Origin of the sequence: Streptomyces antarcticus (genome assembly GCF_026627255.1) — a bacterium.
GTDB lineage: Bacteria > Actinomycetota > Actinomycetes > Streptomycetales > Streptomycetaceae > Streptomyces > Streptomyces antarcticus.
Genome location: NZ_JAPNLM010000006.1, coordinates 57,672 through 113,251, shown reverse-complemented (window position 1 = coordinate 113,251; position 55,580 = coordinate 57,672). Strand labels below are relative to the sequence as shown.

At 73.2% G+C, this 55,580-nt stretch carries 53 protein-coding genes, 1 tRNA gene and 3 pseudogenes (2 of these 57 cut by a window edge); 33 read left to right on the top strand and 24 right to left on the bottom strand.

Annotated features, from left to right (window positions below; translation table 11 throughout):
* The 10 genes from OTB16_RS12140 to OTB16_RS12095 all read left to right on the top strand — a co-directional run.
* Positions 1-763: the 3' portion of a nitrite/sulfite reductase gene (locus OTB16_RS12140; RefSeq protein WP_267720117.1), read on the top strand. It extends 947 nt beyond the left edge of the window; only the last 763 of its 1,710 coding nucleotides appear in the window; its start codon lies off the left edge, out of view; it ends in the stop codon at positions 761-763.
* The gene (locus OTB16_RS12135) at positions 760-939 is read left to right on the top strand and encodes a hypothetical protein (protein ID WP_267720116.1); all 180 of its coding nucleotides are present in this window, start codon (positions 760-762) and stop codon (positions 937-939) included. The genes OTB16_RS12140 and OTB16_RS12135 overlap by 4 nt, the downstream gene beginning before the upstream one ends.
* Positions 936-1,637, top strand: coding sequence for a phosphoadenylyl-sulfate reductase (locus tag OTB16_RS12130; RefSeq protein WP_267720115.1), 702 nt, complete (start codon positions 936-938; stop codon positions 1,635-1,637). The genes OTB16_RS12135 and OTB16_RS12130 overlap by 4 nt, the downstream gene beginning before the upstream one ends.
* Before the next feature lie 44 nt (positions 1,638-1,681).
* Positions 1,682-2,227: an adenylyl-sulfate kinase gene (gene cysC / locus OTB16_RS12125; protein ID WP_267720114.1), complete on the top strand. Its 546-nt coding sequence runs from the start codon at positions 1,682-1,684 to the stop codon at positions 2,225-2,227.
* Complete coding sequence (gene cysD, locus OTB16_RS12120) at positions 2,224-3,165, top strand: sulfate adenylyltransferase subunit CysD (protein WP_267720113.1); 942 nt, start codon at positions 2,224-2,226, stop codon at positions 3,163-3,165. The genes cysC and cysD overlap by 4 nt, the downstream gene beginning before the upstream one ends.
* Positions 3,166-3,167: 2 nt before the next feature.
* Positions 3,168-4,517, top strand: coding sequence for a sulfate adenylyltransferase subunit 1 (locus OTB16_RS12115; protein ID WP_267720112.1), 1,350 nt, complete (start codon positions 3,168-3,170; stop codon positions 4,515-4,517).
* A 214-nt stretch (positions 4,518-4,731) separates the two neighbouring features.
* On the top strand, positions 4,732-5,883 hold the full coding sequence (locus OTB16_RS12110) for an ABC transporter substrate-binding protein (protein WP_267720111.1): 1,152 nt from the start codon (positions 4,732-4,734) through the stop codon (positions 5,881-5,883).
* A gap of 34 nt (positions 5,884-5,917) precedes the next feature.
* Entirely contained in the window at positions 5,918-6,736 is an 819-nt protein-coding gene (locus OTB16_RS12105; protein ID WP_267720110.1) for an ABC transporter ATP-binding protein, read from the top strand.
* Complete coding sequence (locus tag OTB16_RS12100; protein ID WP_267720109.1) at positions 6,723-7,625, top strand: ABC transporter permease; 903 nt, start codon at positions 6,723-6,725, stop codon at positions 7,623-7,625. Before OTB16_RS12105 ends, OTB16_RS12100 begins: the two co-directional genes overlap by 14 nt.
* 8 nt (positions 7,626-7,633) lie before the next feature.
* Positions 7,634-8,398: a sirohydrochlorin chelatase gene (locus OTB16_RS12095; RefSeq protein ID WP_267720108.1), complete on the top strand. Its 765-nt coding sequence runs from the start codon at positions 7,634-7,636 to the stop codon at positions 8,396-8,398.
* A 29-nt stretch (positions 8,399-8,427) separates the two neighbouring features.
* Here OTB16_RS12095 and OTB16_RS12090 read toward each other — a convergent pair whose 3' ends face one another.
* The 3 genes and pseudogenes from OTB16_RS12090 to mgt form a co-directional block, all read right to left on the bottom strand.
* The gene (locus tag OTB16_RS12090; protein ID WP_267720107.1) at positions 8,428-9,429 is read right to left on the bottom strand and encodes a ketopantoate reductase family protein; all 1,002 of its coding nucleotides are present in this window, start codon (positions 9,427-9,429) and stop codon (positions 8,428-8,430) included.
* A 266-nt stretch (positions 9,430-9,695) separates the two neighbouring features.
* Positions 9,696-10,259 (bottom strand): DUF1697 domain-containing protein, encoded by a 564-nt coding sequence (locus OTB16_RS12085; protein ID WP_267720106.1) that lies wholly within the window; start codon positions 10,257-10,259, stop codon positions 9,696-9,698.
* 20 nt (positions 10,260-10,279) lie between these two features.
* Positions 10,280-11,523, bottom strand: a pseudogene (mgt, locus tag OTB16_RS12080) (macrolide-inactivating glycosyltransferase).
* Positions 11,524-11,528: 5 nt separating this feature from the next.
* Here mgt and OTB16_RS12075 point away from each other — a divergent pair.
* From OTB16_RS12075 to OTB16_RS12065, 3 genes are all read left to right on the top strand, one after another.
* Positions 11,529-11,672, top strand: a complete 144-nt coding sequence (locus OTB16_RS12075) for a hypothetical protein (RefSeq protein WP_267720104.1) — start codon at positions 11,529-11,531, stop codon at positions 11,670-11,672.
* Between the two features lie 63 nt (positions 11,673-11,735).
* On the top strand, positions 11,736-12,401 hold the full coding sequence (locus OTB16_RS12070; RefSeq protein WP_267720103.1) for an HAD family hydrolase: 666 nt from the start codon (positions 11,736-11,738) through the stop codon (positions 12,399-12,401).
* Between the two features lie 89 nt (positions 12,402-12,490).
* On the top strand, positions 12,491-13,342 hold the full coding sequence (locus OTB16_RS12065) for a phosphotransferase (RefSeq protein WP_267720102.1): 852 nt from the start codon (positions 12,491-12,493) through the stop codon (positions 13,340-13,342).
* Positions 13,343-13,590: 248 nt separating this feature from the next.
* On the opposite strand, the gene OTB16_RS12060 is transcribed toward OTB16_RS12065, so the two are convergent.
* Both OTB16_RS12060 and OTB16_RS12055 read right to left on the bottom strand, forming a co-directional pair.
* Positions 13,591-14,304 (bottom strand): 3'-5' exonuclease, encoded by a 714-nt coding sequence (locus OTB16_RS12060; RefSeq protein WP_267720101.1) that lies wholly within the window; start codon positions 14,302-14,304, stop codon positions 13,591-13,593.
* A gap of 280 nt (positions 14,305-14,584) precedes the next feature.
* Positions 14,585-15,850, bottom strand: a complete 1,266-nt coding sequence (locus OTB16_RS12055) for an SAV2148 family HEPN domain-containing protein (protein WP_267720100.1) — start codon at positions 15,848-15,850, stop codon at positions 14,585-14,587.
* Positions 15,851-16,124: 274 nt separating this feature from the next.
* Here OTB16_RS12055 and glgX point away from each other — a divergent pair, with 274 nt between their 5' ends.
* Positions 16,125-18,239, top strand: coding sequence for a glycogen debranching protein GlgX (gene glgX / locus OTB16_RS12050; protein ID WP_267720099.1), 2,115 nt, complete (start codon positions 16,125-16,127; stop codon positions 18,237-18,239).
* On the opposite strand, the gene OTB16_RS12045 is transcribed toward glgX, so the two are convergent.
* Positions 18,224-19,534: an MFS transporter gene (locus tag OTB16_RS12045; protein WP_267720098.1), complete on the bottom strand. Its 1,311-nt coding sequence runs from the start codon at positions 19,532-19,534 to the stop codon at positions 18,224-18,226. The genes glgX and OTB16_RS12045 overlap by 16 nt on opposite strands.
* Positions 19,535-19,616: 82 nt before the next feature.
* On the opposite strand from OTB16_RS12045, the gene treY reads away from it, so the two are divergent.
* Both treY and OTB16_RS12035 read left to right on the top strand, forming a co-directional pair.
* On the top strand, positions 19,617-21,992 hold the full coding sequence (gene treY / locus OTB16_RS12040; RefSeq protein WP_267720097.1) for a malto-oligosyltrehalose synthase: 2,376 nt from the start codon (positions 19,617-19,619) through the stop codon (positions 21,990-21,992).
* A gap of 250 nt (positions 21,993-22,242) precedes the next feature.
* A complete protein-coding gene (locus tag OTB16_RS12035; RefSeq protein WP_420717680.1) occupies positions 22,243-23,547 on the top strand; it encodes a M14 family zinc carboxypeptidase in 1,305 nt (434 codons plus the stop codon).
* Here the strand turns inward: OTB16_RS12035 and OTB16_RS12030 are convergent.
* Both OTB16_RS12030 and OTB16_RS12025 read right to left on the bottom strand, forming a co-directional pair.
* A complete protein-coding gene (locus OTB16_RS12030; protein ID WP_324290804.1) occupies positions 23,544-23,774 on the bottom strand; it encodes a GNAT family N-acetyltransferase in 231 nt (76 codons plus the stop codon). The two genes, OTB16_RS12035 and OTB16_RS12030, sit on opposite strands and share 4 nt — an antisense overlap.
* A 114-nt stretch (positions 23,775-23,888) precedes the next feature.
* Positions 23,889-24,452, bottom strand: coding sequence for a DUF1707 and FHA domain-containing protein (locus OTB16_RS12025; protein WP_267720095.1), 564 nt, complete (start codon positions 24,450-24,452; stop codon positions 23,889-23,891).
* A gap of 110 nt (positions 24,453-24,562) precedes the next feature.
* Between OTB16_RS12025 and treZ the strand changes: the two genes are divergently transcribed.
* The gene (gene treZ, locus OTB16_RS12020) at positions 24,563-26,311 is read left to right on the top strand and encodes a malto-oligosyltrehalose trehalohydrolase (protein ID WP_267720094.1); all 1,749 of its coding nucleotides are present in this window, start codon (positions 24,563-24,565) and stop codon (positions 26,309-26,311) included.
* Between the two features lie 83 nt (positions 26,312-26,394).
* Here treZ and OTB16_RS12015 read toward each other — a convergent pair whose 3' ends face one another.
* Together OTB16_RS12015 and OTB16_RS12010 are read right to left on the bottom strand one after the other, a co-directional pair.
* Positions 26,395-27,555, bottom strand: coding sequence for an aminopeptidase P family protein (locus OTB16_RS12015; RefSeq protein ID WP_267720093.1), 1,161 nt, complete (start codon positions 27,553-27,555; stop codon positions 26,395-26,397).
* The gene (locus OTB16_RS12010; RefSeq protein ID WP_267720255.1) at positions 27,524-28,396 is read right to left on the bottom strand and encodes a LysR family transcriptional regulator; all 873 of its coding nucleotides are present in this window, start codon (positions 28,394-28,396) and stop codon (positions 27,524-27,526) included. Before OTB16_RS12010 ends, OTB16_RS12015 begins: the two co-directional genes overlap by 32 nt.
* 77 nt (positions 28,397-28,473) lie before the next feature.
* Between OTB16_RS12010 and OTB16_RS12005 the strand changes: the two genes are divergently transcribed.
* The 4 genes from OTB16_RS12005 to OTB16_RS11990 all read left to right on the top strand — a co-directional run bounded on the left by OTB16_RS12005 (position 28,474) and on the right by OTB16_RS11990 (position 33,075).
* Positions 28,474-29,271, top strand: a complete 798-nt coding sequence (locus tag OTB16_RS12005) for a CTP synthase C-terminal region-related (seleno)protein (protein WP_267720092.1) — start codon at positions 28,474-28,476, stop codon at positions 29,269-29,271.
* A 74-nt stretch (positions 29,272-29,345) separates the two neighbouring features.
* A tRNA-His gene (locus tag OTB16_RS12000) sits at positions 29,346-29,418 on the top strand.
* A 640-nt stretch (positions 29,419-30,058) separates the two neighbouring features.
* Positions 30,059-32,089, top strand: a complete 2,031-nt coding sequence (locus tag OTB16_RS11995) for an RICIN domain-containing protein (RefSeq protein WP_267720091.1) — start codon at positions 30,059-30,061, stop codon at positions 32,087-32,089.
* Positions 32,090-32,427: 338 nt separating this feature from the next.
* Positions 32,428-33,075, top strand: coding sequence for a hypothetical protein (locus OTB16_RS11990; RefSeq protein ID WP_267720090.1), 648 nt, complete (start codon positions 32,428-32,430; stop codon positions 33,073-33,075).
* A gap of 126 nt (positions 33,076-33,201) precedes the next feature.
* Here OTB16_RS11990 and OTB16_RS11985 read toward each other — a convergent pair whose 3' ends face one another.
* The 7 genes and pseudogenes from OTB16_RS11985 to OTB16_RS11955 all read right to left on the bottom strand — a co-directional run bounded on the left by OTB16_RS11985 (position 33,202) and on the right by OTB16_RS11955 (position 40,622).
* On the bottom strand, positions 33,202-33,957 hold the full coding sequence (locus OTB16_RS11985; protein ID WP_267720089.1) for an alpha/beta fold hydrolase: 756 nt from the start codon (positions 33,955-33,957) through the stop codon (positions 33,202-33,204).
* A 147-nt stretch (positions 33,958-34,104) separates the two neighbouring features.
* Positions 34,105-36,165, bottom strand: a complete 2,061-nt coding sequence (locus tag OTB16_RS11980) for a phosphocholine-specific phospholipase C (RefSeq protein WP_267720088.1) — start codon at positions 36,163-36,165, stop codon at positions 34,105-34,107.
* Between the two features lie 374 nt (positions 36,166-36,539).
* A pseudogene (locus OTB16_RS11975) lies at positions 36,540-36,749 on the bottom strand (peptide-methionine (R)-S-oxide reductase); the annotation flags it as partial.
* Positions 36,750-36,957: 208 nt separating this feature from the next.
* Entirely contained in the window at positions 36,958-37,551 is a 594-nt protein-coding gene (locus OTB16_RS11970) for a GTP-binding protein (RefSeq protein WP_267720087.1), read from the bottom strand.
* Positions 37,538-37,906 (bottom strand): DUF742 domain-containing protein, encoded by a 369-nt coding sequence (locus OTB16_RS11965; protein WP_267720086.1) that lies wholly within the window; start codon positions 37,904-37,906, stop codon positions 37,538-37,540. The genes OTB16_RS11970 and OTB16_RS11965 overlap by 14 nt, the downstream gene beginning before the upstream one ends.
* Positions 37,906-38,313: a roadblock/LC7 domain-containing protein gene (locus OTB16_RS11960; RefSeq protein WP_267720085.1), complete on the bottom strand. Its 408-nt coding sequence runs from the start codon at positions 38,311-38,313 to the stop codon at positions 37,906-37,908. The genes OTB16_RS11965 and OTB16_RS11960 overlap by 1 nt, the downstream gene beginning before the upstream one ends.
* Positions 38,310-40,622 carry a sensor histidine kinase gene (locus tag OTB16_RS11955; RefSeq protein ID WP_267720084.1) on the bottom strand — a complete coding sequence of 771 codons (2,313 nt, stop codon included), beginning with the start codon at positions 40,620-40,622 and terminating at the stop codon, positions 38,310-38,312. The genes OTB16_RS11960 and OTB16_RS11955 overlap by 4 nt, the downstream gene beginning before the upstream one ends.
* A gap of 389 nt (positions 40,623-41,011) precedes the next feature.
* On the opposite strand from OTB16_RS11955, the gene OTB16_RS11950 reads away from it, so the two are divergent.
* The 5 genes and pseudogenes from OTB16_RS11950 to OTB16_RS11930 all read left to right on the top strand — a co-directional run bounded on the left by OTB16_RS11950 (position 41,012) and on the right by OTB16_RS11930 (position 43,978).
* Entirely contained in the window at positions 41,012-41,935 is a 924-nt protein-coding gene (locus OTB16_RS11950) for a phosphorothioated DNA-binding restriction endonuclease (protein WP_420717679.1), read from the top strand.
* Between the two features lie 98 nt (positions 41,936-42,033).
* Positions 42,034-42,585, top strand: a complete 552-nt coding sequence (locus OTB16_RS11945; protein ID WP_267720082.1) for a GNAT family N-acetyltransferase — start codon at positions 42,034-42,036, stop codon at positions 42,583-42,585.
* 397 nt (positions 42,586-42,982) lie between these two features.
* Positions 42,983-43,180, top strand: a pseudogene (locus tag OTB16_RS11940) (helix-turn-helix domain-containing protein); the annotation flags it as partial.
* A 41-nt stretch (positions 43,181-43,221) separates the two neighbouring features.
* The gene (locus OTB16_RS11935) at positions 43,222-43,800 is read left to right on the top strand and encodes a transposase (RefSeq protein WP_267720081.1); all 579 of its coding nucleotides are present in this window, start codon (positions 43,222-43,224) and stop codon (positions 43,798-43,800) included.
* Entirely contained in the window at positions 43,787-43,978 is a 192-nt protein-coding gene (locus OTB16_RS11930; RefSeq protein WP_267720080.1) for a hypothetical protein, read from the top strand. Before OTB16_RS11935 ends, OTB16_RS11930 begins: the two co-directional genes overlap by 14 nt.
* Before the next feature lie 118 nt (positions 43,979-44,096).
* On the opposite strand, the gene msrB is transcribed toward OTB16_RS11930, so the two are convergent.
* The 4 genes from msrB to OTB16_RS11910 all read right to left on the bottom strand — a co-directional run bounded on the left by msrB (position 44,097) and on the right by OTB16_RS11910 (position 47,413).
* Entirely contained in the window at positions 44,097-44,510 is a 414-nt protein-coding gene (msrB, locus tag OTB16_RS11925) for a peptide-methionine (R)-S-oxide reductase MsrB (protein ID WP_267720079.1), read from the bottom strand.
* A 15-nt stretch (positions 44,511-44,525) separates the two neighbouring features.
* The gene (gene murC, locus OTB16_RS11920; RefSeq protein WP_267720078.1) at positions 44,526-45,929 is read right to left on the bottom strand and encodes a UDP-N-acetylmuramate--L-alanine ligase; all 1,404 of its coding nucleotides are present in this window, start codon (positions 45,927-45,929) and stop codon (positions 44,526-44,528) included.
* Positions 45,930-46,025: 96 nt separating this feature from the next.
* The gene (locus OTB16_RS11915; RefSeq protein ID WP_267720077.1) at positions 46,026-46,493 is read right to left on the bottom strand and encodes an indole-3-glycerol phosphate synthase; all 468 of its coding nucleotides are present in this window, start codon (positions 46,491-46,493) and stop codon (positions 46,026-46,028) included.
* Between the two features lie 137 nt (positions 46,494-46,630).
* On the bottom strand, positions 46,631-47,413 hold the full coding sequence (locus OTB16_RS11910; RefSeq protein ID WP_267720076.1) for a pyrimidine reductase family protein: 783 nt from the start codon (positions 47,411-47,413) through the stop codon (positions 46,631-46,633).
* Between the two features lie 96 nt (positions 47,414-47,509).
* On the opposite strand from OTB16_RS11910, the gene zapE reads away from it, so the two are divergent.
* From zapE to OTB16_RS11885, 5 genes are all read left to right on the top strand, one after another.
* Positions 47,510-48,565, top strand: coding sequence for a cell division protein ZapE (gene zapE / locus OTB16_RS11905; protein ID WP_420717681.1), 1,056 nt, complete (start codon positions 47,510-47,512; stop codon positions 48,563-48,565).
* A gap of 61 nt (positions 48,566-48,626) precedes the next feature.
* Complete coding sequence (locus OTB16_RS11900; protein ID WP_267720074.1) at positions 48,627-49,052, top strand: OsmC family protein; 426 nt, start codon at positions 48,627-48,629, stop codon at positions 49,050-49,052.
* Positions 49,053-49,413: 361 nt separating this feature from the next.
* Positions 49,414-50,805 carry an alkaline phosphatase PhoX gene (locus OTB16_RS11895; protein ID WP_267720073.1) on the top strand — a complete coding sequence of 464 codons (1,392 nt, stop codon included), beginning with the start codon at positions 49,414-49,416 and terminating at the stop codon, positions 50,803-50,805.
* A gap of 636 nt (positions 50,806-51,441) precedes the next feature.
* Positions 51,442-52,272 (top strand): PPK2 family polyphosphate kinase, encoded by an 831-nt coding sequence (locus OTB16_RS11890; protein WP_267720254.1) that lies wholly within the window; start codon positions 51,442-51,444, stop codon positions 52,270-52,272.
* Positions 52,273-52,289: 17 nt separating this feature from the next.
* On the top strand, positions 52,290-53,195 hold the full coding sequence (locus OTB16_RS11885; protein WP_267720072.1) for a polysaccharide deacetylase family protein: 906 nt from the start codon (positions 52,290-52,292) through the stop codon (positions 53,193-53,195).
* A gap of 25 nt (positions 53,196-53,220) precedes the next feature.
* Here the strand turns inward: OTB16_RS11885 and OTB16_RS11880 are convergent, their stop codons facing one another.
* From OTB16_RS11880 to OTB16_RS11870, 3 genes are all read right to left on the bottom strand, one after another.
* Positions 53,221-53,436, bottom strand: a complete 216-nt coding sequence (locus OTB16_RS11880; RefSeq protein WP_267720071.1) for a hypothetical protein — start codon at positions 53,434-53,436, stop codon at positions 53,221-53,223.
* Between the two features lie 105 nt (positions 53,437-53,541).
* Positions 53,542-53,853, bottom strand: coding sequence for a hypothetical protein (locus OTB16_RS11875; RefSeq protein ID WP_267720070.1), 312 nt, complete (start codon positions 53,851-53,853; stop codon positions 53,542-53,544).
* Positions 53,854-53,919: 66 nt separating this feature from the next.
* A complete protein-coding gene (locus OTB16_RS11870) occupies positions 53,920-54,594 on the bottom strand; it encodes an AIM24 family protein (protein WP_267720069.1) in 675 nt (224 codons plus the stop codon).
* A 71-nt stretch (positions 54,595-54,665) separates the two neighbouring features.
* Here OTB16_RS11870 and OTB16_RS11865 point away from each other — a divergent pair, with 71 nt between their 5' ends.
* Together OTB16_RS11865 and OTB16_RS11860 are read left to right on the top strand one after the other, a co-directional pair.
* Positions 54,666-55,418, top strand: a complete 753-nt coding sequence (locus tag OTB16_RS11865) for an aminoacyl-tRNA hydrolase (protein ID WP_267720068.1) — start codon at positions 54,666-54,668, stop codon at positions 55,416-55,418.
* Between the two features lie 119 nt (positions 55,419-55,537).
* Positions 55,538-55,580, top strand: the start of a protein-coding gene (locus tag OTB16_RS11860; RefSeq protein WP_267720067.1) for an MbnB/TglH/ChrH family RiPP precursor modification enzyme. It continues 1,409 nt past the right edge of the window; 43 of the gene's 1,452 nt are visible here — the first part of the coding sequence; it begins with the start codon at positions 55,538-55,540; its stop codon lies beyond the right edge, outside the window.

Below are 55,580 nucleotides of genomic sequence, written 5' to 3'. Positions count from 1 at the left end.
CCCGGCCAAGTTCCGCCAGGTCCTGGAGGACGAGTACCTGAAGCGGAAGCTGACGGACGGCCCGGCCCCCGAGCAGCCCTCCGGCCAGTGGCGCGACCACGTCGGCGTCCACCAGCAGCAGGACGGCCGCTTCTACGTGGGCTTCGCGCCCCGCGTGGGCCGCGTCGACGGCGCCACCCTCACCAAGATCGCGGACGTGGCCGCGCAGCACGGCTCCGGCCGCCTGCGCACCACCGCCGAGCAGAAGATGATCGTCCTCGACATCGAGGCCGACCGGGTCGACTCGGTCGTCGCGGCCCTGGAGGCGCTCGACCTGCGGGTCACGCCGTCCCCGTTCCGCCGCGGCACGATGGCCTGCACCGGCATCGAGTTCTGCAAGCTGGCCATCGTCGAGACGAAGGCGCGCGGCGCCTCGCTGATCGACGAACTGGAGCGCCGCCTGCCGGAGTTCTCCGAGCCGCTGACCATCAACATCAACGGCTGCCCGAACGCCTGCGCCCGTATCCAGGTCGCGGACATCGGTCTCAAGGGCCAGCTGGTGCTGGACGACGACGGCAACCAGGTGGAGGGCTACCAGGTCCACCTGGGCGGCGCCCTCGGCCTGGAAGCCGGCTTCGGCCGCAAGGTCCGCGGCCTCAAGGTCACCTCGGCCGGTCTGCCCGACTACGTCGAGCGGGTCGTCACGCGCTTCCAGGAGCAGCGCGAGGACGGCGAGCGCTTCGCCGCTTGGGTCACCCGCGCCGGGGACGAGGACCTGAAATGAGCGAGCGCGCCGCACCGTTCTACTGCCCCTACTGCGGCGACGAGGACCTGTTCCCCAACGAGACGGGTCACGGCGCCTGGGAATGCAGGGCCTGCAACCGGGCCTTCCAGCTGAAGTACCTCGGGCTGCTGTCCCGGGGTGTTCAGGCCAACGGCACTGGAGGGGACGAGATATGACGACGGTTCAGGAGACGGCGGGGCTGAGGGTGCTGGCCGAGCGGGCGGGCCGGGACCTGGAGGACGCCTCCGCGCTGGAGATCCTCACCTGGGCCACCAGCACCTTCGGGAGGAAGTTCGCCGTGACCTCCTCCATGGAGGACGCGGTCGTCGCCCATCTGGCGTCCCGCGCCTTCCCCGGCGTGGACGTGGTGTTCCTCGACACCGGCTACCACTTCGAGGAGACCATCGGCACCCGTGACGCGGTCGAGGCCGTGATGGACGTCAACGTCATCACGCTCTCCCCGCGCCGCACCGTCGCCGAACAGGACGCCGAGCACGGCCCGAAGCTGCACGACCGCGACCCCGACCTGTGCTGCGCGCTGCGCAAGGTCAAGCCGCTGGAAGAGGGCCTGACCGCGTACGACGCCTGGGCGACCGGCCTGCGCCGCGACGAGTCCCCGACCCGGGCCAACACCCCGGTGGTCGGCTGGGACGAGAAGCGCCGCAAGGTCAAGGTCTCACCGATCGCCCGCTGGACCCAGGACGACGTGGACGCCTACGTCGCCGAGCACGGCGTGCTCACCAACCCGCTGCTGACGGACGGTTACGCCTCCGTCGGCTGCGCCCCCTGCACCCGCCGGGTGGCACCGGGCGAGGACGCGCGGTCGGGCCGCTGGGCCGGCCTGGGCAAGACCGAGTGCGGACTGCACGGCTGATGACGACACCCCCCACTCGTACGGAACCGACGGAGAAGGACCAGATGAGCGTGAGCGACCAGGGTGCCACCGTGTGGCTGACCGGGCTGCCGAGCGCGGGCAAGACCACGATCGCCTGCGCGCTGGCCGAGCGGCTGCGCGCCGACGGCCGCCGCGTGGAGGTGCTCGACGGGGACGAGATCCGCGAGTTCCTCTCCGCCGGCCTCGGCTTCAGCCGGGAGGACCGGCACACGAACGTGCAGCGGATCGGCTTCGTCGCCGAACTCCTCGCAAGCAACGGCGTCACGGCGCTGGTGCCCGTGATCGCCCCGTTCGCCGACAGCCGCGAGGCCGTCCGCAAGCGGCACGCCGCCGAGGGCACCCCGTACCTGGAGGTCCACGTGGCCACCCCGGTCGAGGTCTGCTCGGAGCGTGACGTGAAGGGCCTGTACGCCAGGCAGGCGGCGGGCGAGATCTCCGGTCTGACCGGGGTCGATGACCCGTACGAGGCCCCGGAGTCCCCGGACCTCCGTATCGAGTCGCACACGCAGACCGTGCGGGAGTCGGCCTCGGCCCTGCACGCGCTGCTCACCGAGAGGGGTCTGGCATGACCACGGCCGCACACCTGCACACCGATTCCGGCTCCGACGCCCCGTACGCGCTGTCGCACCTGGACGCGCTCGAGTCGGAGGCCGTGCACATCTTCCGTGAGGTGGCGGGCGAGTTCGAGAAGCCGGTGGTCCTCTTCTCCGGCGGCAAGGACTCCATCGTCATGCTGCACCTGGCGCTGAAGGCGTTCGCGCCGGCGCCGGTCCCCTTCACGCTGCTGCACGTCGACACGGGCCACAACTTCCCCGAGGTCCTGGACTACCGCGACCGCGCGGTCGCCAAGCACGGCCTGCGCCTGCACGTGGCGTCCGTCCAGGAGTACATCGACGCCGGCAAGCTCCGCGAGCGCCCCGACGGCGTCCGCAACCCGCTGCAGACCGTCCCGCTGACCGAGGCGATCCAGAGCCTCAAGTTCGACGCCGTCTTCGGCGGCGGCCGCCGCGACGAGGAGAAGGCCCGCGCCAAGGAGCGCGTCTTCTCCCTGCGCGACGAGTTCTCCCAGTGGGACCCGCGCCGCCAGCGCCCCGAGCTGTGGCAGCTCTACAACGGCCGCCACGCCCCGGGCGAGCACGTGCGCGTCTTCCCGCTCTCCAACTGGACCGAGCTGGACGTGTGGCAGTACATCGCCCGCGAGAAGATCGAACTGCCGGAGATCTACTTCGCCCACGAGCGCGAGGTCTTCAAGCGGGGCGGCATGTGGCTGACGGCCGGCGAGTGGGGCGGCGCCAAGGGCGGCGAGACCACCGAGACCCGTCTGATCCGCTACCGCACCGTCGGTGACATGTCCTGCACCGGTGCCGTCGACTCCGACGCCACCACGCTGGACGCCGTGATCACCGAAATCGCCGCCTCCCGGCTCACCGAGCGGGGCGCGACCCGCGCCGACGACAAGCTGTCCGAGGCCGCGATGGAAGACCGCAAGCGCGAAGGGTACTTCTAACCATGACCTCCACCACCGAGCAGTTCGCCGATCTGTCGGCGACCACGCTGCTGCGCTTCGCGACCGCCGGTTCCGTCGACGACGGCAAGTCCACGCTCGTCGGGCGCCTCCTGCACGACTCCAAGTCGATCCTCACCGACCAGCTGGAGGCCGTCGAGGCCGTCTCCGCCCAGCGTGGTCAGGACACCCCCGACCTGGCGCTGCTCACCGACGGCCTGCGGGCCGAGCGAGAGCAGGGCATCACCATCGACGTGGCCTACCGCTACTTCGCGACCGCCCGGCGCCGGTTCATCCTGGCCGACACCCCCGGGCACGTGCAGTACACCCGCAACATGGTCACCGGCGCCTCCACCGCCGACCTGGCCGTGGTCCTGGTCGACGCCCGCAACGGCGTGATCGAGCAGACCCGCCGGCACGCGGCCGTCGCGGCCCTGCTGCGCGTCCCGCACGTGGTCCTGGCCGTCAACAAGATGGACCTGGTGGGCTACGCCGAGCCGGTCTTCGCGGCGATCGCCGAGGAGTTCACCGCGTACGCCTCCGACCTGGGCGTCCCGGAGATCACCGCCATCCCGATCTCCGCCCTGGCCGGGGACAACGTGGTCGAGCCGTCCGCGAACATGGACTGGTACGGCGGCCCCACGGTGCTGGAGCACCTGGAGACCGTCCCGGTCAGCCACGACCTGACCGCGTGCCCCGCCCGCTTCCCGGTGCAGTACGTGATCCGCCCGCAGTCCGCGGAGCACCCCGACTACCGCGGCTACGCCGGCCAGATCGCCTCCGGCGTGCTGCGCGTCGGCGAGGCCGTGACGGTCCTGCCGTCGGGCCGCACCAGCACCATCGAGGGCATCGACGCGCTCGGCGAGAGCGTCGACATCGCCTGGGCCCCGCAGTCGGTGACGCTGCGTCTGAAGGACGACATCGACATCTCGCGCGGCGACCTGATCGCGCCGTCCGCGAGCGCCCCGGCCACCACGCAGGACGTCGAGGCGACGGTCTGCCACGTGGCGGACCAGCCGCTGGCCGTCGGCGCCCGGGTGCTGATCAAGCACACGACGCGCACGGTCAAGGCGATCGTCAAGGAGATCCCCTCGCGGCTGACCCTGGACGACCTGTCCCAGCACCCGAACCCCGGGCAGCTGGTGGCCAACGACATCGGCCGCGTCGTCGTCCGCACCGCCGAGCCGCTCGCGCTCGACGCGTACGCCGACTCGCGCCGCACCGGGTCCTTCCTGCTGATCGACCCGGCCGACGGTACGACCCTGGCGGCCGGCATGGCGGGCGAGTCCTTCGCCTCCAAGGCCGGTCCCCCGGACGCCGCAGTGCAGGCGGACGAAGAAGGGTGGGACTTCTAAGCATGCTGTCCGACATCTACTCGACCTTCGCCAAGGAGGGCGGCCGCGTGGGCAGCGGCTCCCTCGGCAGCGGCCAGGGAGGGGTGGCGCGATGTGCGTGATGACGTACGCGCACCGCATGCGCGCCCACACGCCCCACGTGCTGCACCCGTCCCCGCTCGACAGACGAAGACCTGCGTCGTGACCACACGGCGCTCCGAGAGGAAGCCCTCCCGTGCCTGCCACCGGTACCACCGCCCGTACTCCGCTTTCCCGTAGGACCGGCCTGCGCCGCGGCGTCGTCGCCGCTGCCGCCCTGCCGCTGCTGATCGGTGCGCTCGCCTCGTGCGGCTACGGCTCAGAGGCCCAGAAGGACGAGCCGAAGGACAAGGCCGCCAACGTGGCCGACGCCGGCAAGAAGCTCTCCGCCGCCGAGGTCCGCATCGGGTACTTCCCGAACCTGACGCACGCCACCGCGCTGGTCGGCCTCCAGGAGGGCCTGATCCAGAAGGAACTGAACGGCACCACGATCAAGCCGCAGTCCTTCAACGCCGGCCCGTCCGAGATCGAGGCCCTCAACGGCGGCTCTCTCGACATCGGCTTCATCGGCCCCTCCCCGTCGATCAACGGTTACGTGAAGTCCAAGGGCGCCAACCTGCGGATCATCTCCGGCTCCGCCTCGGGCGGCGTCAAGCTCGTCGTGAACCCGGCGAAGATCAAGACCCTGGACGACCTCAAGGGCAAGAAGATCGCCACCCCGCAGAAGGGGAACACGCAGGACGTCGCGTTCCTCAACTGGATCTCCGAGAAGGGCTGGACGGTCGACCCGGAGTCCGGCAAGGGCGACGTCTCGGTGGTCCGCACGGACAACAAGGTCACCCCGGACGCCTTCAAGCAGGGCTCGATCGACGGCGCCTGGGTGCCGGAGCCCACGGCCTCCAAGCTCGTCTCCGACGGCGCGGCCGTCCTCCTCGACGAGACCGACCTGTGGCCCGACAAGAAGTTCGTGATCACGAACATCATCGTGTCGCAGAAGTTCCTCAAGGAGCACCCGGACGTCGTCGAGGCCGTGCTCAAGGGCACGGTGAAGACCAACGAGTGGATCAACGCCAACCCGGACCATGCGAAGGCCTCCGCCAACGCCAAGCTGGCCGCCGAGGGCGGCAAGCCGCTGGACGCCAAGGTCATCGACCCGGCGTGGCCGAGCATCGCGATCACCGACGACCCGCTGGCGTCGACGCTGAAGACGCAGTCCGAGTGGGCGGTCAAGGCCAAGCTCATCGAGCAGCCCGACCTGGCCGGCATCTACGACCTGACGCTCCTGAACAAGGTGCTCAAGGCCGCGGGCAAGCCCGAGGTCTCCGACGCCGGTCTCGGCGCCAAGTAACCCCGTAGTCCAGCAACCCCAGGAGGTGACGACCATGGCCACGACGCTTGCCAAGGCTGCCGAGGGCACCGTAGCGGAGCAGCACGCGCACGCCGCGCGCATCGAGCACGTCTCGAAGTCCTTCTCCGGCCCGGCCGGATCGCAGCTCGTCCTGGACGACATCAGTCTCGATGTCGCTCCCGGAGAGTTCGTCACCATCCTGGGGGCCTCGGGGTGTGGCAAGTCCACACTGCTGAACCTGGTCGCCGGGCTGGACAAGCCGTCCGCGGGGTCCATCGAGACCCCCGGCGGCCGCCCGTCCCTCATGTTCCAGGAGCACGCCCTCTTCCCGTGGCTGACCGCGGGCAAGAACATCGAACTCGCCCTGCGCCTGCGCGGGGTGGACAAGGCCGAGCGCCGGCCGGAGGCGGAACGGCTGCTGGAGCTGGTCCGGCTCGGCGGCGCGTACGGCAAGCGCGTGCACGAGCTGTCGGGCGGCATGCGCCAGCGCGTCGCCCTCGCCCGGGCCCTCGCCCAGGACAGCCAAATGCTGCTGATGGACGAGCCGTTCGCGGCCCTGGACGCCATCACCCGCGACGTGCTGCACGGCGAACTCACCCGCATCTGGGAAGCCGCGAACACGAGCGGCTCTGCGGGGAACCTGTCGGTCCTCTTCGTCACGCACAACGTGCGCGAGGCCGTGCGGCTCGCGCAGCGCGTGATCCTGCTCTCCTCGCGGCCCGGCCGGATCGCGAAGGAATGGACCGTGGGCATCCCGCAGCCGCGCCGCATCGAGGACGCGGACGTCGCGGAGCTGTCCCTGGAGATCACTGAACACCTGCGTGGGGAGATCCGCCGCCATGGCCAGCACTGACACCACCCCGAAGGTCGCGGCCAAGGGCAAGACCGACGACCTGGCGGGCCTGGAGGCCGGCCTCGACGCCCTGGACGCGATCGAGACCCACCGCACCCCGGTCCGCGAGGTCCTCGTCCAGAAGGTCCTGCCGCCGCTCCTGGCCGTCGGCCTGGTCCTCCTGGTCTGGCAGATCCTCGTCGCGGCGGAGATCACCGACGAGACCAAGCTCCCCGCCCTCTCCGCCGTGTGGGACAGCCTGGCCGACATGTGGAACAAGGGCACCCTGCTCGAGGTCATCTGGACCAGCGTGTCGCGCGGTCTGCTCGGCTTCCTGCTGGCCCTGGCCATCGGCACCCCGCTCGGCCTGATCGTCGCCCGGGTGAAGTTCGTCCGGGCCGCGATCGGACCGATCCTGCAGGGCCTCCAGTCGCTGCCGTCGGTGGCCTGGGTGCCCCCGGCCGTGCTCTGGTTCGGCCTCAACGACGCCATGATGTACACCGTGATCCTGCTGGGCGCGGTCCCGTCCATCGCCAACGGCCTCGTCTCCGGCATCGACCAGGTCCCGCCGCTGTTCCTGCGGGCCGGCCGCACCCTGGGCGCCACCGGCCTGCGCGGCGCCCGGCACATCGTCATGCCGGCCGCGCTGCCGGGCTACCTGGCCGGCCTGAAGCAGGGCTGGGCCTTCTCCTGGCGCTCGCTGATGGCCGCCGAGATCATCGCCAGCTCCCCCGACCTGGGCCTCGGCCTCGGCCAGCTGCTGGAGAACGGCCGCAACAACATCGACCTGCCGGGCGTGTTCCTCGCGATCCTGCTGATCCTGGTGGTCGGCATCGCCATCGACCTGCTGATCTTCAGCCCGGTCGAGCGGTGGGTGCTGCGCAGCCGCGGCCTGCTGGTCAAGAGCTGAGCACCGCCATGCACCGCGCACGACCCGTCCTGCTGGTCATCGCCCACGGCAGCCGCGACCCGCGGCACGCGGCGACCGTGCACGCCCTCACCCGGCGTGCGCGGGCGCTGCGGCCCGGGCTGCGGGTGGAGACGGCCTTCCTGGACTTCAACGCCCCGCGCGTGGAGCAGGTGCTGTCCGCGCTCCACGGCTCCGGTGTACGGGAGGTCGTGGCCCTGCCGCTCCTCCTGACCCGGGCCTTCCACGCCAAGGCCGATGTCCCCGCCGTGCTGTCGGAGGCGACGGCCCGGCTGCCGGGGCTCACGGTGCGGGTGGCCGAGGTCCTCGGCCCGTCCCCGCTCCTGGTCTCGGCCCTCGAACGCCGGCTCGCCGAAGCCGGCCTCACCCCGGCGGACCGCGCCACCACAGCGGTGGTGCTCGCGTCCGCCGGATCCTCCGACCCGGAGGCGATCGCAGTGATCGCTGAAACCGCGCGGGAGTGGCGGCACACCGGTTGGTGCGCCGTGCGGCCTGCGTTCGCCTCCGCCGCTCTGCCCCGTACGGAGGACGCCGTACGGGAGCTGCGCGCCGAGGGACACCGCCGCGTGGTGGTGGCCCCGTACGTCATCGCCCCCGGCCGGCTCCCGGACCGCATCGCGGCGGGCGCGGAAGCGGCCGGCGCGGACCTCGTCGCGGACGTGCTGGGCGCGGCCCCGGAACTGGCCCTCCTGCTGCTGCACCGCTACGACGCGGCCGCCCGCCTCCCGACCCGCCTGCGGACACAGGTGGCGTAGGCCCCCGCGGTGCGGCGGCGCCGCACCGGCTAGGCCCGGGTCGCCGCCTCGTCCGCCAGCGCCGTCAGGTCCGCGATCGACATCGCGCCCGGCGGCAGCCCCTCGCGGGCGAAGATGTTCACCGCGTGCCGAAGCACGTCGTTGACCGGTGTCGGCACCCCGTGCAGCCGGCCCAGCAGGGAGACCTCCCCGTTGAGGTAGTCGGCCTCCACCGTGCCGGTCCCGCGCGCCAGGCTCTGCCACGACGAGCCGCCGCGGACCCCGGCGGGCTGCTCGACCTTGCCGTCGCGGGCGTCCGACTGCTCGGCCTCGGAGGCGTACGGGATGCCCGCCGCGAGGAAGGCCGCCTTGGCCTCGCGGACGGCCCGCAGCAGCAGGCCCGCCTTCGCCGGGTCGGGCTCGGGGCCGGTCGTCGCCTGGATCGCGTTGCCCAGGTTGCCCAGCAGCTTCGCGTGCTTCCAGCGCATCACGTCCTTGACCACGGGCGCCTCGAACCCGGCCTTCGCGAGGTCCGCGGCGACGGCCCCGGCCAGGGCGTCCGCGCCGCCCGCGGCCCGGCCCAGGTGCAGGATGCCGGTCAGCGGCGCGGACAGGGCGGAGACCACGCCCGGCTCCAGGAAGGTGGAGGGCAGCCAGACGCACACCCCGTACACGCGCGCGAAGCGCCGCAGGGCGAGGCGCTCGCTCTCCACGCCGTTCTGCGCGCACAGCACGGGGAGCCGCTGGGCGGCCGTGCCGCCGCCGGAGACCTCGGCGTCGCCCCACGCGTCGAGCGCGGCGATCGCGTCCTGGGTCTTGACGGTGAGCAGCAGCACGTCGTCGGGGCGCAGTTCGCCCAGCTCGGCGGGTTCGCCGACGACGGGCAGCCGGTGCACCCGGGTCCCGTCGGCCGTCGTGAGCCGCAGTCCGTCCGCCTTGAGGGCCTCCGCGTGCGCGCCGCGCGCGACGAGGACGACCTCGCCGCCCGCCTCCGCGAGCCGTCCGCCGATGGTGGCGCCTACCGCGCCCGCGCCGATGATGATGTAACGCATGCCCCGAGCCTGGCACATCCCGCGCCCGCGGGAGCCGCCGGGGCGGGACCGTCATGGCCGCCGGACCCGAAGCGGCGGCGCGGCGGGCCGCGTTCGGTCGGGTCCGGTCGGGTCCGGTCAGTGCGGGGCGGGTCCGGTCGGGGTTCGGTCGCGGATCGGCCGCGGCCGGGGTGCGGCCCGGTCGCGGCCCGGGTGCGGTCGCACCAGGCCTCCGCCGCGGTCAGGTCCGGCCCCGCTCAGGTCCGGCCCGCTCAGGTCCGCCCCGCTCAGGTCCGGGTCAGCTCGACGAGCTTGGCGACCGTGTTCCAGTTCCGGGTGGTCGCGTCGATGCCCTTGACGACGGCGGGCCGGGCGAGGGCCTCGGCCAGCTTGGAGCGGCCCAGCCCGTTCGGCGCGTAGAGGTACAGGACCCGGTCGCCGATCCGGAACTCCTCCGGGAGGTAGGCCGCCGCGTCGAGCCCGGCGAACCGTTCCGGCCCGGGCTGCTCGGAGCAGAAGGTGGCGTGCAGCTGCTTGCCCTCCAGCTCGGCGGCCGGGAAGGGGCAGGCCGCGGCGACGGCCCGCAGGTACGCCCCGTCCACCACCAGGCACGGCACCCGGAAGCCGAAGTGGGCCTCGATGGCCGCCTCCAGCTCCCGGGCGAGCGCCGCCGGGTCCTGCCGCACGCTGCTGAACACGGCGTTGCCGCTCTGCAGGTACGTCCCCACACCCCCGTGGCCGAGTCCCTCCAGCACCGTGCGGAGCTGCGCCATCGGGACCTTCCTGCTCCCGCCGACGTTGATCCCGCGCAGCAGCGCCGCGTACGTCACTGCCGAGTCCTTCTTCGTCATGGGGGCACCCTAAGCACTCGCTATGACAGTTCGGCCTCGATGAGGTCGGCGGCCCGGGCCGTGCCGCCCTCTTCGGCCATCCCCGCGCGGACCGCCGCGCAGCGGGCCGCGACCCCGGGGTCGGCGACCAGGGCGAGGACCGCCTCCCGGAGGGCCGCGGCGTCCGCCTCGGCCATCGGGACGTGCCGGGCCACGCCGAGCGAGGAGAGCACGTCGGCGTTGCCGAACTGGTCGACGGCCTGCGGTACGGCAACCATCGGTGTGGCGGTGGCGAGGCCTTCCTGGCTGCCGCCGGCGCCCGCGTGGGTGATGAAGGCGTCGGCGTGGTGCAGGACGTCCAGCTGCGGCACCCAGTGGTGGACCTCGACGTTGGCGGGGACCGGGCCGAGCTCGGCCTCGTCGGTGAACCTGCCGATCTGGAGGACCACGTGCCAGTCGGGGAGGTTCCCGAAGGCCTCGACGCACGCCCGGTAGAAGGCGGGCTGCTTGGTGAAGGTGGAGCCGAGCGAGACCAGCAGCACCTTCTTGCCCTCGGCCGACGCCGGGCGCCGCCAGCGGTCCCGGGTGGCCGTACGGTCGCCCCGGCAGGCGCCGACGAAGGTGTACACGGAGGGGTCGACGCGGTCGGCGTTGGGCTGGAGCGCCCGGGGGATCAGGACGAGGCTGCGGCGCGGGTGGCCCTGGAAGCGGTCGACGTCGTCGCCGAGGCCGTGGCCGGTCAGCCAGGCGGCGAACTTCGCGTAGTACGCCTGCCCGCGCCCGGACGCCTTCAGTTCGGCGAACAGCGGCTCGGCGACCTCTTCCTCGTACCCCTCCCAGGCGACCATGTTCGGGGAGAGCGAGACGGCGGGGACGCCCCAGCCGTGGGCGAGCACGGGCGCGGGGTAGGAGGTGATGTCGTGGATGACGAGGTCCGGCTCGTCGCCGGCGAAGGCGGCGGCGAGCTGCGGGAGCGCCTGGACGGCGTCGTCCAGGAAGGGTTCGACGTTGTCGATGAGTTCGGTGCCCCAGGCCTCGGGGTCGTCGTCGGTGGGCAGGGTGGAGGTCCAGATCACCGGGGTGGCGCCGGTCTCCGCGACCTTCTCGGCGAAGGAGGCGGGGATGGCGTAGCTGACGCGGTGGCCGCGCGCGACGAGTTCCCGGACCACTTCGATGCTCGGGTTCACGTGTCCGTGGGCGGCGATGGAGAACATGGCGATGTGGGCGGGCTCGGGCTTCGCGGAGGTCATGATCCGAGCGTAACGAGACGAGACGTCTCGTGCAATCGAGATGACGGAGCCGCGGCCCGGAAGCCGCCCCGCGAAGGACCGCCCCCGGCGGGGCCCCGGCGCCGTGACCGCGGCCGCCCTCGCCCTGACGGCTTCGACGGCCGTGTTCCTGTTCCTCCACTCCTGCGGCTGCGACTGCCTGTGACTCCGCGGCGGCGGCCCCCGCGGCCACCCCGGAGGAGACCCGGAGCGCCGTAGGCTGGCGCGCATGATGCGCACCGTCGTGCTCGACATCGGCGAGACCCTGATCCGCGACGACCGCCACTGGGGCAGCTGGGCGGACTGGCTCGGCGTCCCCCGGCACACGCTGTCGGCGCTCGTCGGCGTCGTGGTGGTGGACGGCCGAGACCCCTCCGACGCGCTGCGGCTGCTGAAACCGGGCGTCGACCCGGACGCCGAGTACGCGGCGCGGGAGGCGGCCGGCCGGGGTGAACGGCTCGACGAGAGCGACCTGTACGACGACGTCAGACCCGCGCTCGCCGCGCTGCGGGACATGGGCGTCCGGGTCGTCGTCGCCGGGAACCAGTCCGCGAAGGCGGGTGACCTGCTGCGGTCCCTGGACCTGCCCGCCGACCTGGTCGTCACCTCCGCCGAGTGGGGCGTCTCCAAGCCCGGTCCGGACTTCTTCCACCAGGTCGTCGGCGCCGCCCGGGCCCCCGCCGGCCAGACGCTGTACGTCGGCGACCACCCGCAGAACGACATCTTCCCCGCGGCCCGGGCCGGCCTGCTGACCGCGCACCTGCGCCGCGGCCCCTGGGGCCACTGGTGGGCCGACGACGAGACGGTCCGGCAGGTCGCCGACTTCTCCATCGACTCCCTGCTCGAACTCCCCCGTCTCGTCGACCCGTCGTGGGGAACGGCGCCCCCGGCCTGACCGCCCCCGGTACGGGGCTCCGGCAGCGCCCGCCGGGATGCGAGACTGGGCGCACTCACGACGCCGCGGCAAGGGACGAGACGAACGGCATGGACGAGGCGCAGGCCAGGGACGTACTGACGACGGCGGGCCTGACGGAGCCGCCCGTCCTCCTCGCCTTCGGCGAGAACGCCGTCTTCGCCGTCGGCGACCTGGTGGTGAAGGTCGGCCGGGAGGCGGCGCTGCTGGAGCGCGCCGAACGGGAACTCGCGGTCGCGGACTGGTTCGCCGCGTCCGGCATCCCGGCCGTCCGCGCGGCCGAGCCGCGACCGCGCCTGGTGGACGGGCATCCGCTGACGCTGTGGCACCGGCTCCCGGAGGCCGTCCGGCCGCCCGGCCCGCAGGACCTCGCGGCCCTGCTCCGCGCCGTCCACGCGCTGCCCGCACCGCCGTTCGCCCTGCCGCCGCGGGACCTGCTGGGCGGGGTCGAGCGCTGGCTGCGGCTGGCGGGGGACGCCGTCGACCCGGCGGACGCGGCGTACCTGCGGGCCCGGCGCGACGCCTACGCCGGCGAGGTCGCGGCCCTGACCCCGTACCTGACCCCCGGCACCGTCCACGGCGACGCCCTGACCCGCAACGTGCACGTGGGTCCGGACGGGCCGGTCCTGGTCGACCTGGAGACGGTGTCGGCCGATCTGCGCGAGCACGACCTGGTGGTGATGGCCCTCTCCCTCGACCGGTACGGGCTGCCCGCCGGGGCGTACGGGGAGTTCGTGACGGCGTACGGCTGGGACGTCCGCGACTGGGAGGGCTGCGCGGTCCTGCGCGGCGCCCGCGAGACGGCCAGCTGCGCCTGGGTCTCCCAGCACGCGCCGGTCAACCCGGCCGCGCTCGCCGAGTTCCGCCGCCGGGTGGCCTCCCTGCGGGACGGCGACCGGGAACTGCGCTGGCACGCCTTCTAGGGCCGTGGCCGGAAGGTCGCCGGGTCGTGGTGTCAGGTGCGGTGCGGTGCGTCGCAAGGCGGAAGGCCACGGCTCGTACTGGACGTGCCGGTGTGGTCCGACAACGCGGCGCGGTGCCGGGCCGGGCGCCGCGACACGGTGAACCCCTCCGGCCACGGCACTGGGCCGGCCTGTCGGCCCAACAGCCCCAACAGCCCCAACGACCCCGGCGGCCGGGCCGTGCCGGCCGGATCACGCGGCCGGCGCGGTCACCGGCTCCGCGGGATGAGCGGCCAGGCCGGCTCTACGACCGCCGCCGGGTCCGCGGTGCGCCGCAGGTAGGCCTGGAGCGAGACCGACTGCTCGGCCGCCGCGCGCACCTGGAGGTCGTGCAGGTCCGCCAGGGGCATCGCGCCGACGGGCCGGTGCCTCTCGGCCATGCGCCGCACCACCCGGGCGGCGGCCACCGCGTCGGCCTTCGCGTCGTGCGCGTCGTCGAGCGACACGCCGTAGTGGGCGCACAGCGCGTACAGCGCCCGCTTGCCCTTGCGGTACTTGTCGACGTGCTTGTCGATCACCAGCGGGTCGATGACGGGCGAGGGCGCGTCGCCCAGCCGCTCGCTGATCGACTCCACCCCGTGCCGGCGGCACTCGCGGTCCAGCAGCGACAAGTCGTAGCGGGCGTTCATCACGACCAGTGGTGTCCCGGAGCGCAGTCCGTCGGCCACGGCCCGCGCGATCTCCTCGACCGCGGAGACGGCCGGCACCCCGTGGGTCCGGGCGTGCTCCGTCGAGATCCCGTGGATCGCCGACGCCTGCTCGGGTATCGCGACCCCGGGGTCGAGCAGCCAGGTCCGCTCTTCCGCGACGGCGCCGTCCGGGTCCAGCCGGACGACCGCCGCCGTGACGATGCGGTCGGTCTCGACGTCGGTGCCCGTGGTCTCCAGGTCGAAGGCCACCAGGGGTCCGCTGATCCAGCTCATCGTGCCGCCCCCGTTCCGGCGGTGTCCGCCGGCCGCCGCCGCGGCGGTGTCCCCTGCTCCGTGCCCGCCGTAGCCAGGCCGATTCCGATCGGCAGACCGCCGTGCCGGTCCCCCGTGCCGTGCCAGTCCTCCACCCCGTGCCCCTCCCCCGTACGCCTTCGGTCAACGGCTTTCAGCCTGACACGGGGCACTGACAAGCCGGACGACGCCCCCCTCGGTGCCCCCTCGGTGCCCCTTCACCGCCCCCTCCCCACCCCCTGCCCCGCGCCACGCGCGGGCTTCACGACACCGGCCGGGAGTCCTCCCACACGGACTCGAACTCCTCCCGGTACGTCGTGAACAGCCCGTGCTCGGAGTCCTTCGGCACCCCGCGTCCGCCCCCGCGCAGGACCAGGACCGGTGCCTCCATGCCCCGGGCCCGCCGCAGGTAGGACTGGACCACCGCGATGCCCGAGGACTCCCCCTCCACCAGGTAGGCGGTGAACCGCGGGGTCTCGTCGAAGACGTGGATGTCGAAGCGCGATGGGTCGCGCAGCCCCGCCCGTACCCGCCGCACGTGCAGGATGTTCATCTCCACCGAGCGGCTCAGCTCTCCCTTGCGCAGCCCCAGCTCCCGCTCGCGCCGCTTGACCGCGCTGCTCGCCGGGTTCAGGAACACCAGCCGCACCCGGCAGCCCGCCTCGCTGAGCCGGACGAGTCTTCGGCCCGAGAAGTTCTGGACCAGCAGGTTGAGGCCTATGCCGATCGCGTCCAGCCGGCGGGCGCCGCCGAACAGGTCCTCCGCCGGCAGCTGCCGCTGGAGGCGCACCCGGTCCGGGTGGACGGAGATGACGTCCGCGTACCGGTCGCCCACCAGGTCTTCGACGGCGTCGATCGGCAGCCGGTCGGCCGACGGGCTGCCCGCGCCGCCGCCGAGGACCTCCAGCAGCCGCGCCGAGGCGCGTTCCGCCTGCTCCAGGACCGCGCGCGACAGCGCCCGGTTGCGGGAGACCACGTTCCGCGTGACCTCCAGCTCGTCGAGGGCCAGCTCGATCTCGCGCCGGTCGTCGAAGTACGGCTCGAAACAGGGCCAGTGCTGGACCATCAGCTCGCGCAGCTGGGGCAGCGTCAGGAAGCTCAGCACGTTGTCGTCGGCCGAGTCGAGCAGGTAGCCCTTGCGCCGGCTGACCTCGCGCACGGCGACGGCCCGCTGCACCCACTCCTGTCCGGCGGGTCCGGCCGCGGCGACCACCCAGTCGTCCCCGCCGTGCGCTGGCTCGTAGATCGGCCGCAGCACCGCGCCGACCACCGCCCGCAGGCGCTGCTCGATGAGGTTCAGCCAGATGTACGCCCGGCCCGCCCGCTGGGCCCGGGTGCGGACCTCGCTCCAGGCCTCCGCGCCCCAGTCGAGCTCGGCTCCGGCCCGCACCTCGCGGGCCTCCTCCGGTCCGCCCGCCAGGGAGACCGCACCGGCCGGGATGCCCGCCGCCCCGCCTCCGGTGGCGTCCGCCGGGCCACCCTCGTGACCGCTGTCACCAGGGGGCAGCTCCAGACCTCCCGAGCTCACCCGTGCACCGCCTTCTGCGTCTGGACGCCCGTCTCCAGTGATCACGGAAGGGTACTCCGCGCGCGCGGCCCGTTGCAGCCCGATGGCCCGTACACCGCATGCCCGTTGACCCATTATCCGATGCCCACACAGTCCACTGACCCGATCGTCAGCTCTCCGGGTCACCCGGTAGGAGCAACCCAAGTCCACGCGTGGGGGGCCTCTTTCGGGGAAGATCTGGCTGTGACGTGGTCCAGCCGGATCAGCCGGAGCAGGATGGGAAGAGTCGTTTTCTATGCAGGCATGGCCTGGACAGGCGTATCCGCTGGGTGCCACTTACGACGGCGCCGGCACCAATTTCGCGGTCTACTCCGAGGCCGCCCGCCGCATTGAGCTGTGCCTTCTCCACGACGACGGCTCGGAGACCGCCGTGGAGCTGCGCGAGACGGACGCCTTCGTCCGCCACGCCTACCTGCCCGGCGTCATGCCGGGCCAGCGCTACGGCTTCCGGGTCCACGGCCCGTACGAGCCCGAGCGCGGACTGCGCTGCAACGCGGCGAAGCTGCTGCTGGACCCGTACGCCCGCGCCATCGCCGGCCGCGTCGACTGGGGCGAACAGGTGTACGGCTACCACTTCGGCCGGCCCGACTCGCGCAACGACCTGGACTCGGCCCCGCACACCATGAGCTCGGTGGTGGTGAACCCGTACTTCGACTGGGCCGACGACCGGCCGCCGCGGCACGAGTACCACCACACCGTGCTGTACGAGGCCCACGTCAAGGGCCTCACCATGCACCACCCGGAGCTCCCCGAGGAGCTGCGCGGCACGTACGGGGCGCTCGCCCACCCGGCGGTCATCGCGCACCTCACCAAGCTCGGGGTGACGGCGCTGGAGCTGATGCCGGTGCACCAGTTCGTCAACGACCACCGGCTGGTCAACGACGGGCTGAGCAACTACTGGGGCTACAACACCATCGGCTTCTTCGCCCCGCACAACGGCTACGCCTCCGGCGACCGCGGCCAGCAGGTGCTGGAGTTCAAGTCGGCCGTACGGGCCCTGCACGAGGCCGGGATCGAGGTGATCCTCGACGTGGTCTACAACCACACCGCCGAGGGCAACCACCTGGGCCCGACGCTCTCCTTCCGCGGGCTGGACAACGCCTCGTACTACCGGCTGACGGACGACCAGCGGCACTACATGGACACCACGGGCACGGGGAACTCGCTCCTGATGCGGTCCCCGCACGTGCTCCAGCTGATCATGGACTCGCTGCGGTACTGGGTGACCGAGATGCACGTGGACGGTTTCCGCTTCGACCTCGCGGCGACGCTGGCCCGCCAGTTCCACGAGGTGGACCGGCTGTCCTCGTTCTTCGACCTGGTGCAGCAGGATCCGGTGGTCAGCCAGGTGAAGCTGATCGCCGAGCCCTGGGACCTCGGCGAGGGCGGATACCAGGTGGGCAACTTCCCGCCGCTGTGGACCGAGTGGAACGGCAAGTACCGTGACACCGTACGGGACTTGTGGCGCGGGCAGCCTCGCACGCTGGCCGAGTTCGCCGGACGGCTGACCGGCTCCTCCGACCTCTACCAGGACGACGGGCGGCGCCCGCTGGCCTCCATCAACTTCACGACCTGCCACGACGGCTTCACCCTGAACGACCTCGTCTCCTACAACGACAAGCACAACGAGGCCAACCGCGAGGGCAACCGGGACGGGGAGACGCACAACCGCTCGTGGAACTGCGGGGTGGAGGGTCCGAGCGAGGACCCGGAGGTCCAGGAGCTGCGCGAGCGCCAGATGCGCAACTTCATCGCCACGCTGATGCTGTCGCAGGGCGTGCCGATGCTCAGCCACGGCGACGAGTTCGCCCGTACGCAGGGCGGCAACAACAACGCGTACTGCCAGGACAACGAGCTGGCGTGGGTGAACTGGCCCGAGCCGGGCAAACCGGGCCCGTCCCTGCTGGAGTTCACCCGGCGGATGGTGTGGCTGCGCCGCGACCACCCGGTCTTCCGGCGGCGGCGGTTCTTCCACGGCCGGCCGGTGGAGGGGACGCACGACGAGCTGTCCGACATCGCGTGGTTCACCCCGTACGGCGAGGAGATGCGGGCCCGCGACTGGCAGGCGCAGCACGCGAAGGCGCTGACGGTGTTCCTCAACGGGGAGGCGATCTCCGAGCCGGGGACCCGCGGGGAGCGGATCACCGACGACTCGTTCCTGCTGATGTTCAACGCGGGCGCCGATCCGCAGGACTTCACGGTTCCGGCCGGTCACGGCGCGCAGTGGCGCCTGGTCGTGGACACGGCGCGGGCGGACGTACTGCCACCCGGCACCGGGCCGCAGTTCGCGGCGGGGGACCGGGTGGCGCTGACGGGACGGTGTCTGGTGGTGCTTCAGCGGCCGGCGTAGGCGGCGGGCTCCCCGAGGGAGGGCTCCCCGGCGGCGGGCTCCCCCAGGGCCGGGGAGCCGGTCTGCTGCGCCGGGATGAAGGCCTTGCCGTGGGTCCGGCCGGCCGGCACCCGGGTGACGAGCGCCAGGATCAGGCACAGCGCTGCCGCGCCGACGGCCACCGCGAAGGCCCCGGCGGGTCCGTACCACTCGGCGAGGCGGCCGCACGCGAAGAGGGCCGTGGCCTGCCCGGCGACCAGACAGCTGGCGGCGAAGGCCATCGACGCGGAGAGCCGGTCCGGTTCCACGGCCCGCTCGATGAGCGCGAAGGCGGTGATCAGGTGGGGGGCGTAGGCGGCGCCGAGGACGGTGACGACGGCGTACAGCGGCCACAGGCTGTCGGTGAACAGCAGCGGCACCGACAGCACCAGCGCGGCGGCCGTGGCCGCCCGCCAGCGCAGCCGCAGCCCGAAGCGGGCCGGGAGCGCGCCGAGGGCGAGACCCACGACGGCGCTGACGACCCCCATGGCGGAGTAGACGACGGCCGCCTGGTCGGGGACGCCCAGCCGGATGGTGAGCGCGGCGATCCCCGCCTGGCAGGCGCCGAACATGGCGCCTTGGAGGGCGAGCGAGCCGCGTACGGCGTAGACCACGCCGGGCGGCCGGACCCTGTCCCCCGCGGTGCGGGCCCGCGCGGGCGATCCGGCCGTGACGGCGGCGGTCGGGTGCAGCGCGTAGGCGGTGCCGAAGACGGCGACGAGTCCGGCGGCGCCGCCGAGGGCGACGGCCGGGTGCGCGAGGAGGGCAGCGATGCCCACGAGCGCGGGGCCGAACACGAACGAGACCTCGTCCAGGGTGCCTTCGAGCGCGTGGACGGCACCCACGACGCTCTCGTCGGACTTGGCCCGGTGGGCCAGTGCCACGGACCGGGTCCGGGCGAGCGGCCCGATCAGCGGTACGGAGGCACCGGTGACGGCGCCGAGCACGGCGAGCGGGACCGTGGCGAGGTGCGTGAGCGCCCCGGCGACGAGGGCCGCGGTGGCCAGCGCGTTGACGGCGGCGGCGGTGAGGACCACGCGGCGCTGCCCGTACCGGTCGGCGAGCCGGCCGAGGAGGGGGCCGCAGAGCACCTGGCCCACGGAGAGGGAGCCGCCGACGATGCCGGCGGTGGCGAGCGAGCCGCTGGTCTCGGCGACCAGGAGGAAGCTTCCGAACTGGGACATCGCGACGGGCAGTCGGGCGAAGAACGAGACGAAGGGGAGTAGGGGCCCGGTCAGGGCGATGACTTTTCGATAGGTGTTGACGGTTCCAACCACTTGAGCGACGTTAACCCGCCGCAGTCACCCGGATGCATTGGGTAATGGCACGGAATCCGGCAGGCTGGGTACGTACGTTCTCATGAGCCAGCCGCAGTCAAGCCTCCATTCGGAATCTGACATTCCGCAACCTGTCACTCCGGCGTCGACCTACCGCCTCCAGCTGCGCCCGGAGTTCCCCTTCGAGGCGGCCGAGGCCGCCGTGCCCCACCTCGCCTCCCTCGGCGTGTCCCACCTGCACCTCTCCCCCGTGCTGGAAGCCGTCCCCGGCTCGGCCCACGGGTACGACGTCACCGACCACTCCCGGGTCCGGGCGGAGCTGGGCGGCGAGGCCGGCCTGCGGGCACTGGCGGCGACCGCCCGGGCGCACGGGCTGGGCCTGGTCCTGGACATCGTGCCGAACCACATGGCGGTGCCGTCGCCGCTGCGGCTGAACCGGCCGCTGTGGGAGGTGCTGCGGGACGGGCCGGACTCCCCGTACGCCCGCTGGTTCGACATCGACTGGCAGGCCGGCGGCGGGCAGGTGCTGCTGCCGGTGCTCCCCGGGCCGGCCGAGGTCAGCGCGTTCGTGGTGGACGGGGACGTGCTGCGCCACGGGGAGCACGAGTTCCCCCTGCGCGAGGGCACCGCGGGCCTGGAGCCGCCGGAGCTGCTGGCCGCCCAGTGGTACCGGCCCGCCTGGTGGCGGGAGGCCCGGACCGCCCTCAACTACCGCCGGTTCTTCACGATCTCGGAGTTGATCGGGGTCCGGGTGGAGGATCCGGAGGTGTTCGCGGCCACCCATGCCAAGGTGCTCGAGCTGGTCCGGGACGGGGTCGTGGAGGGGCTCCGCATCGACCACGTCGACGGACTGGCGGACCCCGGGGAGTACCTGCGGCGGCTGCGGGAGGCGGCGGGTCCGCGCTGCTGGGTGGTGGTGGAGAAAATCCTGGCCCGCGAGGAGCGGCTGCCGTCCGCCTGGCCGGTCGCGGGGACCACCGGGTACGACGCGCTGCACCGGGTCGACGGGGTGTTCACCGATCCGGCGGGCGCCGCCGAACTGGCCCGGCTGTACGTTGACTTCACCGGTACGGCGCCGTGGGAGGAGACGGCCGGAGCCGCCGCGCGGGAGGTGCTGACCGGTGACCTGGCCGCCGAGCTGACCGCGCTGGAGCGGCTCGCCGGACTGGAACTCGCGTCGGCGGTACGGGAGTTGCTCATCGCCTATCCCGTCTACCGCCCGTACCCCGAGACGCCGGAGCCCGACCCGGGCGCCCTGGAACGGGCGGCCGCGGCGCTCGCGGCGACCCCCGCCGACACGGCGGGCGGCGACGGGGACGCGGCGGGCAGCGGGGACGCGGCCTTCGGCGACGGGGGCGCGGCGGGCGGCGACGGGGACGCCTTCGGCGGCAAGCGCGGCCTGGACGGTGTGTGCGAGCTGCTGCTCCGCGACCCCGCCTTCGCCGCCCGCTTCGCCCAGACCTCGGCGGCGCTGCGCGCCAAATCCCTGGAGGACCGGGCCTTCTACCGGTACGCCCCCCTTCTCTCGGCCACCGAGGTCGGCGGGGAGCCGGGTCGTCCCGCCGTCCCGCCCGGGGAGTTCCACGCGTACTGCACGGCCCTGTCCCGGGACTGGCCCGGGTCGGGCACGGTGCTGTCCACCCACGACACCAAGCGCAGCGCGGACGTCCGGGCCCGGATCTCGGCGCTCTCACAGGCGCCGGAGCTGATGGGCCGGCCCGCGGGCGCGGACCCCCAGCTGGCGTGGGTGGCCCGGCAGACCGCGCTGGGCCTCGGGGACGCCCCCGAGGCCCCGGCCCGCCTGGAGGAGGCGCTGCTCAAGGCGGTCCGCGAAGCCGCGCTGCGCACCAGCTGGACGGAGCGGGACGAGGCGTACGAGGCGGCCGTCCCGGACTACGCCCGGACCGGCGGCGGTCTCCCGCCCGAGCTGGCGGAGGCGGCCCGGGCCAACCTCCTCGGGGCGGCGCTGCTGCACCTGGCGATGCCCGGGGTCCCGGAGGTCTACCAGGGCGCCGAGACCGAGTACCGGGCCCTGGTCGACCCCGACAACCGGCGGCCGGCCCGCTTCCCCCGCGAGGCCCTGGCCCGGCTGGACGCGGGGGCCGCGCCGCGCGGCCCCGCCGAGGAGAAGCTCGCGCTCACGGCCGCCGTCCTGCGGCTGCGCCGGGCCCGCCCGGCGCTGTTCGCCGGGTACACCCCCTTGACCGCGCGGGGCCCGGCGGCGGAGCACTGCCTGGCCTTCGCGCGTTCGCCGGGCCTCGTCGCGGTGACCACCCGGCTCGCGTACCGGCTGGCCGGGGCCGGGGGCTGGCGGGACACGGTGCTGCCCCTGCCGCCGGGCCGGTGGGTCCCGCTGGCCGAACCGGACGGCGCGCACGGCACCCCGTACGCCGGCAAGGCCCCCCTGGGCGAACTCCTGGCCGCCTGGCCGGTGGCCCTGCTGCTCCGGCAGGAGTAGGGCGCCGCCACCCGACGGCGGCCACGGCGGCCCACGGGAGTGCCCCGCGGGCCGCCCCGGGCGGGTGTGCGGGGCACGGGTGTGCGGAGCACGGGTGTGCGGGTGTGTGGGTGTGCGAAGGGCGGCCGTGCGGTCGGCGGAGACGGCGTGGCCAGGCGGTTCGCGGGACATTGGGGGAAGTGCGGGGCGCCCGGAGCGGTAGGGGGCGCGCCGGGCGGGCATGGCATCCCCTGTGACCCTCCTTCGTGACATGCGCTACCCCACGCCGCTCGAACTCGCGCTGGCCGCCCGCGCGCTGGCGGACGGCCATCCCGGCCAGGTCCGTCTCCGCCAGGCCGGCACCTCCCGGGCCGGGCAGCCCCTCTGGGTGCTGTCCATCGGGCCTGCGGACGGCACCGGCGGCGGCCCCACGGCCGGGCCCAATACCGGGACCACGGCCGGGCCCGGCCGGAACGTCCTGGTCGTCGCGGGCGCGCACGCCAACGAGCCCGTCGGCGGCGCCACCGCGCTCTCCCTCGCCCGGCACCTGCTGTACGACCCGGGGCCTCGCACCGGCTGCGGATGGCACTTCCTGCTCTGCGCCGACCCGGACGGCGCGCGGCTGCACCGCACGCCCCGCCCGTACTCGCTCCTCGAGTACCACCGCCACTTCTTCCGGCCACCGGGGCCCGAACAGCCCGAGTGGGCGCCGTCTTTACTGCCCCCGGACCGGCTGCCGCCCGAGACGCTGGCCCTGACCGCCCTGATCGACGAGCTGCGGCCCGTCCTGCAGGTCTCGCTGCACGCCACCGACCTCGGCGGCTCCTGGGTGCAGCTCACCCGCGACATACCGGGCCTCGCCGAGCCCTTCGCCAAGTCGGCCGCCGAACTGCGGATCCCGGTGGAGAACGGGGCCTCGGACGCGGCCGGCTGGCTCTCCCCCGGGCCCGGGATCTTCGTGATCCCGGAGCCGGGGAGCGAAGCCGCCGGAGCCTTCCACCCGGAGGACACCCGGCTCAGCACCTGGTACCACGCCCACCGGTACGCCGGCACCACCGCGATCGTCGAAGTCCCCATGTGGGCCTCGGACCTGGTGGACGACCCGGCCCCGCACCCCGACCCGCGCCGGGCCATGCGGGTGCTGTCCGAACGGCTCACGCAGGACGCCGCGCTGGTGGCCCGGGTGCGCGACGGAACGCGGTCCGGGCAGCCACCGTACGCGGACCCGGACGCCGCGCCCCTGCTCCGCGCGGTGGACTGGACGCTCGCCCTGATCCCCCGGATCGCCGCCGAGTGGACCGGCCCGGGCGCCCCCACCGAGGCCACGGCGGCGTACGTCGCCAGCATCGACGCGTTCGGGCGGCGGCTGTCGCTGCGCGCCGCGGCGATGCTGCTGCGGGTCCTGCGCGCGCGGGGCGACGCGGCGGCGCCGGATCTCGACCGCCTCGTCACGGGGTGGTGCGAGGAGTTCGCGGCCCGCTTCCACGCCCGCTGGGTCCCGGTGGCCACCCAGGTCGAGCACCAGTCCCGGACCGTCCTGGCCGCGTACGAACGCCTCGCGTCGAGTCCCCGTTAGGGGGCGGCCGGGGCGGACGGAGCGGGCGGTGTCCACGTGTAGCGGCGCTTGGGGGCGCCGGTGGCGCCGAGGCTGTCGTAGAACCGGATGGCGCCCTCGTTCCACTCGGGGGTCTGCCACTGCACCTCGTCGAGGCCCAGCTCCTGCGCGAGCCCGGCCACCCCGTCCATCAGGGCGGCGCCGAGCCCGTGGCCGCGCGCGCCCTCGGCCAGGTAGAGGCAGTCCATCCTGCTCGGCGGCGCCCGCCCTGCGCACCCGGGGCCCGCCCCGCACCCGTCCCAGCACCCGTCCCCGCACCCGCCCCCGTACCGGATCCGCGGGGTACGGGTCCCGGTCGGCCGTCAGCTCGCCGAGAGACGGAAGGACATCTGCCCGAAGCCGATCTGGTCGCCGTCCCGGACCACCGCCGAGCCCGTCACCCGGTGCCCGTTGACCGTGGTCCCGTTGGTGGAGCCGAGGTCCTTCAGCACCCATGTCCCGTCCCGCAGGCTGAGCTCCGCGTGCGCCCGGGAGACGGTCTCGTGGGTGAGCCGCAGGCCGCTGCCCGGGTCGCGGCCGATCCGCAGGACCCCCGCGCTCGGGTGCGGGAGCAGCAGCCGGGGCAGCTTCTCGGTGGCCCACGCGCGCCGGACCCCGACGGCCACCGCGGACGCCCGGCCGACCCAGCCGAACAGCCGACGGGTCCACGGGCTTTCGGGGCCGCTTCGGCTCTGGAGGTCGGCGGTGAGGACCGCGAGGTCCTCGGAGCGCCGGGCTACCAGGGCGAGTTCCATGCGGCGCAGGAACGTGTCGTGGGACAGCTTGCCGAGGGCAGCGCCCTCCCTGAGCTGGCCCAGCGCCCGGTCGCGCTCGGCGTCGGACAGCCGCGGCGCGGGATAGGCGGGGAACTCGAAACTCGACGTCACAGGGTGATTGTCGGCCCGTCGGGGGTGGAGTGTCCAGAACTCCCCCGCCCGGCCCGGAATGATGGGCAGGATACGCATGCTGGACACCGCCGGAGACGAGGGGACCGTCCGTGCAGTTCGAGGTGTGGGCACCACTGACAGGTCATGTCGCCATGCGACTCGACGACGCGACGTACGACATGGCACCCGATCCGGACCGGGAGGGATGGTGGGTCGTGCGGGCCCCGGCCGCCGACGGCAGCCGGTACGGGTTCCTGCTGGGAGAGGACCCCGTCCCGCGCCCCGACCCGCGCGGCCGGCGGCTGCCGGACGGGCCCGACGGGCTTTCGGCGGTGGTCACCCCGGACTCCCTCGTCCCCCACGGGGCGCCGCCCCCGCGGGTGCCGCTCCAGGACGCGGTCCTGTACGAGCTGCACGTCGGCACCTTCACCCCCGAGGGCACCTTCGACGCCGCCGCCGCGCGCCTGGGCCACCTCACCGGTCTCGGCGTCACGCACGTGGAGCTGATGCCGGTCTGCTCCTTCCCGGGCCGGCACGGCTGGGGGTACGACGGGGTCGCGCCCTGGTCGGTGCACGAGCCGTATGGCGGCCCGGCCGGCCTCGCCCGGTTCGTGGACGCGGCGCACGCGGCCGGCCTCGGGGTGGTCCTGGACGTGGTCCACAACCACCTCGGGCCCTCGGGCAACCACTTGCCCGCCTTCGGCCCGTACTTCACCGACACCCACCACACCCCGTGGGGCGCGGCGGTCAACCTGGACGCGCCCGGCTCGGACGAGGTACGCGCGTACTTCCTGGGCAGCGCGCTGGCCTGGCTGCGCGACTACGGGATCGACGGGCTCCGGCTCGACGCCGTGCACGCGCTGGCCGACGGGCGGGCGCTGACCTTCCTGGAGGAGCTGGCCGCCGCCGTCGACGATCTGGCGGCCGAGTCCGGGCGGCCGCTGTTCCTGATCGCCGAGTCCGACCGGTGCGACCCGCGCACCACGACCGCGCGCGGCAGTGGCGGACTGGGCCTGCACGCCCAGTGGAACGACGACTTCCACCACGCCCTGCACTGCGCGCTGACCGGTGAGTCCCAGGGCTACTACGGCGACTTCGCGGCGGCGCCGCTCGCCGCGCTCGCCAAGACGATGACCCGGGCGTTCTTCCACGACGGGACCTGGTCGTCCTTCCGCGGCCGCACCCACGGCCGGCCGGTGGACCGCCGCCGCACCCCGGCCCACCGGTTCCTCGGCTACACCCAGACCCACGACCAGATCGGCAACCGGGCGCTCGGCGACCGGCTCTCCGCCTCGCTGTCCCCCGGACTGCTGGCGTGCGCCGCGACGGTGGCGCTGACCGGGCCGTTCGTGCCGATGCTGTTCATGGGCGAGGAGTGGGGTGCGGGCACCCCGTGGCAGTACTTCACGGACCATCCCGACCCGGAGCTGGCCGAGGCCGTGCGCACCGGCCGGCGGCGGGAGTTCGCCGCGCACGGCTGGAAGGCCGAGGAGATCCCCGACCCGCAGGACCCGGCGACCCGGGACCGCTCCCGCCTGGACTGGACGGAGCCGGGGCAGGGCGCGCACGCCCGGCTGCTGGCCTGGTACCGGACCCTCGTCACGCTCCGGCGCACGCACCCGGACCTGCGCGACCCCGACCTCGCGGCGGTCCGGGTCGCCTACGACGAGGAGCGGCGGTGGCTCACGTTCCGGCGCGGCGACGTGCGGGTGGTCGTCAACCTCTCCCCCGACCCGGCGACGATCGCGCTGGGCCGCAACGGGGTGCGGGTGCTGGCCTCCTGGGAGCCCGTCGAACACCCGGGCCCGGACGGCCGGGTGCACGTTCCGGGGGAGTCCGCGGTCGTGCTCGGCCCCTGACGGCCGCTCACGGCCCGCCGACGCCCGCCGGAACGCCCTGGCGGAACGCCCGCCGCAACGCCCGGCGGGCCACCTCCGGCCCGCTAGTCGACGACGGCCAGTTCACGCGGGGCGTTGTTCAGGCGGCGCCCGCCGTCCCGGGTGACCGTCACGATGTCCTCAATGCGGACGCCGAAGCGGCCGGGCAGGTAGACGCCGGGCTCCACGGAGAAGCACATGCCCGGGACCAGCGGCCGCTCCTCGCCCTCGACCATGTACGGCGGCTCGTGGGTGGTGACGCCGATGCCGTGGCCGGTGCGGTGGATGAAGCGGTCCCCGTACCCGAACTCGGTGATGACCGCGCGGGCCGCCCGGTCCACGTCCTGGCAGGCGGCGCCCGGCCGGACCGCCGCGAACCCGGCCTGCTGGGCCTCGCGGACGATGTCGTGGACCCTCTGCTCCTCGGCGGTGGGCTCCCCGACGTGGACGGTGCGGGAGATGTCGGAGCCGTAGCCGTGGCGCAGTCCGCCGAAGTCCAGGACGACCATGTCGCCGCGGCGGATGACGCGGTCCCCGGCCTCGTGGTGCGGGTTGGCGCCGTTGGGGCCGGAGCCGACCACCGTGAAGTCGACCTGGGAGTGGCCGTGCGCGCGCAGCAGGCCGGCCAGGTCGGCGGCGACGTCGGTCTCCCGCCGGTCGGCGAAGGGGAGGTGGAGGATCTGCGCGTACGCGGCGTCGGCGGCGGCTCCCGCCGCGGCGAGGCGTTCCAGCTCCCGTTCGTCCTTCACCGCGCGGAGCATGGGGAGCGCGTCGGTGAGGGACGCGTACGAGCTGGTGGGGAGCTCCCGCTGGAGGCCGAGGAGGTGCAGGGCCCAGGTGTTGTCGCTCACGCCGAAGCGCCCGGCGGCGTCCAGCAGCGGTGCGGTCGCCGCGTACGGGTCCTTGCCGTCGGCCCAGTCCCGCAGGGTCAGCGCGGGGGCGCCGGGGGCCTTCTCCGCGTCGGGGGCCTCCAGCGCCGGTACGACGAGCACCGGCTCCCGCCCGGCGGCCAGGACCAGTACGGTCAGCCGCTCGGTCTCGGCGGTGGGGCGGTAGCCGGTGAGGTGGGTGAGGTCGGGCCCGGGGGCGATCAGCAGGCCGGCCAGGCCCGCTTCGGCCGCGGTCCGCGCGGCCGCGGCCATCCGGGCGGCGTAGTCCGCCGCCGTGAAGGGGGCGGGTTCGGCGGGCGCGGGGTCAGGCGTCGCGTGCGTGGGGTCGGGAGTCATACGGCGATCCTGCCGCGAGCCGGGCGGCGAGCGCGGCGGCCGCGCCGGTCGGAGTGCCGGGCGAGAGCAGTTCCGTACGGTGCACCAGGCGCGGGGCGGCCAGGGGTACGGCGACCCCCGCGCCGGCGGCTTCGGCGACCCGGCGGGGCAGCAGCACGAGGCCGTGCCCGGCGGCTGCGAGGGCGCACAGGGCCAGCAGGTCGGTGCCGTCGTAGCGCAGGGCGCCGCGGGCGGCGGTGAGCGGCAGCCCCACGCCGGGGGCGTCGAGCCAGCGGGCGTCGGTGAGGTCGTCCAGCCGGACGGAGGCCCGCGCGGCGAGGGGGTGCCCGGCGGGGAACAGCACGGCCAGCGTCTCCTCGCCGACTCCGGTCACCGTGAGCGGGGCCACGTCGGGCAGCCGCAGCGGGTCGCTGGGGGCGGCGAGCCCGTCGACGAGGCCGAGGTCGCAGCCCCCGGTGGCAACGGCGGCGGGCACCTGGTCCGGGGGCAGTACCCGCAGGGTGACGCCGGTGACGGGCAGGGCCGCGAGCAGCGCCGGCCCGACGGCGAGCGGGGAGGCGGCGAGGGTGACGCGGCCGGGCGGGGCGGCGGCCAGCCGCAGGACGTCGGCCCGGGCGGCGTCGAGGCGCAGCAGCAGCGGCCCGGCGTGCTCCAGCAGCCGTTCCCCGGCCGCCGTCGGCGCGACGGGCCGGCGGGTGAGGAGCTCGGTCCGCAGGTCCGCCTCCAGCGCGGCGATGTGCTGGGACACGGCGGACTGGGTGTAGCCGAGCTCCCGGGCAGCGCCGGAGAAGGAGCCCAGTCGGGCCACGGCGACGAAGGTGCGGAGCAGGTGCGGTTCCATGGTCATCAGCGTTGCTTATCGAAAGAGCAAGAACAATCGTTGGCGCTGAAGTGGGCGGATCTCGCAGGATGATCCACATGACCACCACACCGGCCGGCGCCCCCACCGCCACCCTCGCCGTCCCCGCCCCCGCCCCCGCCCCCGCACGCGCCGCCCGGCTCGCCCTCGTCGGCGACCGTTCGCCGCACGTGACCGCCCACACCCGCATCCCGGTGCTCCTGGACTCCCTGGCCGCGCGCGACGGGCTCGTCCTCGACGCGTACTGGATCCCCACCGGTGACGCCGTGGCCGAGGCCGCCTCGGGGGCGCTGGCCCGCTTCGACGCCGTGTGGGTCCCGCCGGGCAGCCCGTACGCCAGCGAGGCCGGGGCGCTCGCCGCGATCCGGGTGGCGCGGGAGGCGGGCATCCCCTTTCTGGGGACCTGCGGCGGCTTCCAGCACACCCTGCTGGAGTACGCCCGCTCCGTGTGCGGCCTGTCCGGAGCGGCGCACGCCGAGAACGACCCGGACGCGGCCGACCCGCTGATCGCGCCGCTCGCCTGCTCGCTCGCCGGGCACGAGGGGCTCGTACGGGCGGAGCCCGGGTCGCTGGCCGAGTCGGCACTCGGCGCGGAGCGGTCGATGGAGCGCTACAGCTGCAACTACGGGCCGGTGACCCGGCACCTGGAGGTGCTCACCGCGCACGGGCTGCGGCTGTCGGGCCGCGACGAGGAGGGGCAGGCGCGCATCGCGGAGCTGCCGGGGCACCCCTTCTTCCTCGCGACGCTCTTCCAGCCGGAGCTGTACGGGGACGGCACCCGGCCGCACCCGATCGTGCGCGCCCTCGCCGCGGCGGCGGTCGCACACGCCGCTTCGGGGGCTCCGGAGGCGGAATAAGGCGTCGCGGAACCACCCCGCTGATCGGCTATGCTGTGCATGCACATCGAACGGGTGGTCCGCCACCCTTCGTGGTGGGTGTAGCTCAGTTGGTAGAGCACCTGGTTGTGGTCCAGGTGGCCGCGGGTTCAAGTCCCGTCACTCACCCTGTTGATCCCCTGGCGGGTACGAGGTCCTCCTCGTACCCGCCAGGGGTTTTTGCGCGTCCGGGGCCACGCTCCGCCCGCCCCTCCCCCGGCCGACCGGATCACCGGCCGCCGTGACGGGACCGTCTGCGTTTCCGTCGCACTTCCATCGACACTTCCGTCGGCACCCCAGTCCGCAACGCCGTCCACATCGCCGAAGCGTCACGCCGAAGCGGAAGCCGTCCGGCCGGAGACCGGGCGGACCGGTGATCGTCCTGTCTGCCGCGGATCGCCCGCGATGTCCGGCCGGTTCCTCACGGGTCGTGACGGAGGGAATTCGGCAGGTAGTAATTAGGTGAATCCCTGACTGAATTCCAGTCAATAAGCCTCACTTGATTATTTCGATTCGATAACAACGCTCCAATAAAGGCCTGGACCATTAAAGCCCGATTACCCCAACTCATCTGCCCTTAAAGCAAATTGAGTGTTCGTCAAATCAGACCGACAGGTAACGGAATGATTTCTCGGGTCACGCTCCCCTTTGTCCGAATTCTCCGGAGCGTGCGTCTGGCAGGCTTCCGCGGACCCAGTCACTCCGATCACCATTTGAGGTGCGCATGACAGGACGCAGACGGCGGGAACACCGGCGCAGACCCCGGCGGTTGATCCTCCTGACCGCCGCCACGGCCACAGCGGCCGTGATCGCGGCGGGCATCGCCTATTCCGGAATCGGCGACGGCGCCCAGGCCGCGGCCCCCGCGCAGGCCTCGGGGGCCGACGCGGAGACGGTCGTACCGGCCGCCGCGGCGGCCCGGGACCAGGAGCCGGACCCGATCCCGGCCGCCCCCGCCAACGAGAACGCGCGCGGGATGGTCTACGACGGCCTCAAGGCCGCTCCGAAGGGCGACCGGTGCGTCGGCGTCTACCGCACCGACGCCGGACTGTGCACCCACGGACCCGATGCCCCGCCCAAGGGTGTCGACATCAAGAAGGAGATACCGCCGGCCGTCGCCACCACGGCGGCGGCCGCCGATCCGTCCCGCCCGTCGACCGAGGACCCGGCCGCCACGCAGGACGGCGGGCGTCCTCAGGACGCGCCCGCCGCCGACGCGGGCGCCACCAAGGACTCGGCGCCCCCGCCCGCCGCCGCCCCCTCGGCCGGCGAACGCGCCGTCGCCGCCGGACCCGCGGGCCAGACCGTCCAGTGCGAGGGCGACGGCAGCTCCGGCAACCGCGTCCAGGTCGTGTACGTCCACGGCCCCGGCCGGGACCGGTTCTCCGAGTACGCCGCCTCGTTCCGCAAGTGGGCGGCCGACGCCGACCTCATCTACTCGGCGAGCGCCCAGGAGACCGGCGGCGTACGCCACATCCGCTACGTGACGAACGCGGACTGCACGCCGACGGTGCTCAACATCGAGCTCCCCGACTCGGCACTGGCCGAGTTCAGCGCCACCAACGCGGCGCTCGCCGGCAAGGGCCTGGACCGCCGGGACCGCAAGTACATGATCTTCGCCGACACGCAGGTCTACTGCGGGATCGGCACCTTCGCCGGCGACGAGCGTCCCGGCCAGAACAACCAGAGCAACTTCGGCCCGTCCTACGGGCGTACGGACTCCGGGTGCTGGGGCGGGCACACGGCGGCGCACGAACTCGGCCACAACCTGGGCGCGGTGAACAACAGCGCGCCGAACACGAGCCTCGGCGCCCACTGCACCGACGAGTTCGACGTCATGTGCTACTCGGACTCGCCGAACTACCCGAAGATGCGCAACGTCTGCACCAACCAGGCCGCCGAGAACATCCTGGACTGCAACCACGACGACTACTTCCACACCAGTCCCAAGGCAGGCAGCTACCTGTCCACGCACTGGAACATCGCCGACAACCAGTTCCTGATGAAGGCCAGGGGCGGCGGCGGAGGCGGCACCGACCCCGGTCCGAACCCGAGCCCGACCCCGAGCCCGACGAAGAAGCCCTCGCCGACCCCGACCAAGAAGCCGGGCGGCGGACCGGCCGTGACGGCCGCCCAGGTCCAGTCCACCTCGGTCGTGGTGAGCTGGCCCAAGGTCGAGGGCGCCGCCTGGTACCAGGTCCTGATCAACGGCAAGCACCTCACCTGGGTGCAGTCCCAGGTCCTGCGCATCCACAGCCTCAAGCCCGACACCACGTACAAGGTGACCGTGTCCGTGCGCGACGGCTCCGGCCGGGACAGCGGCCCGGGCAAGGCGGCCTCCTTCAAGACCCCGAAGGCGGGCGGCGGCGCCACCACCCCCGGCAGCCGCTACACCCTCGGCAACGGCAGCACCGGTATGGCCGCCGAACTGTGGGGCGGCCGTACCGCGGACGGCACCGTGCTCGTCGGCTCACGTGCCAACGGGTACGCGCAGCAGCAGTGGTACTTCGACGACGCGGGCGGCGGCCAGGTCCGCATCCGGTCCGCGGCGTCCGGCAAGTGCCTCCAGCCCGGCGGGACCCCGTCCGCCGGCATGTGGGTGGCGCAGCGGCCCTGCGGCACCGACGCGGCACAGGCCTGGCGGCTGACGTCCCGCGGCGGCGCGGTGACGGTCACGGACCCCGGGGGCGGCTTCGCCCTCACCGTGAGCCGCCGCCCGTACTACGGCAGCTGGCTGCTCGACCTCCAGCGCGCGGACGGCGGCGCGGCGCAGCTCTGGACCGTCCAGAAGGCCGGCTGACGGCCCGCCTGACCGACCGCCCACCTGACCCGCCCACCTGACCGCCCGCCCGCCCACCTGTACCGACGGACCGACCGGAGGCGCGACCGATGCCCCTTGACCCGAGCCCGGCCGACGGCCCTGCCCGGCCGGACCGACGGACCGACGGCCAGACCGGCCGACGGACCGACCGGCTGACCTGACGGACTGACCGGTCGATCCGACGGCCGGGCCGGGCGGGCGCGACGGCCCCTCCGGGGCCCGGCGCCCGCCCGGCCCCCGCCGGTACCCGCCCCTCGGTGGACGGCCGCTCCGCGCGGCCGTCCACCGACCCTCACCCCACCCGGAGCACCGCAACGATGCGAACCAGATCCGTCTTCCCGGCCCTCGTGGCCGCCCTCGGCCTCCTCCTCCTGGCCCCCGCGCCCGCACTGGCCCACGGCGACACCGTCAAGGTGGTGGTCACCGGCCAGCGCGAGGGCCGGGTCACCGCCGCCGTCACCTGGGAGAACGACGGGGACGCCGTCGACGAGGCCGTCGCCGCCACCGTGAACGCGGTCAGCGTCGACGGCACCCGCACGCTCGGACCCTGGCGGCTGATCCGGGACCCGCTCGCCCCTCCGGCGGGCTGGACCACGGCCGAGGCCCTGCCGCCCGGCACCTGGAAGGTCAGCGTCGACGTGGGCTTCCCCGCCCTCGGCCACGGTGAGCTCGAAGTCGGCGTCCCCGTCGTGGACCCGGCGCCCGCGCCGTCCGCCGGTGCCCCCTCCGCCGGTACCGCGGCCACCGGCACGACGGCCACCGGTACCGCGGCCGCGACGCCCACGGCGGCCGCCTCCCCGGCCGCCTCCTCGCCCCAGAGCGGCGCGAGCGCGTCGGCCGCGGCCGAGCCCGCCGCCTCCGGTCCGGCCCTGTGGTGGACCACGGCCGGCGTCGCGGTCACCGCGCTGACCGGCGCGGCCGCCGGCATCCTCCTGCGCCGCCGCCGCGCCCACCGCATGCGCTGAGCGGTGTCGACCGCTCGGACCCCGTCCCCCACCGGGGTCCGCCGGACGACACCCCCTGGTGCTGTGACCGGAAGGGGTTGCCGGGTCGTGGTGTCCGGTGCGGATCTGCCCGGTCGCAGCACTGCACTAGCTCACGAGGAAGGCCTCGACCGCCGTGGCGAAGGCCACCGGGGTCTCCTGCGGCGGGTAGTGGCCGGTGCCCGGCAGGGTCCGGACGCGGCAGTTCGGGTACCAGGCCTGCCAGGTGCCCCGCATGACCTCGGCGGTCAGCGCGAGGTCGTACTCCCCGACCAGGACGAGCACCGGCACGGTGTTGCCCTTGACGGCCGGGGACAGGTCGAGCGGCTGCCAGCTCGCGAGGTAGCCCGCGAAGGCCTCGGGCCGGGACGCGGCCAGCGAGTGGGCGACCATCCGCTCCAGCCAGTGGCGGCTCGCCCGGTGTCCGGTGACCAGGTCCAGGATGGCCCGGCGCTTGCCGGGGTCCTCGGCGGCGCCGTGGAAGAGGGCGTGGGTCGCGTCGTCCATCGCGTAGGGCGCGGCCGGAACCGGGGCGGTCCCGATGAGCTTCTCGATGCGCTCGGGGGCCCGTACGAGCACCTGCTGCGCGGCCTTGCCCCCCATGGAGTGCCCGAGGAGCGAGAAGGTGTCCCAGCCCAGCTGGTCGGCGAGTTCGAGGACGTCGTCGGCGATCTCGGGGAGGCTGTAGCGCCCGGCCACGTCCCGGCGGTCGCCGTAGCCCCGGTAGTCGAGGAAGACGTACGAGAACCCCTCCGGGTCCAGGTGGTCCAGTACGGATCCCCAGGTGGCGCAGGTGCCGAACCAGTCGTGCAGCACTATGACGCGGACGGGTCCGGTGCCGATCCTGCGGTGGGCGATGGCCATGCGTTCTCCCTCGGTGACGGGGTGGAGATGCCGACGCCGTACGTACTGCCCACCGGATCTGCCGTCACACCGCGGAACCGCCGCCGCCCCGGCGACCTCGCGGTACCGGAGCGGCGGGGGCTGCGGGCGGGCGGACGGCGGACCGGGTCAGACGGTCTTGAGCGCCGGGTCGGAGACGCCCGGCGCGCCCGTCTCCACGTGGCCCGCGAAACGCCGCAGGAAGGTGGCGTCGGCGTCGGAGACCACCTTGACGTCGTACCAGCGGCCGGTGGCGCGCAGGTCGACCGTGTGGGAGACGGTGGCGCCCGGGTTGACCTTGAAGGTCTGGGCGGCGCCGCCGTAGGAGTTGGTCACGGTGAGGTGGACTGGCGCCGCGGCGGAGTTCGCGAGGGTGAGCACCAGGTTGCCGGTGGCGTCCGCGTGCCGGGCCGTCACCTCGGGGCCGGCCTTCTTCGCCGGGCCCTTCCAGGTGCGCAGGAAGCCGTTCGGGCCCCAGACGGTGAGGTTGACCTGGTTGCCGGTGGAGGCGCTGGTGCTCCACGTGTCCGAGAGGGTCTTGCCGGCCTCGACCGTGTACGGCCAAGGCCCGTCCGTACGGTTGCCCGAGGTGCTGTGGAAGTGGGCGCCCAGGACGGAACCGGCGGCGAAGGTCAGCGTGAACTTGCCGGTGGACACGGTGGCCCTGCCGTCCACGTAGGGGCTGTAGCCGAGCGGGCGGGTCGGCTTGGAGCCCGCCTCCTGCTTGGGCAGGGTGCCCGTCGCCGGCGGCACGGGGTGGTACGACGGGTGGGTGTCGTGGTCGGGCGGGAGGTAGCCGTCCGTCGGGGGGAGCGCGGCCGGGGAGGCGTCGGAGCGGGTGAAGTCGAAGGCGGAGGTGAGGTCGCCGCAGACCGCGCGCCGCCACGGGGAGATCTGGGGCTCCTTGACGCCGAAGCGCTTCTCCATGAAACGGATCACCGAGGTGTGGTCGAAGGTCTCCGAGCAGACGTAACCGCCCTTGCTCCACGGGGAGACGACGATCATCGGGACGCGCGGGCCGAGACCGTAGGTCCCGGCCGCGTATCCGCCGCCCCCGGCGTACAGGTCGCGGGTCACGTCGGCCGTGGACAGGCCCCAGGCCGCGGAGGCCGGCGGGTACGGCGGGACGACGTGGTCGAAGAAGCCGTCGTTCTCGTCGTAGGTGATGAAGAAGGCCGTCTTCGCCCACACGTCCGGGTTCGCCGTCAGCGCGTCGAGGACCTGCGCGATGTACCAGGCACCGAAGTTCGTCGGCCAGTTCGGGTGCTCGCTGAACGCCTCCGGGGCCGCGATCCAGGAGACCTGGGGCAGGGTGCCGCCCACCACGTCCGCGCGCAGCTTGTCGAAGTACCCGTCGCCCGCCTTGACGTTGGTGCCGGTACGCGCCTTCTCGTAGAGGGCGCTGCCCGGCTGGGCGTTCCGGTAGGAGTTGAAGTAGAGCAGCGAGTTGTCCCCGTAGTTGCCGCGGAAGGCGTCGCTGATCCATCCCCAGTGGCCGGCGGCGTTCAGGCCGTCGCCGACGTCCTGGTAGACCTTCCAGGACACCCCGGCGGACTCCAGGCGCTCGGGGTAGGTCTTCCAGCCGTAGCCGGCCTCCTGGTTGCCGAGGACCGGACCGCCGCCGGTGCCGTCGTTGCCCGTGTGCCCGGTCCACATGTAGTAGCGATTGGGGTCGGTGGCACCGATGAAGGAGCAGTGGTAGGCGTCGCAGACGGTGAAGGCGTCGGCGAGCGCGTAGTGGAACGGGATGTCGTCGCGGGTCATGTGCGACATCGTGGTGGCGGTCTTCGCCGGCACCCACTTGTCGTACTTGCCGTTGTTGTAGGCCTGGTGGCCGCCGGCCCAGTCGTGGTTGAGGCCCTCGACGAACCGCATGCCCAGGTCGTCGACCTGCGGGTTGAAGGGGAGGATGTCCTTCGTCCCGTTGGACTGGTGGAAGACGGACTTGCCGTTGTCCTGGAGGACCGGCCGCGGGTCGCCGAAGCCCCGTACGCCCTTCATCGACCCGAAGTACTGGTCGAAGGACCGGTTCTCCTGCATGAGGACGACGACGTGCTCGACGTCCTGGATCGTCCCGGTGGCACCCTGCGCCGGGATGGCGGCGGCCCGCGCGATGCTCTCGTTCAGCATCGCGACGGCGGCGGTGCCTCCGGCGATCTGGAGGAACCTGCGGCGGTTGACTTCTGCCATGGTGTGACGACCTCTGGGGGTGAGGGGGGAGTCGAGGGGCGCCCCAAGGACAGCGGCCCGGGGGGACCGGACGGCGATCCCCGGCTGACGCCGGGCCGTACAACGGGAGAACGGACGGCCCTGCGGGGAGGAACGGACGGACCCGCTCGGAGGAACGGACGGCACGGCCCCGAGGGAACGGACGGACCCGCCCGGGGGAACGGACAGCACGGCCCGGAGCAGCGCACGGACCTGCCCGGGGAACCCGCGCGCCTGGCGAAGACCGTAGGCACAGCCACCCGCCGTGCAACAGCCCCCGGGGCGAAGCCACTTCGGAGCGGCGGGTGCGGAGCGGGGTACTCATCCGGCCCGTGCGCCGATCTGAGCGGATTACCTCAGCTCTCCGCGGGGGTGAGCCGCAGGGAGATCGAGTTGATGCAGTACCGCTGGTCGGTGGGGGTCGGGTAGCCCTCGCCCTCGAAGACGTGGCCGAGGTGGGAGCCGCACTTCGCGCAGAGGACCTCGGTGCGGGCCATGCCGTGCGACCGGTCGTGGACCAGCTCGACCGCGTCGGTGTCCTTCGGGTCGAAGAAGGACGGCCAGCCGCGCACCATTGTCGATGCACGCTTCTCCTCGCGCCTCCTCACACCGAGTGGTTGTACGGGCGGTGCACTCTGGCCGACCCCGCTGTCGTCCCACGCATCGGCGCGGCCGAACTCTGCACCTCTGCACCTCTGCACCTCTGCACGCAGCAATCGTCAAGGGCGCCTGCCGTTACCCCGGGTTGCAGGCCGTTCAGCCGGCTCGACCGCTTCAGACGGTCGCCGCGGCCCCCGCGTTGGCGATGAGCTGGTCGAGGAGCGAGAGCAGGCAGGCGCGGACGTCCTGGCGGGAGCGGGCGTCGAGCATGAGCACGGGGGTGTTCGGATCGCTCAGGTGCAGGGCCGCTGCGATCTCCTCCGCGGTGTACGGCTGCTCGCCGTGGAAGCAGTTCGCGCCGACCACGAACGGCAGCCCGCGGCTCTCGAAGAAGTCGACGGCCGGGAAGCTGCGATCGAGGCGTCGCGTGTCGACCAGCACGATCGCCCCGAGTGCCCCGGCCAGCAGGTCGTCCCACATGAACCAGAAACGTTCCTGGCCCGGTGTGCCGAACAGGTAGAGGACGACTCCGGCGTCGGTGAGGGTGATCCGGCCGAAGTCCATCGCCACGGTGGTGACCGTCTTGGACTCGATGCCGTCGAGGTCGTCGACGCCGACACCCGCGGCCGTCAGCCGCTCCTCCGTACGGAGCGGCTCGATCTCGGAGATCGTCTCCACCAGGGTCGTCTTGCCGACTCCGAATCCACCGGCGATGAGGATTTTGACCGGGGCCGATTCCTGAGGGGCGGGCGTGTCATATCCGGGCAAGGTTGTCCCTGATTCTCATGAGCAGGTGGACGTTGGTGGTCTCGGCGCCCGCCAGGGGCGGCCGGGGGTGGATCAGCCCGCGGTCGGCGAGTTCGCCGAGGAGCAGCGTCATCGGGGTGAGGCGGACGTGCATACGCGCCGCTATCTCGGCGACCGCCCGGCCGCCCGGCGCCGTGCACATGGCGAGGATCTCCTGCCACTCGGTGGGCAGACCGGCGTGGGCGTCCTCGGCCACGGCCGCCGTGATCGTGGTGTCCATGGTGAGGACGGTGTGCGGATCGGCTGTACGTCCGTCGGTCAGGGCGTACAGCCGCGTCCGGCGGCGCCTTGCAGGCTGGGGCTCGTCCTCCGGCATTACGCGGTCGGCACCTGGGCGCGCTCCGGGGTGCCCAGCCACTCGCCGAGCGCCTGGGCGGTCCGTACGGCCTCGCCGCCCAGCTCCCCGAGCCGCGCCTTGCGGGAGGTCACCACGATGAGCGTGCTGCCCTCACCGCACCCGACGATGCAGAGGTACCTGTCGTCCATCTCGACCAACTGGCGAATGACGCGGCCACCGTCGACCTCTCGGGATATCGCCTTCATCGTGGCCGCGATGCCGGAGGCCGCGGCCGCCATGCGCTCGGCCTGGGGCTGGTCCAGCAGGTAGGCGCTGAGTTTGATGCCGTCGTTGGACAGGAGCACCGCTCCCTGGATGCCGGCGATCCTGCTCAGGTTGTTGTCCAGGACGCTGTAGATCATGTCGTTCGATGAGGAGGTAGTCATGGCTGATCCCGTCGGAGCTCTTCTTCCACTGTCTGGGTCCCGTGTTCGTAGTCCGCCCAGGCGTCGGCCACCTCTTCGGGAGTCGCGGTGTCCTGCCGGACGGCCGTTTCCGGTGCGCTGGGCGCGCGTAGCTGCTCGGCGATATGGGTCTGCGGGACGCGCTCGGGGAGGGCCGGCCTCGTGGGGCCGTCCGCCGGGGCCGGCCGGACCGCGGCCCCGGGCGCAGGCGCAGGCGCAGGCGCAGGCGCAGGCAACGTCGTACGGCGGCTCGGCAGCCCGGCGCCTGTGTGCAGGACCAGCTCGTGCTTGCGCTCCTCGGGAAGGCGCGGCGCCGGGGCGGCGGCGGACGGCGCCGCGGGCGCGGGCTCGCGCGGTGCTTCTCCTTCGGTCGCCACCAGCAGTTCCCTGGGGAGGATCACCACGGCGGAGGTCCCTCCGTACACCGAACGGCGCAGGGTGACCGTCGCCTGGAGCTGGTCGGCGAGGTGACCGACCACGAAGAGCCCGAGCCGGTGCGCATTTTGCGCCAGGACGGAGTAGGGCGGGGCCTGGTGCAGGCGCCCGTTCATCTCCTCGTACCGCTCCGGGGTCACCCGCGGCCCACGGTCCTCGATCTCCACCGACAGCCCGTCCGCGACCATTTCGGCGCGGATGACCACCTTCGACCGCGGCGGGGAGAACCGGGTGGCGTTGTCCAGCAGCTCCGCGAGCAGGTGGCTGATCTGGCTGATCACGCGCGCTTCCACGCTGGTCTCGTCCAGGGCCTGCCGCTCGATGCGCCGGAAGTCCTCGACCTCCGCGGCGGCCTCGCGCAGCAGGTCGGCGATGCGCATGGGCTCGGTGTGCGGGTCGGGGACCTCGCCGCCCGCCAGGATCAGAAGGTTCTCGATCTGCCGCCGCATGCCCACGGTCAGCTGGTCGGCCCGCATCAACTGGGCGAGCAGCGCTTCGTCGTGGCCGAAGGTGTCCTGGAGGTCCTCGGTGAGGCTCAGCTGGCGGCTGACCAGGTTTCCGGTGCGCGAGGCGATGCCCGTGGCGAACAGACCGAACCCGTGACGCTCGGCCGCGAGCTGCCGGTGTCCGTCGACGGATACGGCGACGGCCCGGGCGAACGCGTCGCTGATGCGTCCGACCTCGTCCCGGTCTCCGCGCACCATCGGCAGGACCTCGGCGTCGACGGACTGCCCGCGCTGGAGCCGGGCGACGACGTCGGGGAGGGTTTCCTCGGCGACGGTCACCGTGCGTTCATGCAGGTCGTGCAGACGGCGGAGCAGCGATCGCGTGGTGAACACGACGACGACCACGACGACCAGCAGCCCGCCACCGCTCCCCCCGATCAGCCACGCGACCTCGCTCTCCAGCTCCGCGGCCTTGGCCTCGCCGCGCGTGAGCACGCTCCGCGCCCGGTCGACGTTGAGCGTGGCCATCTGCACCGAGTAGTTCTCGTGCGCGGACCGCCAGCCCCCGACCTCGGCGGGCAGCTTGATGCCGGATGCGACGTCCGTGTGCTCGGAGACGACCGCGTTCTCGATACGGATCTTCCTCTGCCAGTCCGGGGAGGCGACGATCCGCTCGTAGAACCGCCGGTCCCCCTCGGACAGATAGGGCACGACCCATGTCTCGTACAGGTACCGGTGGGCTCCCACGGCACTGATGAACTGGTCGAAGCCGGCGGCGTTCAGTTCCCTGGACGGCCCGGCCAAGGCCAGGAGCGCGTCCTCGCGCGCCACCATCTCGGTGGCCGAGAGCATGGACACCACGGGCCGGCTCTCCTGGACGAGTTCGGCGTCCTCGGCGTGGCTGAACTCCTGCTGGTACGCCTGGATGACCGCGCCGATCACCCCGGTGTAGTAGGCAAGCGTGCCGTCGGCGCCGCCGGTGCGGGCATCCGCGCGCTGGCGGTACGCGGCCAGGCCGTCGAGCCGCCGGTTCACTTCCTCGAAGGACGCCCCCGAATCGCCCGCCAGCCGACGGAACTCGGCCGCGGCCCGGTCCGTGGCCTCCCGCCGGTTCCGCAGCTCGTCCTCGGCCCCGGCGGTGCCCGCCCACAGCGCGGCGGTCGACGTCCGCTCGGCCTGCATGTCGACCATGACCGTGTAGAGCGGTACGCCGATCCGCTCGGCGGCCGCGATATCGGCCCGCAGGTGTTCCGACTTCGCCAGCAACCGCCCGGCGGTCACCGTCACTTGAGTGCCCATCGCCACGGTGGGGAGCACTGCCAGCCAGATGAGCAGGGTGCGCAGGCGCACGGTGCGCCGCCGACGGGTCGTCGACTGCCCTCGTACGCCTACGGGTTCTATCGGAGACATCGGACCTCGGGAGCGGGGGACGGCGGGGGGACGGCTGGGGGTGCCGATCATAACCAGCCACACCGAGGAAGTGGATAGGTGTCTTCCGCGACCAAAGCGTGCTACCGGCTGCGGATCACCGCAGGCGAGAGACCTGATCGGAACCCAACCGCGACGTCCTCGACACCAAGGCGGGAAGACCGCGCCTCGTGGGGTGACCTCCGGTCTACCGGTGGAGGTCCCCCGTGCGCGGTGGCAGGGTGAGGTGGTGCCCTCACCATTGCGTCGACTCGGCATCGCTCGCCGGAGAAGCCGTAAACGGAAGTCTCATAGGCTCGCCTCGTTGTGCCCCAAGGACTGGGCCTTCAGTGGCCTTGCCGCGACCGATGCCACCGGAGTGTACGGATCCCGTGATACGAGATGAACTGATGAGCACGCTGTCCGGGCTGCGCCGGGCACAGATAGCGGGGCGGCGCGCCCCGCACAAGCCTCTGCTGGTGCTCTGGCTCCTGGGTCGCTTCGCCGCCTCGGGCAGCACCGCGGTCGCATACGACGAAGCAGAAGAGCCCGTCAGCCGACTGATCAACGACTTCGGCCCTGCCGTGACGAGCCGCACCCGGGCGCGCGAGCGCGCCGCGATGCCCTTCGTACACCTGGAACGCGCGCTGTGGGACCCACGCGACAGCGCCGGCCAGGCCATCGGCCTGGACGCCCCGGAGCGAGGCAGCTGGCTGCGAGCACGCGGCGCCAACGGGCGGCTGCGCCCCGAAGTGGAGGCGCTGCTCGCCGACTCGGGCACGCTGGCGGACGTGGCCCGGCTCCTGCTGGAGCAGCACTTCACCGCCATGCTGGAGGCGCCGGTGCGCGACGCAGTCGGGCTGGACCTGACAGCGCTCGACGAGGCGGCGTACGGGCCGGCTCAGCGGAAGCGGCGCGCACGGCGGGCCGGCTTCGCGGAGGAAGTGCTCCAGGCGTACGCGTACGCCTGTGCCTTCTGCGGGTTCGACGGGGCGCTGGGCAGGAATCCCGTAGGTCTGGAGGCCGCCCACGTGCGCTGGCACAGCCAGGGCGGCCCGGACGAGGTGAACAACGGGCTGGCCCTGTGCTCCCTCCACCACACCCTCTTCGACCTCGGAGTGCTGGGGCTCCTGCCCGACCTGCGCATCCAGGTCTCCCAGCTGTACGTGGCCCGCAGCCCGTCAGGACAGACCATCGACGCCCTCCACGGCCGCCCGGTGGCAACACCCAGGCCCGGCCGCCCCACCATCGACCCGAAGTCCGTCCTCTGGCACGGCCACCAGGTCTTCAAACGCCCAGGCTCACAAGTCGCTTAGTGGTCTGCGACCGAAGCCCTTCGGGGGTTGACTCCGGAGCACGGGGTCGATGGGAATTCAGTTGCGATTAGCACCAGGGCCGATGCGAGGATCGGCAGATGAAGCACACCATCAGGGCCGTACGACACGAAGACTGGACCAAGATCAAGGCGCTGCGGCTGGACGCGCTGCGGGATCCGGTCGCGCATCTCGCCTTCCACGAGACCCACGAGCAGGCCACCGCCCGGCCCGACGGCTTCTGGCAGGACCGTGCCGCCGGATCCGTCGAGGGCACGACCGCCCAGCAGTTCGTCGCGGAGGCCGCGGACGGGCGCTGGCTCGGCACGGTCTCCGTGCTCGTCGAACTGCCCGGCGTCGAGAGCTTCTTCGACGACGTCCCCGAGGTGTCGCAGACGCACATCGTGGGCGTCTTCGTCCGGCCCGAGGCGCGCGGCACCGGGCTCGCGGAGGAACTCTTCCAAGCCGCCCTGGAGTGGTCTTGGTCACTGACCGAGCCGCAGGTCGAACGCGTCCGGCTCTTCGTGCACGAGGACAATGCCCGAGCGGAAGCGATGTACGGCAAGGTTGGCTTCAAGCACACTGGCCTCTCGGTCCCCGCCGCCGGAGACGCCACGCGCAGCGATAACGAGCTCGCCCTCCTCCGCAGCTGAAGGTGCTGAGGACGCCCGCTGACAGGAGGCGCCGCGGCAGAGGATGTGCAGGTCCGTCAGCTGCGGCCAGGCCATGTGGGCATGGCCGGCCAGGGGCTGGGCGGGCGAGTCGCTGGTGGATTGGGCGGCGTGCTGGACATGACAGCCATCCTGCCCGACCAGCCTGAGAACGGATGATGCGGGCTGCTGCCGCGGGTGATTCCCTTCTTGCTGATCGGCCTGCCCGTCATGCCCGTTGCCGCCGCCCGCCCGATCTCCCTGACCGCCGCCGAGCGGCACCGGCTGAAGAAGGCGGCCCACGGTCACAAGACTGCGCACCAGGACCGGATGCGGGCGCAGATCGTGCTGCGCGCCGCTCGAGGGCGCGGCAACGCTCGCATCGCCCGCGAGACGGTGGGTGCACCTGGACACCGTGCGCACCTGGCGGGTCCGCTTCGCCGACGGCGGCCTGCCCGCCCTGGCCGACCGCAAGCGGTCCGGTCGGCCGCCCTCGTTCACTCCCGTGCAGGTCGCCGAGGTCAAGGCGCTGGCCTGCCAACTGCCCGCCGAGACCGGGACCCCGCTGTCGCGCTGGTCGTGCCCGGAGGCGCGTGAGGTCGTCGCCCGCCGATCGCTGGCTCGATCTCCGCCTCCACCGTGCGGCGGTGGCTCAAGCACGACGCGATCAAGCCCTGGCAGTACCGGTCCTGGATCTTCATCCGCGACCCGGACTTCCGGACCAAGGGCGCCCGCATCATGGACCTGTACGCCCGCACCTTCGAGGGCGTCTCACTGGGCGAGGACGAGTACGTGGTCTCCAGCGACGAGAAGACCTCCATACAGGCCCGCTGCCGCTGCCACCCCACCCTGGCCCCCGGCCAGGCCCGGGCCATGCGGGTCAACCACGAGTACCGACGCGGCGGCGCACTGGCCTACCTGGCCGCCTACGACGTACACCGCGCCCACGTCATGGGGCGCTGCGAGCCCACCACCGGCATCGACCCGTTCATGAAGCTGGTCACCCAGGTCATGACCCAAGAGCCCTACGCCAGCGCGAGACGCGTCTTCTGGATCGTTGACAACGGTTCCTCCCACCGCGGGAAGAAGGCCATCGACCGGCTGACCAAGGCGTTTCCCAACGCCGTTATGATCCACACACCCGTCCACGCCTCCTGGGTGAACCAGGTGGAGATCTTCTTCTCCGTCGTCCAACGTCAAAGTCGTGGCACCCAATGACTTCACGAACCTCGACCAGGTCCGAGACCGGCTCCGAGCATTCGAAGACCGCTACAACGCCACAGCACAGCCGTTCCAGTGGAAGTTCACCACCTCCAACCTGGACGATCTGCTGGCCAGGCTCGACCGACACACACTCGACCGACAGGAAGAATCCTCCATCGCCCTGGCGGCCTGATCAACCCCCGAAGGACTTCGGGCGCAGACCACTTAGCGGCACGAGAGCCCCGGAGACCATCGGTGGCCGGGGCTCAAGGCCTCTCGGGGGGCGCTGTCGTCTACGGCGGCCGCGCCGGTCAGCCCTCGTCGGAGTCCGGGGTCAGCCGCAGGGAGATGGAGTTGATGCAGTACCGCTGGTCGGTGGGGGTCGGGTAGCCCTCGCCCTCGAAGACGTGGCCCAGGTGGGAGCCGCACTTCGCGCAGAGGACCTCGGTGCGGGCCATGCCGTGCGACCGGTCGTGGACCAGCTCGACCGCGTCGGTGTCCTTCGGGTCGAAGAAGGACGGCCAGCCGCAGTGCGACTCGAACTTCTCCGTCGAGCGGAACAGCTCGGAGCCGCAGCCGCGGCAGGAATAGACGCCTTCCGTCTTGGTGTCCGTGTACTCACCGCGGAAGGCGGGCTCGGTGCCGGCGAGGCGCAGCACCTGGTACTCGGACGGGGTCAGCTCCGCCTGCCACTGCTCGTCCGTCTTCTCGACCTCGTACGCCATGACGTTCCCGCTCCCTCAGTTCGACAGCCGGGCGATCGTTTCCAGGATCCGGGGTCCCAGATCCGTGACGTCGCCCGCGCCCATGGTGAGAACGAGATCGCCGGGCTTGGCCATTCCCGCGATGACGTCGGCGACGGCCTCCTTGGAGTGCTCGGCGGTGACGTCGGCGCCCGCGGCCCGGGCGGCCGCGATGATCAGTTCGCTGGTGACCCCCGGGATCGGGTCCTCGCGGGCCGGGTAGATGTCGAGGACCACGGAGGCGTCGGCCAGCGCGAGGGCCTGCCCCATCTCCTTGCCCAGTTCCTGCGTGCGGGAGAAGAGGTGGGGCTGGAAGACGACCAGGATGCGGGCGTCCCCGGCGGCGCCGCGGATGGCCTCCAGGTCGGCGGTCATCTCGGTGGGGTGGTGCGCGTAGGAGTCGATGACCTGGACGCCGGCGGCCTCGCCCTTGAGCTGGAGGCGGCGCTTGACCCCGGTGTACTTGCCGAGGGCGGAGGCCAGGTTGTGCGCCGGGATGCCGAGGGCGACGCCGGCCGCGAGGGCGGCGACGGCGTTGTGCGCGTAGTGGCGGCCGGGGACGGAGACGGTGAAGGTGAGCATCCGGCCGCCGACGACGACGGTGACCTCGCTGGCCAGGCCGCGCGGGGTGATCTTGGTGATCCGGACGTCGGCCTCGGGCTCCTCGCCGTAGGTGACGACGTTCAGGCCTTTGTTGCCGCGGACCCGGCGGGCGATCTCGGCGGCGCCGGCCTGGCCGTGGGCGACGACGAGGGTGCCGCCGGGCACGACCTTGGAGACGAAGGTCTCGAACGACTCGTAGATCTCCTCCACCGACGCGTAGTTCGCGTGGTGGTCGAGCTCGGCGTTGAGGATGATCGCGACCTGCGGGGTGTACTTGTGGAAACTACGGTCGCTCTCGTCCGCCTCGGCGACGAAGATGTCGCCCTCGCCGTGGTGGGCGTTGGAGCCGGGGGCGTCCAGGTCGCCGCCGATGGCGTACGAGGGGTCCAGGCCCAGGGCCGACAGGGAGACCGCCAGCATCGAGGTGGTGGTCGTCTTGCCGTGCGTACCGGCGACGGCGATCGGGCGCAGGCCGTCCATCAGACCCGCCAGGGCGTCGGAGCGGTGCACCACGGGGATGCCGAGCTCGGCGGCGCGGGCCAGCTCGGGGTTGTCGGCGCGGATGGCGCTGGAGACGACCACGCAGGTGGAGTCGTCGGCGAGGTGGCCGGCGGCGTGCCCGATGTGGACCACGGCCCCGTGCGCGCGCAGCGCCTGGGCCGTCTCCGAGTCGCGCGAGTCGCTGCCGGCGACCTGGGCGCCCCGCTGGGCGAGGATCTTCGCGATGCCGGACATGCCGGCCCCGCCGATGCCGATGAAGTGGGGCCGTTCCATGGCGGTCGGCAGGCCGGGCTTCATTCAGGTCGCTCCAGGTATCGATGGTGCTTGTCCTACGGGGTGCGCGCCCGCGTCCGCGACCGCGTCCACGGGCGCGCTGCGGGGCGCGGGCCCAGCCTATTCGTTGTGGGCGAAGAGCTTGAGCACCGGAACGCCCACCTTGTGGCGGGCGCGGGAGGCCCAGTCCCGGTGGAAGAACTCCTCCACGAAGTGCGGGGCGGTCAGGACGATCACCTCGTCGGCCCCGGTCTCCTCCACGACGGCCTTCAGCCGGTCGAGCGGGTGCTGCCCGATGATCTGCCCGGTGGCCTTGGCGCCCTTGCTGCGCAGGGCGTTCAGGGAGTGCGCGAGGGCGTGTGCGGCGGGACCCCGGGCGGCGGCGCCCTCGGGCTCGTCGCCCTCGTGAATGGCCTCGGGGAGCTCACCGAGCGCTACGTCGTCGATGGCGCGCAGCAGTCGGTCCTGATCGCCCCGGGGCCGCATGAGGACGACGAAGGACACCGCGTCGTCTCCGTGCAGGGTGGTGACGAACTCCACGTCCACCGTGGTCAGCGGCTGCTCGATCATCAATACGCTCGTGAACACGGACGCCCTCTCCTTCATGGGCCGAGGCCGGCTGGCTGGCCGGCCCCTGCGGAAACCATCCTGCCCCGCTGTGGCACGGGGCTTGCGCAGGTATATGCCCAGCGGAAGCTAAGCGGAACGATAAATTCCACCCCTTGTCAGATCCGACGGTAGCTCGTGAAGAGGAACCCGGCCTCCTCCAGTACGCAGGCGGGGGCCAGCCGGTGCGGAACCGCGACCGCCGGCCCTCCGGAGATCCGCTGGGCGTCCCCGGCGGTGAGCATCGGCGAGATCGTCAGGCACAGCTCGTCCAGCGCGTCGGCGGCCACGAACTGCCCGAGCAGCCGGGGTCCGCCCTCGGTGAGCTGGCGGCGCAGCCCCCGCCCGGCCAGCTCGCGCACCGCACGCGCCGGGTCCACGCCCGCCCCGTCGCCCGCCACCACGACCTCGGCGCCGGCCCTGACCGCCTCGGCGACGCGGTCGGCGGGCGCTGCGGCCCCGGTGACCACCAGGGTCGCCACCAGGGGCGAGGTGAAGAGCGGCAGGCTGAAGTCGAGGTCCAGGCTCGCCGTGACCACCGCGATCGCGGGGGCGGGCCCCTGCCCGGCGGCCTCGCGGCGGGCGGCGAAGGCGTCCCGCGCCCGGGCCGGCCGGTACCCCTCCTGGCGAACCGTTTCAGCACCGACGACCACGACATCGGCCAGCGCCCGCAGGGTGCCGAAGATCCGCATGTCGGTCTCGCCGGAGATCGGCTGCGAGCGGCCGTCGTGCTGGGCGGCCCCGTCCAGGGTGGACACCATGTTGGCCCGGAGCCAGTGCTCCCCGGCGCCGAGGGAGGGGTACGCGTACGCCTCCGCCAGCTCATCCAGCGACCATGCGCGGTCGGCCGGATCCCCGGGTGGGGCCGGTGTCTGATCGGTCACAGGGAACAGGCGTCGCATCGGTGCAGTGTGCCACGCCCCGTAGAGTTGAGTGCTGTGTCGACCTCACTCTCCCCCTCCGGTTCAGCAGCCGGGCGGCCCGCCGACCGGCCTCCCATAGCCGACGCCGGCCCGCAGGCGCTGTGCGCCCGCGAGCCCCGGGTGCCCGCCGAACGGCTGGTGGCCGAGATGGTGCCGCCGCCGCGATTCGACTCGGTGCGCTTCGACACCTACGACCCGGACCCGGCCCAGCCCAGCCAGACCGAGGCCGTCGGCGTGCTGAGCGGCTTCGCCGCCGGCCTGGGGGGCGCGCACGCGACGGGCTCCGGCAAGCGGCGCTGGTTCGCGAAGAAGCCCGCCGCGCCCACGGGCCCGCGCGGGGTCTACCTCGACGGCGGCTACGGCGTCGGCAAGACCCACCTGCTCGCCTCCCTGTGGCACGCCACCCCGGCCGAACCGGCGCTCAAGGCCTTCGGCACCTTCGTGGAGCTCACCAACCTGGTCGGCGCGCTCGGCTTCCAGCAGACCGTGCGGACCCTGGGCGGGCACCGGCTGCTGTGCATCGACGAGTTCGAACTCGACGACCCGGGCGACACCGTCCTGGTGTCCTCCCTGCTCAGCCGCCTGGTCGAGCAGGGCGTGGCACTGGCCGCCACCTCCAACACGCTGCCCGGCAAGCTCGGCGAGGGCCGGTTCGCGGCCGCCGACTTCCTGCGGGAGATCCAGGGGCTGTCGGCGCACTTCCGGCCGCTGCGGATCGACGGCCAGGACTACCGCCACCGGGGCCTCCCGGAGGCCCCGGCCCCGTTCTCCGAGGAGCAGGTCACCAAGGCCGCGTACGCGACCCCGGGCGCGAGCCTGGACGACTTCCCGGCCCTGCTGGAGCACCTGGCCCGGGTCCACCCGAGCCGCTACGGCGCGCTGACGGACGGGCTCTCGGCGGTCTGCCTCACCGAGGTCGGCCCGGTGCCCGACCAGTCGACGGCGCTGCGGCTGGTGGTGCTCGCCGACCGGCTGTACGACCGGGAGATCCCGGTCCTGGCCTCGGGCGTCCCCTTCGACCGCCTGTTCAGCGACGAGATGCTGAACGGCGGCTACCGCAAGAAGTACTTCCGGGCGATCTCGCGGCTCACCGCGCTCGCACGCGACGCGAAGCCCCTGGTGTCCCAGTAGGTTTGGCACGGTCGGGTCCGTTCGCGGCCCGGCCGTTTCGACTTCTGCGAAGGGATCCACCATGGCCACCACGCGTCACGCGCACACCGTCTGGGAAGGCAACCTCCTCAAGGGCTCGGGTGTCGTCACCCTCGACTCCTCGGGTCTCGGCTCGTACGACGTCTCCTGGCCCTCGCGCGCCGAGGAGGCCAACGGCAAGACCAGCCCCGAAGAGCTGATCGCCGCCGCCCACTCCAGCTGCTACTCCATGGCGCTCTCCCACAGCCTGGACGGCGCGGGCACGCCGCCCACCCGCCTGGAGACGAAGGCCGACGTCACCTTCCAGCCCGGCGAGGGCATCACCGGCATCCACCTGACCGTGCGCGCCGAGGTCCCCGGCCTGGACGCGGAGGGCTTCGCCGCCGCCGCCGAGGACGCCAAGAAGAACTGCCCCGTCAGCCAGGCCCTGACCGGCACAACGATCACGCTCTCCGCCGAACTGCTCTGACGGCCGGAGCGGGCCCGAACCGCCGGCCCGTCCGGTCGTGGGCGGCCGGGCGTTCGGCGTCGCGGGCGTTCGGCGTCCTGGGCGTTCGGCGTCCCGGTCCGTTGGACCGGTACGGGCTGTAGGCCGGGGCTGATCGGCCGCCCGGTGCGGACCGGCCGCCGCGCGGACCGGACCGCGGGTGCTCCGGCGGGCTCGCCCCTAGCGGGTGCGCCCGCCGGGCCGGTGCGGCGCCGGGCGGTGGAACCCGGGGACCCGGTGGTGTGACACCCGGCCGGGGAGCGCTCGCGTCGGCCCCCGGCGGGCGGGCCGGCGTGGTAGCACGGGCCGTCCACATCTCCAGTACCGCCGCCCGGAGTTGCCGATGTCCGTCACCCGACGCAGCCTGCTCGCCGCCGGCGGGATCGCCTTCACCGGGGCGCTCGGCGCCCTGTTCACCGGTCGCGCCGGGGCCGCCCGGGCCACCACCCGGGGCTACGGACCGCTGCTGCCCGATCCGCGCGGGCTGCTCGACCTGCCCGGCGGGTTCTCCTACCGGGTGCTCTCCCGCGCGGGCGACCCCCTGCGCTCCGGCGAGGGCACCGTCCCGGCCAACTGCGACGGCATGGCCGCCTTCGCCGCAGGCGGCGGGTCCGGTGACGGCGACCGGCCCGGTGGCGACGGCGGTGGCGCCAACCGGGTCCGGCTGGTCCGCAACCACGAGAACCGCACCACCGCCGCCCTGCGCGTCCCCGCCGTCGCGGGACTGACGTACGACCCGCAGGCGCTGGGCGGCTGCACGGTCCTGGAGCTCGACGGGGCCGGCGGGGTCGTCGGTGAGCGGGTCGCCCTCGCCGGTACGGCCGTCAACTGCGCGGGCGGGCGGACCCCCTGGAACACCTGGCTGAGCTGCGAGGAGACCGAGGACCGCGCCGGCACCTCCGGCTACACCCTGGACCACGGCTACGTCTTCGAGGTCGACCCCGCCGATCCGCACCGCTCAGGGGCCGTCCCGCTCACCGCGATGGGCCGGTTCGCACACGAGGCCGTCGCCGTGGACCCGTACAGCGGCGTCGTCTACGAGACCGAGGACGCCTTCGTCGAGCCGTTCGGGCTGTTCTACCGCTTCCTGCCCGAACGGCCCCTCGGCGGCCCCGGCTCCCTGCGGGCGGGCGGCACCCTGGAGGTCCTGCGCGTACCGGGGGTGGCCGACCTGTCGGTGGTGGACCGGCCCGGGGCGGAGTTCCCGGCACGGTGGGTGCCCGTACCGGACCCGGGGGCGGCCACGACGCCGATCCGCCTCCAGGACTTCGGGCCCGGCGGGGTCACGCACGCGCAGAAGCTGGAGGGCTGCTACTGGGGTGACAGCGGGGTGCACTTCGTCTCCAGCTACGCCCGCAGCCGCGAGGGATCGGCCGCCGACCACCACGGCCAGGTGTGGTTCTACGACCCGCGGCGCGGCCGGCTCCGGCTGGACGTCCTCTTCGGCCCGGCCTCGGACACGGCCCTGCCCGGGCACTCCCCCGACAACATCTGCCTGGCGCCGGACGGCGGCCTGATGGTGTGCGAGGACGGCGGCGGGGCGCAGTACGTCTTCGGCGTGACGGTGGGCGGCGAGGTCTACCCGGTGGCGCGCAACGCGCAGGACGTGGGGCAGCCGGGGGCGCCGGAGTGGGGTGAGTTCGCCGGGGTCACCTTCTCCCCCGACGGCCGGACGATGTACGTGAACGCCTACGCCCCGGGGACGACGTTCGCGGTGACGGGGCCCTGGCGCTGACACCGGCCGCATCGCGTTTCCGTTCGATCGGGTGGAAGATCGAACGGAATCGACGCGATTGGGGTAGGTGGCGTGGCGAGGAAGCACACGGATCAGCTGAAGCGGCAACCCGAACCGGGCGGCCCCGAGTCCCCGGACACCCGCGAACCGGCGGACCGGGGCGGGGACACGAAGGGCTCACCCGACCCGAAGGCCAAACCGGCCGGACCGGCCAAGGGGACCAAGGGGACCAAGGGGACCAAGAAGGCCGGGGACGGGGCCACGACCCCGGACCACCCGAAAGCCGACGTCGGAACCGGGCCCAAGGCCAAGAGCAAGGCCAGGGCAAAGACCAAGGCCGAGGCCGAGGCCGAGAAGGCCACTGGCACGGTCAAGGCTCCGGCCCGCCCGAAGGACGACGACGGGCCCCGGCCCGACGCCAAGGGCAAGGGCAAGGGCAAGGCCAAGAAGGCCGAGAAAGGCGAGGGATCCAAGGGATCCAAGGCGGCCAAGAGCACGACCAAGGTCACGGTCAAGGCCAAGGCCACCGCCACGGCCGAAGCCGTCGAGCGGCCCGGAGCGGACCACCGCGGGACCGGGCCGGAGGCCGGGGGCCGGGAACGCCAGGAGTGGCCCGGGGCCGGGGACGGTCCGGCGCTGCGGGACGTGTTGCGGGTGCCGGCGGGCGAGCGCGTGGACCTGCGCCGCTTCGACCCCCGCGCCACCCCCGCCGGACCCACCGGCAAGGCGGCCGGGGTCGCGGCCACCGCCGCCCTCGCGGAGCGGCTCGGTTCGCTCCAGGAGCGGCTCTACGCGGCCAGCACCGCCGGGAGCCGGCACCGCGTCCTGCTCGTCCTCCAGGGCATGGACACCAGCGGCAAGGGCGGCACCGTCAAGCATGTCATCGGCCAGTTCAACCCGTCCGGCTGCCGCATCCGGGCCTTCAAGGCGCCCACGCCCGAGGAGCACAGCCACCCCTTCCTGTGGCGCGTCACGCAGGCCCTCCCCCAGCCGGGTGAGATCGGCATCTTCGACCGCTCCCACTACGAGGACGTCCTCATCGCCCGCGTCCGCGAGCTGGTGCCCCGCAGCGTGATCGGCCGCCGTTACGGGCAGATCAACCGGTTCGAGGAGGCCCTCGCCGACGACGGCGTGACCATCGTGAAGGTCTTCCTCCACATCGGCTACGAGGAGCAGCGCAAGCGGCTCCTCGAGCGGCTCGACGATCCGGACAAGCACTGGAAGTTCAGCCAGGGCGACATCGACGAGCGCGGCGTGTGGCCCGCGTACCAGGAGGCCTACGAGAAGGCCCTGGAGCGGTGCTCCACCGACGCCGCGCCCTGGTTCGTCGTCCCCTCGGACCGCAAGTGGTACCGCAACTGGGCGATCAGCACGCTGCTGCTGGAGCACCTCGAGGCCATCGGTCCGCAGTACCCGAAGGGTGAATTCGACGTGGAGGAGTGCCGTGCACGTCTGATTGCCACATAGTCATATATTTTGCCTGCGTGACTATTTCTGTGCGCAAAGCGGCAGCCGTAGCCGCGCTCGGTGCCGCCCTCGCGGGTTGCGGGGGCGGCACCGGCACGTCGGACGCCGGGCGTGAAGCCCGCATGGGCACCCCGGCGGCGACGGCCTCCGCCACCGCCTCCCCGTCCGGGAGGGCGTCCGCCGCCCCCGGTCCGTCCGCCCCGCAGGCCGGCCCGCCCGGCAAGCCCCCGACCATGGCGCCCGGCCCGAACGGCCTGACCCCGGTCTTCGAACGGGCGCGCCAGCAGGCCGACAAGACCGTCGCGCTGACCTTCGACGCCGACATGACCTCCGACCAGGGGCCGCGGGCCGCGGACGGGGAGCACTTCGACAACCCGGCGCTGATCTCGGCGCTGCGCACGCTCAAGGTGCCCTCCACGGTGTTCATGACGGGCCGCTGGGCCGAGGAGTACCCGGACCAGGCGAAGTCCATCGGCACCGACCCGAACTTCGAGATCGCGAACCACTCCTACAGCCACCACGCCTTCACGGCCCCGTGCTACGGGCTGCCCGTGCTCGACGCCGCGGCCGCCCGGGCCGACGTGGACCGGGCCTTCGCCGCCTTCCGCACGGCGGGCGCGGTCAACACCGTCCCGTACTTCCGCTTCCCCGGCGGCTGCTACGACGACCGGTCCCTGCGGTCCCTGTCCACCGCCGGGATCACGGCCGTCCAGTGGGACGTGGTCAGCGGCGACGCGTTCGCGAAGGACCCGGACGCCGTGGCCGAGCAGGTGCTCGCCGGGGTCAAGCCGGGCTCGGTGGTGGTCATGCACTGCACGCGCAGCGCCGCCCCGGTGACCGAGGAGGCCGTTCGGAAGATCGTCCCGGAGCTGCGCAAGCGGGGCTACCGCTTCGTGAAGGTGTCCGAGCTGATCGGCACGTAGACGGCCCGGAAGCGGGCGGCGGGGCTCAGCCGGAGCATGCGGTGCGCTGCGCGTCCTGCCACTCGCACACCGGGCAGAGCACCACGCCCGGGGTCGCGACCCCGTACTCGGTGGGCTTGCCGCACTCCAAGCAGTCGGCGTACGGCGGCCCGGCCACCCGCCCGGCGGGCGCGGCCGGCGCGGGGCAGTACGACGGGGTGCCCTCCCCCTGCTCCGACGGGGTCTCTTCCTGCTGCTCCATGTGTACGAGCCTACTCAGCCGGGCCGCCGCACGGCGGGCCGGCCTTCCGGCCCGGCCGGCACCCGGCCCCGGCCGTCACCGTCACCGTCACCGTCACCGTCACCGTCACCGGAACGCGGTGGCGCGGACGCTGCCGCCGCACAGGGCGAAGTCGCCGCCGTCGGCCGGTGCCAGCTGGAGGGCTCCGCCGCCGACGCCCAGCACGATCGAGGGGGCGACGGTGGGCTCGGCGCCGGAGGCGCAGTACCCGTCCGCCTCGCCGAGGACCGGGGTGAAGGTGAGCTGGGTCGTGGCCCGTGCGCCCGCGGCCAGTTGCACGGGCCGCGCCTCGCCCTGGCGGACCACGGTGAGGGGCTTGTTCCGGTCCGGCGAGCCCTGGCCCGCGAGGGCCACCGTCGGAAGCCCCGCAGCACGCACGGCTCCGCGCTCTCGCTGATCACGGTGACCCGTACCCGGGACGGGCCGGGGCGGGAGCCCCGGGGGTCAGTGCGCCCCGGTCCGCTCGGTGACTTCGCTGGGGCGGACCATGACGAAGCCCTCGCCCCGCAGCATCAGCTGGACGGCCTCGCCGGAGCCGCCGCGGATCATCGAGCCGGCCGACTGGGAGCGGTGCAGGCCGGTCTCCAGTCCCGCGCTCCAGCCGACGACCGCGTCGGTGTCCACGTAGACCGGGGCCTGCGCGGTGACCGGGATGACGATCGGGGCGCCGTCGCAGACGACGGCGAGCTTGCCGGTGCCGGTGAAGAGGCTGTTGAAGAGGCCGCCGCCGGCCATGCCCGCGCCCTTCACCATCTTGATCTCGTAGGACAGGGTGGGGTCGAAGCACAGCACGTTGCGGCCGTTGACGGTCAGGGCGTCGCCCGGCTCGAAGTCGACGATGAAGCAGTTGCCGCCCTGGTGGGCGAACCAGACCTCGCCCTGCCCGCGCACGGTCATCAGCGCGAGGCCCTCGCCGGTGACGGCGCGCTTGAGCATGCCGCCGATGCCCTGTCCCTTGCGTTCGAACTGGAGGCTGCCCCGGAAGGCGACCATCGAGCCCTGGCGCGCGAGCATCTCGCCGTCGACGGCGTACTTCACCGACTTGGCGTTCTGCAGGGTCATGCCCGGGGCGGTGGCGGGGCGGGCCAGGTTCTCGGATGCGAACAGGTCACTCTTCATGGCTTCGATCCTCGCCCGGCGCGGGCACCCTGGGCGTCATCCTCAAGGCGGAGGCTGGCATCCTTGGCAGGATGAGCAGCCAGCCCGCGCACGACACCACGGACGTACCCCCCGTCGGGGCGGACAGTCCCTTCCGCCAGGAGCACGCCGTCAGCGACGAGGCCCCGCAGTTCGTCCTGCCGCTGGTCGTACGGATCGAGAAGGCCGAGCCGCCCGCCCGCACGGACGCCCTGGAGACCGCGGCCCGCGCGGTGCTCGTCCTGCTGACGGACGAGCGGGCGCACGGCGAGGGCGAGTGGGCCGAAGCGGTCCGGGACTGGCAGGACGCCCGCATCCGCAAGGTGGTCCGGCGCGCGCGCGGCGCCGAGTGGCGCAAGGCCGGGACCCTGCCCGGCGTCACCGTGCGCGGCGAGGCGGCCGAGGTACGGGTCTTCCCGCCGGTGCCCCTCGACGGCTGGCCCAAGGAACTGGCCAAGCTCCAGGTCTCGGGCACCGACCTGGACGACCCCGGTCCCGTCGGGGCCCCCGTCGGCGCGGACCTGCCCGTGCTGTGGCTCAACCCGGGCCTGGACATGTCGGCCGGCAAGGCCATGGCGCAGGCCGGGCACGCGGCGCAGCTCGCCTGGTGGGAGCTGGCCGGGCCGGAGCGGGCCGCCTGGCGGGAGTCCGGCTTCCGGCTGGCCGTACGGACCCCGCCGCGCGAGCGGTGGGCGGAGCTGAGCGGGAGCGGGCTGCCGGTGGTCCGGGACGCGGGCTTCACGGAGATCGCGCCCGGCTCGTGCACGGTGGTCGCGGACCATCCGGCGCTGCGGGCCCGCCTCTGAGGTTTCCCCGCGCCCCCGCGGAACCTCAAATGTTGCTCTGAACGTCCCCCTACGCGATTGGCGTGACCCTGCCGGGGCGATGACACCGGCACAAGGTTCGATGAGAGGGGCGGGGGAACATGGAGCCCATGGCACATCTGGGGGTCGGCATCGGCTGGCGGC

Excerpts from the sequence above, each read along its gene's own strand:
- OTB16_RS12135 (WP_267720116.1), top strand. The coding sequence starts at position 760 with ATGAGCGAGCGCGCCGCACCGTTCTACTGCCCCTACTGCGGCGACGAG.
- OTB16_RS12130 (WP_267720115.1), top strand. The coding sequence starts at position 936 with ATGACGACGGTTCAGGAGACGGCGGGGCTGAGGGTGCTGGCCGAGCGG.
- cysC (WP_267720114.1), top strand. The coding sequence starts at position 1,682 with ATGAGCGTGAGCGACCAGGGTGCCACCGTGTGGCTGACCGGGCTGCCG.
- cysD (WP_267720113.1), top strand. The coding sequence starts at position 2,224 with ATGACCACGGCCGCACACCTGCACACCGATTCCGGCTCCGACGCCCCG.
- OTB16_RS12115 (WP_267720112.1), top strand. The coding sequence starts at position 3,168 with ATGACCTCCACCACCGAGCAGTTCGCCGATCTGTCGGCGACCACGCTG.
- OTB16_RS12105 (WP_267720110.1), top strand. The coding sequence starts at position 5,918 with ATGGCCACGACGCTTGCCAAGGCTGCCGAGGGCACCGTAGCGGAGCAG.
- OTB16_RS12100 (WP_267720109.1), top strand. The coding sequence starts at position 6,723 with ATGGCCAGCACTGACACCACCCCGAAGGTCGCGGCCAAGGGCAAGACC.
- OTB16_RS12095 (WP_267720108.1), top strand. The coding sequence starts at position 7,634 with ATGCACCGCGCACGACCCGTCCTGCTGGTCATCGCCCACGGCAGCCGC.
- OTB16_RS12090 (WP_267720107.1), bottom strand. The coding sequence starts at position 9,429 with ATGCGTTACATCATCATCGGCGCGGGCGCGGTAGGCGCCACCATCGGC.
- OTB16_RS12085 (WP_267720106.1), bottom strand. The coding sequence starts at position 10,259 with ATGACGAAGAAGGACTCGGCAGTGACGTACGCGGCGCTGCTGCGCGGG.
- OTB16_RS12075 (WP_267720104.1), top strand. The coding sequence starts at position 11,529 with ATGACGGAGCCGCGGCCCGGAAGCCGCCCCGCGAAGGACCGCCCCCGG.
- OTB16_RS12070 (WP_267720103.1), top strand. The coding sequence starts at position 11,736 with ATGATGCGCACCGTCGTGCTCGACATCGGCGAGACCCTGATCCGCGAC.
- OTB16_RS12065 (WP_267720102.1), top strand. The coding sequence starts at position 12,491 with ATGGACGAGGCGCAGGCCAGGGACGTACTGACGACGGCGGGCCTGACG.
- OTB16_RS12060 (WP_267720101.1), bottom strand. The coding sequence starts at position 14,304 with ATGAGCTGGATCAGCGGACCCCTGGTGGCCTTCGACCTGGAGACCACG.
- glgX (WP_267720099.1), top strand. The coding sequence starts at position 16,125 with ATGCAGGCATGGCCTGGACAGGCGTATCCGCTGGGTGCCACTTACGAC.
- treY (WP_267720097.1), top strand. The coding sequence starts at position 19,617 with ATGAGCCAGCCGCAGTCAAGCCTCCATTCGGAATCTGACATTCCGCAA.
- OTB16_RS12035 (WP_420717680.1), top strand. The coding sequence starts at position 22,243 with ATGCGCTACCCCACGCCGCTCGAACTCGCGCTGGCCGCCCGCGCGCTG.
- OTB16_RS12030 (WP_324290804.1), bottom strand. The coding sequence starts at position 23,774 with ATGGACTGCCTCTACCTGGCCGAGGGCGCGCGCGGCCACGGGCTCGGC.
- OTB16_RS12015 (WP_267720093.1), bottom strand. The coding sequence starts at position 27,555 with ATGACTCCCGACCCCACGCACGCGACGCCTGACCCCGCGCCCGCCGAA.
- OTB16_RS12010 (WP_267720255.1), bottom strand. The coding sequence starts at position 28,396 with ATGGAACCGCACCTGCTCCGCACCTTCGTCGCCGTGGCCCGACTGGGC.
- OTB16_RS12005 (WP_267720092.1), top strand. The coding sequence starts at position 28,474 with ATGACCACCACACCGGCCGGCGCCCCCACCGCCACCCTCGCCGTCCCC.
- OTB16_RS11990 (WP_267720090.1), top strand. The coding sequence starts at position 32,428 with ATGCGAACCAGATCCGTCTTCCCGGCCCTCGTGGCCGCCCTCGGCCTC.
- OTB16_RS11985 (WP_267720089.1), bottom strand. The coding sequence starts at position 33,957 with ATGGCCATCGCCCACCGCAGGATCGGCACCGGACCCGTCCGCGTCATA.
- OTB16_RS11980 (WP_267720088.1), bottom strand. The coding sequence starts at position 36,165 with ATGGCAGAAGTCAACCGCCGCAGGTTCCTCCAGATCGCCGGAGGCACC.
- OTB16_RS11965 (WP_267720086.1), bottom strand. The coding sequence starts at position 37,906 with ATGCCGGAGGACGAGCCCCAGCCTGCAAGGCGCCGCCGGACGCGGCTG.
- OTB16_RS11960 (WP_267720085.1), bottom strand. The coding sequence starts at position 38,313 with ATGACTACCTCCTCATCGAACGACATGATCTACAGCGTCCTGGACAAC.
- OTB16_RS11955 (WP_267720084.1), bottom strand. The coding sequence starts at position 40,622 with ATGTCTCCGATAGAACCCGTAGGCGTACGAGGGCAGTCGACGACCCGT.
- OTB16_RS11945 (WP_267720082.1), top strand. The coding sequence starts at position 42,034 with ATGAAGCACACCATCAGGGCCGTACGACACGAAGACTGGACCAAGATC.
- msrB (WP_267720079.1), bottom strand. The coding sequence starts at position 44,510 with ATGGCGTACGAGGTCGAGAAGACGGACGAGCAGTGGCAGGCGGAGCTG.
- murC (WP_267720078.1), bottom strand. The coding sequence starts at position 45,929 with ATGAAGCCCGGCCTGCCGACCGCCATGGAACGGCCCCACTTCATCGGC.
- OTB16_RS11910 (WP_267720076.1), bottom strand. The coding sequence starts at position 47,413 with ATGCGACGCCTGTTCCCTGTGACCGATCAGACACCGGCCCCACCCGGG.
- OTB16_RS11900 (WP_267720074.1), top strand. The coding sequence starts at position 48,627 with ATGGCCACCACGCGTCACGCGCACACCGTCTGGGAAGGCAACCTCCTC.
- OTB16_RS11895 (WP_267720073.1), top strand. The coding sequence starts at position 49,414 with ATGTCCGTCACCCGACGCAGCCTGCTCGCCGCCGGCGGGATCGCCTTC.
- OTB16_RS11880 (WP_267720071.1), bottom strand. The coding sequence starts at position 53,436 with ATGGAGCAGCAGGAAGAGACCCCGTCGGAGCAGGGGGAGGGCACCCCG.
- OTB16_RS11870 (WP_267720069.1), bottom strand. The coding sequence starts at position 54,594 with ATGAAGAGTGACCTGTTCGCATCCGAGAACCTGGCCCGCCCCGCCACC.
- OTB16_RS11865 (WP_267720068.1), top strand. The coding sequence starts at position 54,666 with ATGAGCAGCCAGCCCGCGCACGACACCACGGACGTACCCCCCGTCGGG.